This is a genomic window from Paenibacillus sp. MMS18-CY102 (genome assembly GCF_009789195.1).
Lineage (GTDB): Bacteria > Bacillota > Bacilli > Paenibacillales > Paenibacillaceae > Paenibacillus_T.
This window is the reverse complement of record NZ_WSTC01000012.1, coordinates 57672-115342: the sequence shown is the minus strand read 5'-3', so window position 1 is coordinate 115342 and position 57671 is coordinate 57672. Positions and strand designations below refer to the sequence as shown.

Annotated in this window: 43 protein-coding genes and 1 pseudogene (2 of these 44 cut by a window edge); 32 read left to right on the top strand and 12 right to left on the bottom strand. The window is 50.4% G+C overall.

Annotation, left to right across the window (positions count from 1 at the left end; all coding sequences use genetic code 11):
- The 6 genes from GON22_RS11015 to GON22_RS10990 all read left to right on the top strand — a co-directional run.
- Positions 1–5435, top strand: the 3' portion of a protein-coding gene (locus GON22_RS11015) for an SDR family NAD(P)-dependent oxidoreductase (RefSeq protein WP_160396142.1). It extends 1630 nt beyond the left edge of the window; only the last 5435 of its 7065 coding nucleotides appear in the window; its start codon lies beyond the left edge, outside the window; its stop codon occupies positions 5433–5435.
- 17 nt (positions 5436–5452) lie between these two features.
- The gene (locus GON22_RS11010) at positions 5453–5710 is read left to right on the top strand and encodes an acyl carrier protein (protein ID WP_202113192.1); all 258 of its coding nucleotides are present in this window, start codon (positions 5453–5455) and stop codon (positions 5708–5710) included.
- A 61-nt stretch (positions 5711–5771) separates the two neighbouring features.
- The gene (locus GON22_RS11005) at positions 5772–6914 is read left to right on the top strand and encodes a radical SAM/SPASM domain-containing protein (protein WP_160396141.1); all 1143 of its coding nucleotides are present in this window, start codon (positions 5772–5774) and stop codon (positions 6912–6914) included.
- A 152-nt stretch (positions 6915–7066) separates the two neighbouring features.
- Positions 7067–7957: a Cof-type HAD-IIB family hydrolase gene (locus GON22_RS11000; protein ID WP_160396140.1), complete on the top strand. Its 891-nt coding sequence runs from the start codon at positions 7067–7069 to the stop codon at positions 7955–7957.
- Positions 7954–8595 carry a YczE/YyaS/YitT family protein gene (locus GON22_RS10995; protein WP_160396139.1) on the top strand — a complete coding sequence of 214 codons (642 nt, stop codon included), beginning with the start codon at positions 7954–7956 and terminating at the stop codon, positions 8593–8595. The genes GON22_RS11000 and GON22_RS10995 overlap by 4 nt, the downstream gene beginning before the upstream one ends.
- Positions 8592–9566, top strand: coding sequence for a LacI family DNA-binding transcriptional regulator (locus tag GON22_RS10990; protein WP_160396138.1), 975 nt, complete (start codon positions 8592–8594; stop codon positions 9564–9566). Before GON22_RS10995 ends, GON22_RS10990 begins: the two co-directional genes overlap by 4 nt.
- 92 nt (positions 9567–9658) lie before the next feature.
- Here GON22_RS10990 and GON22_RS10985 read toward each other — a convergent pair whose 3' ends face one another.
- Positions 9659–10966, bottom strand: a complete 1308-nt coding sequence (locus GON22_RS10985; RefSeq protein ID WP_160396137.1) for an N-acetylglucosamine-6-phosphate deacetylase — start codon at positions 10964–10966, stop codon at positions 9659–9661.
- Positions 10967–11200: 234 nt separating this feature from the next.
- Between GON22_RS10985 and GON22_RS10980 the strand changes: the two genes are divergently transcribed.
- From GON22_RS10980 to GON22_RS10970, 3 genes are all read left to right on the top strand, one after another.
- Positions 11201–12814: a cellulase family glycosylhydrolase gene (locus tag GON22_RS10980; RefSeq protein ID WP_160396136.1), complete on the top strand. Its 1614-nt coding sequence runs from the start codon at positions 11201–11203 to the stop codon at positions 12812–12814.
- A 228-nt stretch (positions 12815–13042) separates the two neighbouring features.
- On the top strand, positions 13043–13558 hold the full coding sequence (locus GON22_RS10975) for an RNA polymerase sigma factor (RefSeq protein WP_160396135.1): 516 nt from the start codon (positions 13043–13045) through the stop codon (positions 13556–13558).
- Positions 13542–14594, top strand: a complete 1053-nt coding sequence (locus tag GON22_RS10970; RefSeq protein WP_160396134.1) for a hypothetical protein — start codon at positions 13542–13544, stop codon at positions 14592–14594. The genes GON22_RS10975 and GON22_RS10970 overlap by 17 nt, the downstream gene beginning before the upstream one ends.
- 356 nt (positions 14595–14950) lie before the next feature.
- Here GON22_RS10970 and GON22_RS10965 read toward each other — a convergent pair whose 3' ends face one another.
- Entirely contained in the window at positions 14951–16108 is a 1158-nt protein-coding gene (locus tag GON22_RS10965) for a glycosyl hydrolase family 8 (RefSeq protein ID WP_160396133.1), read from the bottom strand.
- A 132-nt stretch (positions 16109–16240) separates the two neighbouring features.
- On the opposite strand from GON22_RS10965, the gene GON22_RS10960 reads away from it, so the two are divergent.
- The 8 genes from GON22_RS10960 (at position 16241) to GON22_RS10925 (ending at position 27974) form a co-directional block, all read left to right on the top strand.
- Complete coding sequence (locus GON22_RS10960) at positions 16241–17821, top strand: response regulator transcription factor (RefSeq protein ID WP_160396132.1); 1581 nt, start codon at positions 16241–16243, stop codon at positions 17819–17821.
- Complete coding sequence (locus GON22_RS10955; protein WP_160396131.1) at positions 17818–19581, top strand: sensor histidine kinase; 1764 nt, start codon at positions 17818–17820, stop codon at positions 19579–19581. The genes GON22_RS10960 and GON22_RS10955 overlap by 4 nt, the downstream gene beginning before the upstream one ends.
- Before the next feature lie 109 nt (positions 19582–19690).
- Positions 19691–21388: an ABC transporter substrate-binding protein gene (locus tag GON22_RS10950; protein ID WP_160396130.1), complete on the top strand. Its 1698-nt coding sequence runs from the start codon at positions 19691–19693 to the stop codon at positions 21386–21388.
- An 80-nt stretch (positions 21389–21468) separates the two neighbouring features.
- The gene (locus GON22_RS10945; protein ID WP_160396182.1) at positions 21469–22389 is read left to right on the top strand and encodes an ABC transporter permease; all 921 of its coding nucleotides are present in this window, start codon (positions 21469–21471) and stop codon (positions 22387–22389) included.
- A gap of 11 nt (positions 22390–22400) precedes the next feature.
- A complete protein-coding gene (locus tag GON22_RS10940; RefSeq protein WP_160396129.1) occupies positions 22401–23327 on the top strand; it encodes a carbohydrate ABC transporter permease in 927 nt (308 codons plus the stop codon).
- Positions 23328–23361: 34 nt separating this feature from the next.
- Positions 23362–25428: an alpha-glucuronidase family glycosyl hydrolase gene (locus tag GON22_RS10935; protein ID WP_160396128.1), complete on the top strand. Its 2067-nt coding sequence runs from the start codon at positions 23362–23364 to the stop codon at positions 25426–25428.
- Positions 25429–25452: 24 nt separating this feature from the next.
- Entirely contained in the window at positions 25453–26436 is a 984-nt protein-coding gene (locus tag GON22_RS10930; RefSeq protein ID WP_160396127.1) for a glycoside hydrolase family 43 protein, read from the top strand.
- A gap of 662 nt (positions 26437–27098) precedes the next feature.
- Entirely contained in the window at positions 27099–27974 is an 876-nt protein-coding gene (locus GON22_RS10925; protein WP_160396126.1) for a YhcN/YlaJ family sporulation lipoprotein, read from the top strand.
- A 101-nt stretch (positions 27975–28075) separates the two neighbouring features.
- On the opposite strand, the gene GON22_RS10920 is transcribed toward GON22_RS10925, so the two are convergent.
- The 4 genes and pseudogenes from GON22_RS10920 to GON22_RS10900 form a co-directional block, all read right to left on the bottom strand.
- On the bottom strand, positions 28076–29203 hold the full coding sequence (locus tag GON22_RS10920; protein ID WP_160396125.1) for a S1C family serine protease: 1128 nt from the start codon (positions 29201–29203) through the stop codon (positions 28076–28078).
- A 175-nt stretch (positions 29204–29378) separates the two neighbouring features.
- Positions 29379–29825: a GNAT family N-acetyltransferase gene (locus GON22_RS10915; RefSeq protein WP_160396124.1), complete on the bottom strand. Its 447-nt coding sequence runs from the start codon at positions 29823–29825 to the stop codon at positions 29379–29381.
- A gap of 1170 nt (positions 29826–30995) precedes the next feature.
- Positions 30996–31085: pseudogene (locus GON22_RS10905) on the bottom strand (LuxR C-terminal-related transcriptional regulator); the annotation flags it as partial.
- Between the two features lie 161 nt (positions 31086–31246).
- Positions 31247–31471: a helix-turn-helix domain-containing protein gene (locus tag GON22_RS10900; RefSeq protein WP_006040330.1), complete on the bottom strand. Its 225-nt coding sequence runs from the start codon at positions 31469–31471 to the stop codon at positions 31247–31249.
- Between the two features lie 559 nt (positions 31472–32030).
- Between GON22_RS10900 and GON22_RS10895 the strand changes: the two genes are divergently transcribed.
- Both GON22_RS10895 and lepB read left to right on the top strand, forming a co-directional pair.
- A complete protein-coding gene (locus GON22_RS10895) occupies positions 32031–32564 on the top strand; it encodes an HXXEE domain-containing protein (protein ID WP_160396123.1) in 534 nt (177 codons plus the stop codon).
- A gap of 170 nt (positions 32565–32734) precedes the next feature.
- Positions 32735–33388, top strand: coding sequence for a signal peptidase I (gene lepB, locus GON22_RS10890; RefSeq protein WP_160396122.1), 654 nt, complete (start codon positions 32735–32737; stop codon positions 33386–33388).
- Positions 33389–33523: 135 nt separating this feature from the next.
- Here lepB and glsA read toward each other — a convergent pair whose 3' ends face one another.
- The gene (gene glsA / locus GON22_RS10885; RefSeq protein WP_160396121.1) at positions 33524–34468 is read right to left on the bottom strand and encodes a glutaminase A; all 945 of its coding nucleotides are present in this window, start codon (positions 34466–34468) and stop codon (positions 33524–33526) included.
- Between the two features lie 450 nt (positions 34469–34918).
- The gene (locus tag GON22_RS10880) at positions 34919–35860 is read right to left on the bottom strand and encodes an ArsR/SmtB family transcription factor (protein WP_160396120.1); all 942 of its coding nucleotides are present in this window, start codon (positions 35858–35860) and stop codon (positions 34919–34921) included.
- Between the two features lie 391 nt (positions 35861–36251).
- Here GON22_RS10880 and GON22_RS10875 point away from each other — a divergent pair, with 391 nt between their 5' ends.
- The 12 genes from GON22_RS10875 to GON22_RS10820 all read left to right on the top strand — a co-directional run bounded on the left by GON22_RS10875 (position 36252) and on the right by GON22_RS10820 (position 53242).
- Positions 36252–36935 (top strand): tetratricopeptide repeat protein, encoded by a 684-nt coding sequence (locus tag GON22_RS10875; protein WP_160396119.1) that lies wholly within the window; start codon positions 36252–36254, stop codon positions 36933–36935.
- Positions 36936–36992: 57 nt separating this feature from the next.
- A complete protein-coding gene (locus tag GON22_RS10870; RefSeq protein WP_160396118.1) occupies positions 36993–38759 on the top strand; it encodes a sensor histidine kinase in 1767 nt (588 codons plus the stop codon).
- A 157-nt stretch (positions 38760–38916) separates the two neighbouring features.
- Positions 38917–40578 carry an SWIM zinc finger family protein gene (locus GON22_RS10865; RefSeq protein WP_160396117.1) on the top strand — a complete coding sequence of 554 codons (1662 nt, stop codon included), beginning with the start codon at positions 38917–38919 and terminating at the stop codon, positions 40576–40578.
- The gene (locus GON22_RS10860) at positions 40575–43475 is read left to right on the top strand and encodes a DEAD/DEAH box helicase (protein WP_160396116.1); all 2901 of its coding nucleotides are present in this window, start codon (positions 40575–40577) and stop codon (positions 43473–43475) included. Before GON22_RS10865 ends, GON22_RS10860 begins: the two co-directional genes overlap by 4 nt.
- A gap of 24 nt (positions 43476–43499) precedes the next feature.
- Positions 43500–43694, top strand: a complete 195-nt coding sequence (locus tag GON22_RS10855) for a hypothetical protein (RefSeq protein ID WP_160396115.1) — start codon at positions 43500–43502, stop codon at positions 43692–43694.
- 389 nt (positions 43695–44083) lie between these two features.
- Positions 44084–45448 (top strand): extracellular solute-binding protein, encoded by a 1365-nt coding sequence (locus tag GON22_RS10850; RefSeq protein WP_237179103.1) that lies wholly within the window; start codon positions 44084–44086, stop codon positions 45446–45448.
- 99 nt (positions 45449–45547) lie between these two features.
- Positions 45548–46432: a carbohydrate ABC transporter permease gene (locus tag GON22_RS10845; protein WP_160396114.1), complete on the top strand. Its 885-nt coding sequence runs from the start codon at positions 45548–45550 to the stop codon at positions 46430–46432.
- Entirely contained in the window at positions 46432–47331 is a 900-nt protein-coding gene (locus GON22_RS10840; RefSeq protein WP_160396113.1) for a carbohydrate ABC transporter permease, read from the top strand. Before GON22_RS10845 ends, GON22_RS10840 begins: the two co-directional genes overlap by 1 nt.
- 30 nt (positions 47332–47361) lie before the next feature.
- On the top strand, positions 47362–49170 hold the full coding sequence (locus tag GON22_RS10835) for a cache domain-containing sensor histidine kinase (RefSeq protein WP_160396112.1): 1809 nt from the start codon (positions 47362–47364) through the stop codon (positions 49168–49170).
- Entirely contained in the window at positions 49167–50822 is a 1656-nt protein-coding gene (locus GON22_RS26555) for a response regulator (protein ID WP_160396111.1), read from the top strand. Before GON22_RS10835 ends, GON22_RS26555 begins: the two co-directional genes overlap by 4 nt.
- A gap of 74 nt (positions 50823–50896) precedes the next feature.
- The gene (gene nagZ / locus GON22_RS10825) at positions 50897–52495 is read left to right on the top strand and encodes a beta-N-acetylhexosaminidase (RefSeq protein WP_160396110.1); all 1599 of its coding nucleotides are present in this window, start codon (positions 50897–50899) and stop codon (positions 52493–52495) included.
- Between the two features lie 153 nt (positions 52496–52648).
- Positions 52649–53242, top strand: coding sequence for a nucleotidyltransferase family protein (locus GON22_RS10820; RefSeq protein ID WP_160396109.1), 594 nt, complete (start codon positions 52649–52651; stop codon positions 53240–53242).
- A 92-nt stretch (positions 53243–53334) separates the two neighbouring features.
- Here the strand turns inward: GON22_RS10820 and GON22_RS10815 are convergent, their stop codons facing one another.
- Both GON22_RS10815 and yfbR read right to left on the bottom strand, forming a co-directional pair.
- Positions 53335–53994, bottom strand: a complete 660-nt coding sequence (locus tag GON22_RS10815; protein ID WP_160396108.1) for a hypothetical protein — start codon at positions 53992–53994, stop codon at positions 53335–53337.
- Positions 53995–54107: 113 nt separating this feature from the next.
- Positions 54108–54734: a 5'-deoxynucleotidase gene (gene yfbR, locus GON22_RS10810; RefSeq protein ID WP_160396107.1), complete on the bottom strand. Its 627-nt coding sequence runs from the start codon at positions 54732–54734 to the stop codon at positions 54108–54110.
- Positions 54735–54854: 120 nt separating this feature from the next.
- On the opposite strand from yfbR, the gene GON22_RS10805 reads away from it, so the two are divergent.
- Complete coding sequence (locus GON22_RS10805; RefSeq protein ID WP_160396106.1) at positions 54855–56411, top strand: FumA C-terminus/TtdB family hydratase beta subunit; 1557 nt, start codon at positions 54855–54857, stop codon at positions 56409–56411.
- Positions 56412–56749: 338 nt separating this feature from the next.
- Here the strand turns inward: GON22_RS10805 and GON22_RS10800 are convergent, their stop codons facing one another.
- Together GON22_RS10800 and GON22_RS10795 are read right to left on the bottom strand one after the other, a co-directional pair.
- On the bottom strand, positions 56750–57364 hold the full coding sequence (locus GON22_RS10800; RefSeq protein ID WP_160396105.1) for a PH domain-containing protein: 615 nt from the start codon (positions 57362–57364) through the stop codon (positions 56750–56752).
- 21 nt (positions 57365–57385) lie between these two features.
- A protein-coding gene (locus GON22_RS10795) for a DinB family protein (protein WP_160396104.1) crosses the window boundary here: on the bottom strand, positions 57386–57671 show its 3' portion. Its footprint extends 251 nt past the window's final position; only the last 286 of its 537 coding nucleotides appear in the window; its start codon lies off the right edge, out of view — the gene reads right to left on this strand; the stop codon is at positions 57386–57388.

Below are 57671 nucleotides of genomic sequence, written 5' to 3'. Positions count from 1 at the left end.
CTAGTGATGCGAATCAGCAAGCAAATGAGGCAATCGACCGCTGGCGCCGGAATGAGGGTGCGGAGCACGATATGGTTCGCGAACTGGGCAGGCTGTATGAGGCTGGGGCGGACGTCAATTGGGAGAAGCTCTTCCAAGGAAGGCCAGTGGCGAGATTGAATCTCCCCGCGACGCCATTCGAACAGAAGCGCTGTTGGATTCATATCCCGGGTGATGATAGCTTAGCGGCGAAGCGCGATGCCGAACCGGACATGTACCACCGTTTGGAATGGCGGGAAGAGCCGCTCCCTGATAGGGCAAATGCGCAATCGAGCGCGGCACCGACCATTGTCGCTGGCGCTAACCAAGCGCTTGTGGCACAGGCAGCAGCACAGTTGCTTGCAGCTGGTGGGCACAGCGTAACGGAGGCGGTGTTGTTCACGCCGCCAATCGGAAGTGCTGCAGATGATTCGCCGGCGATTGAGGGGTACGCCGCCGAGTTCGGTCGCCTGCTCCGTCCAACGGCTGCAGGGGGATTGCGGCGGATCGCCCTGCTCGTCGGCGGAGACGCCGTCGGCGAGCAAGGCCTGTACGCAGGAGCATGGCAGTTGCTTGGGTTGCTGCGGGCTCTTGCGTCCGAGGAGCAGAAGCAGCCGGTCGAGCTCATTCTGGCGGCAGCCGGTGCCTATTGTGTCGACGGGAAAGAAGTGCGCACGAATCCAGCTGCGGCGGCATTGTTCGCAATGGGGAAGGCGATTCACTGGGAAATGCCGCATATCCGGGCGCGCTGCGTCGATTATGGCTATACGGCAAACGACGTCGACGGCTTGGTTGCAGCATTGATGAGCGAATCGGCGGACGCTGCACCGTATACGACAGCTTGGCGTGAAGGCAAGCGGTATATCGAGCAAGTGAGCACATTGAAAAACCTTCCAGATGGCGAAGCGAATATTGCTTGGCGAACGGATGGCGTATACCTGATCACAGGCGGGCTTGGCGGCATCGGCCTTCGCATTGCGGAACAGATCGCTGCTAAGGGTGCCGTACGGATCGCGCTGCTGAACCGATCGGCATTTCCGCCTCGCGAGGCGTGGGAGCAGATCGTCTCGGCCGATGGACAATCTAGCGATGCGCACCGGATCCGGGCGATCCAGGCGATCGAACGGACAGGGGCGCAAGTCGATGTGATTGCCGCCGACACTGCTGATGAGCGCTCACTGCGCGAAGCGCTGGAGCTGCTCCGGCATCGTTACGGTCGCGTGAACGGCATCGTGCATTCGGCCGGCAGTGGAGACGGGAATTATCTGTCCCAGCTCACGGAACTGGAGTTTGAAGCGTTCACCGCTGCAAAAGTCCGGGGGGCACAGCTTCTAGACGAGCTAACCCGAGCGGACGATCCAGACTTCTTAATCTTGTTTTCCTCCGCGATTACGCTGGTAGGCGGCATTGGCTCTGGCCCTTACGCGGCAGGCAACGCGTGGCAGGACGCCTACGCGTCGGCTCGCCGCATCGAAGGTGGACGGGTGCTTTCTATTGCTTGGCCTTCCTGGGAGAGAACGGGTTTGTCGGCCGCTTCCGAGACGGATGAACGCAAGGAGCTATTGCGGATATTGCAGCCTGATCGTGGCATGGAAGCGTTCGAGCGACTGCTCAGCATGCCTGCTGCGCATGTACTGGTCGGGGAATGGAACCGGGACAGCGTGCTTTTCGAGCTTGGGGACATGCTTCCTTTCCGTATGGGCGAAGCGTTGGCTGCGAGCGGGAAGCAAGCGGAGGAAAAGCCTTCCAAAGTTGTCCACGCTGCGCCAGTGAAGCTGAAGGGCAAGAGCGAAGGGGCTTCTTATTCCGACGTGGAACAAAAGGTCGCCCAAGCTTGGATGGCCGTGCTCGGCTACGATGAGCTTGGCGTTGAAGATAATTTCTTCGAGCTGGGCGGCGACTCGATCTTGATCGCGCGGCTGCATGAGCGGCTGCAAGATTCGTTCCCTGGCCAGACGAAAATTTCTGACCTGTTCAGCCATCCGACCATCGCCAAGCTGTCGGCTTTCTTGCAGGCGAAGAATGATGCAAGTGGCGAAGCACGCAGCACAGCGGGCAGTCAGAAGGCTCGCATTGCCGGGGAAGCAACAGACATCGCCATCATTGGGATGACGGTGCGGCTGCCGGATGCGCCAGACATAGACGCATTCTGGGAAAACCTTATTGGCGGCAAGGAATCGATACGTGGATATCCAGAAGCAAGGCAAGAAGATGGGTGCCGGTTCGTCGATTATTACACGGATGTGCCAAGTGAAGAGGTCCGGTTTAGCCATGGGGGCTATTTGGATCGCGTAGATGAATTTGACCCTGAGTTTTACGGCATATCGCCGAGGGAAGCATCGCTGATGGACCCTAACCAGCGTTTATTCCTGGAAGCATGTTGGGAAGCGATCGAAGACGCCGGATATGGCGGTGGGAAAATTCGTAGCACAAAGACAGGCGTCTACCTCGGTTTTGCCGATTGGCCGGTCTATGGGCAGTACATTAATAAGAAGTTCCCGTCGCTCATCCACGCTGCTGGTGCCGGCAATACGCCGTCGCTCATTGCGAGCCGGATCGCTTATCTGCTCGATCTGCAAGGTCCAGCCTTCCTCGTGGATACGGCTTGCTCCTCATCGCTCGTCGCTGTACATCTAGCCTGCCGTTCGATTCGCAGCGGCGAGTGCGATATGGCGATAGCGGGCGGGGTAAAAGCATGCCTTATGCCGGTGGAAGGGGTGTTCGAGATTGGCATCGAATCGTCCCATCGGCAAACACGTGCCTTCGACGACGCCTCGGACGGTACGGTTTGGGGTGAGGGCACAGTCGCCCTGCTCCTTAAGCCGCTGGAACAGGCGCAGGCGGACGGTGACCGTGTGTACGCCGTCATCAAGGGATCCGCGATTAACCAGGATGGCGCTTCCGCTGGCATCACTGCCCCGAATGCAGTTGCGCAAGAGAAAGTTATTGCAGAAGCTTGGGAAGACGCGGCGATTGATCCGGCAACGGTCACGTATATTGAAACGCACGGTACGGGGACGAAGCTCGGCGATCCGATCGAGGTTGATGGCATTCAGCGGGCATTCGAGCGTTATACCGACAAGAAGCAGTTCTGTGCGATCGGCTCAGTAAAGTCGAATATCGGGCATTTGGACAGCGCAGCCGGGGTTGCGGGGCTTGCCAAAGCCGTCGCTTCGCTCCAACGCGGGCAGTTGGCGCCAACGCTACACTTCGACCGCCCGAACCGGAACATTGCCTTCGAGCGTTCGCCTGTGTACGTTGTTGACCGCCCACAAGATTGGGAAACCGACGGAGATCCGCGGCGATGCGGCGTTAGCTCGTTCGGGTTCAGTGGAACGAACTGCCATGTCGTACTGGAGGAAGCTCCCCAAACCCAGCGGGCGGGCCGGATCGAAGAAGAGCCGGATAGCTGGAGGATGCTCGCGCTATCAGGCCGTTCGGAGGAAGCGCTGCGTGAACTCGTGGAACGTTACCGCACGTTCATGCGGACAAGCGTATATTCTCTTGACGACATTTGCGCCACAGCAAATACGGGAAGAGGGCATTATGCCCATCGGCTTGCCCTGATCTTCCGCAACCGCAGAGAGCTGCAGGAATGGCTTGAGCGTTTCGCTAATTATGCGGCGGAGAACGATGGCGGATGGCCAGAAGGCGCCTATCATGGGGTCCATCGTGTCATTACAGGCGAACGGGAGGCGACGGAAGACAGCTTGCTAACCGTAACCGCGCATCGTAAATTGCGTACTGCGGCAGCAGAGCTTCTAGACGGGCTGTCATCTCGCTTAGCTTCGGAAGAAGAGGATAGCTGGCGCGGCCTTGCCCAGTTGTATGTGTCAGGTGCCGACGTCGACTGGGAACAGCTCTACGAAGGCAAGGAGACGCGCAAAGTCCGCGTTCCGACATACCCGTTCCAGCGTAAGCGGCATTGGCTCGGCCCTGAGCCGAAACCGCAAGCGGCAGCAGCTGCCACGCATGCACCTGTAAGCCAACCGGCAGGCCTCCCAATGGCGACGGTGGCGTTGAAGGGATTGAGCCCGGACAACGGCGATCCGCTTCTTGTACAGTTGGGACAGATATGGGGCAACTTGATAGGCATAAGCGAAATGAGCGTTGACGACGACTTCTTCGAACTGGGCGGCCACTCGCTGCTTGCGATCGAGCTTGAGAGGGAGTTGGTTCGGGAAGGCATCGAGATCGATGCAGATGACCTATACCAACACCGCACGCTTACTGCGCTCGCCCGCCATATTCGTGCCAGCGGTGGTGAGACTGCTGCAGGCGGCAAGCCTATTGAACCTGAATCGACGGCTCAGATTGCTTCCGATAAGTCCCCGGCATCGCCTGCGGCACATGAGCAGCAGGAAACGCCAAGGAAGCTTGCCCGGTTCGAACCGGCAATCTCGGCGCTGTCGGCTGAGACGCTAGTCCTGCCCGGCATCGAGCCGTTTAACGACATTTTTTATCGCAACTGCTTCTTCAACTCGCTCTTCCCGGCAGTCCGAAGCTTCGGGCGCAGCATTTCGCCGTTCTTAGCTAATGACCTCGTCGTGTATGAAGAGACAGATGGCATCAACACCGCTGGTTATGCTTCGGTTAGGACGATTGAAGAGGTCTTCGCCCTAAGCGGCATTCGAGCGGTTACGGAGCACGGCAGTGAAAATATTGTCCAAGAGCTGTTAGAAAGCTTGTCCGCCGGCCAACCGGCAGTCGTCTGGGTCGACTGTTATGAACTGCCAATCCGCCAGGATGCATATGGCAAGCGGCATATCGACCATACGATTCTCGTATTCGGATTCGACCTAAGGGAGCGATTGTTCCACATTGTGGAGCATGACCGGATGGAAAATCTATCGTACCGAAGAAGGACGCTGCCGTTCGAGGATATGGCTCGCGCATTCGAAGGGTTCGTCGAACAGTATGTGAAGACCGGCGTTCATGAGGCGACGCATTATAAGCTCGCTTCTGCACCAGCGCCTGCTGAATTGTCAGCTGACCCGTCCGTACAGTGGGCGCGCTGTTGGCAAGATGGGCAGGGCCAATTGGCTGAAAGCTTGGCGGCGTTGGAACGAATCCGTTCCAACTACATCAATGTTACTGCGACAGCGGACACCTTGCAGCCGCATGTTAGCCATTTGGTCGCGTTCTTGAATGAAGCTGCGCTGACCAAGCGTGTGGAAATCTATCGGCTGCATGCGCTGCTGCCAGAGGCCGAGGAAGAACATGCATTGTTAGATGAAATACTGGCGGACTGGGAATATGTTCGAAAAGGCATGGTTCGGTATATGTATGGCGATAGTTTCCGGCAGGACACGTTCGAATCTGGGGCGGACCGAATAGCGCGGATTGCCGAGCAAGAGCGTAAGCTCCACCAGATGATCAGCGCAAGGCTTGATAAGATCGCAGTGCAAACCAACTAATTGAAGGAGGAATTGAAATGAGTGCAGAGATTCGCGAAAAGGTGATGGATTTGTTGAAAGATGTGTTGGCAGAAGATGGGGGAGAGATTGGGGACATCGGGCCGGACGAAGATTTGTCAGCGTTTGGCATAAACTCGATGACTTTCATTCGCCTGGTGCTCGCATTGGAGATGGAGTTCGGCGTCTCCTGGGGAGATGACGACCTGCAATACGAGAACTTCTTGACGTTGAATAATATCATCCGATACGTTGAGGCGACGGCAAGCGCAGTATAACCGTTAATTAGGTACAGTAACGCAATATCATTTATTTTATATGAGGGAAAGGTGGCATCTTATGTGGACGAACGCCGGGGCGCTCCGGGACGAGAAGTTAGTTGAACACGTGCGTAACCTGACGCCGGTTCTCAAGCAGTTGACGATATTTCCATCTGATATTTGTAATTATCGCTGTTCTTTCTGCCATATTTGGGGCGATACCGGTTGGGCATTAAAAGAACCGCAGCGTGTTATTCGCGAGCAGTTGGATATCGAGGTGCTGAAGCGATTCATTGACCAGGTTCCTAAGGGACGCAACCCGATCGGCGTTATTCTGACTGGCGGGGAAGTCATGCTGTATAAGCATTTTGAAGAGCTGGTTACCCATCTGCGCAGCAAGAGAATGAACGTGTACGTCAATACGAACGGGTCGTTGATCAAGAAACGGATTCAGTTCCTGATCGATAACACGGCTGTCGTTAACATCTCAATTGACGGTCCTGAGGAGTATCATGACGCGATCCGCGGAAAAGGCAGCTACCAGACGATCTGCGAGAACATTGAAGCATTGATCGCAGAGAAGAAACGCCGCCGCAAAATGTTCCCGTTCATCAGCATTAACATGGTACTCTCTACGAGCAATTACAAGAGTGCAAAGGACTTTATCCCTGCGCTGCGGGAACGGTTTAAGGACACGGAAATCGTGCTTCACGATACGAAAAATCCGTGGCACAGGAAACGCGACATCGCGGTCAATTTTGCCCCGCTGCTCTTTACGACGCCGGAGCGAGGCCAGGCTTACGCAGACCAGATGAAAGAGCACTTGGACTGCGACGTTTCTCCAGCTTGGCAGGGTTTCGTGGAAGAGTCAATTCCGATCGATACGGAATACTTGAAGCGGGATTTGCAAGCCATTTGGGCAGCGGAAGGGGTCGATTATTCCGATTACGTCGACATTCACGACTATTATACGGATATCGACAATGTGTTCGGCCGTTCCAAATGTGTTGCGCCTTGGCATGAGCTCATCGTTCGCCGCACGGGAGATGTGTATCCTTGCGTCGATCTGCCGGATTACAAGCTAGGCAATATCAATGAGGACTCCTTCGAACAGATTTGGGAAGGCGATCGGGCAGTCCGTTTCCGCGATTACTTGCGCAACGACAACCTGATGATGTGCAACCGCTGCACGCGCATGTTCGCTGACCCAGAGTCGTTCTAATTCAATTCAGAAAAACAACCATCTTCACTTCGAGGATGGTTGTTTGTTTTTGTAAACGCGGCTTCGACAGCAGCAAATAGCTGTTGCTCTGAAACGCGTACCATAAGTTAAACTCCTCATAAGTTCGATATATTGCGAAATGAGGGAATGTCATGAGGGTAATCGCTATAGACTTAGATGGCACGTTACTAGCTACGGATAAGGCCATCCATGCAAACGATGTAAACTGCTTGAAACAAGCGAACGAGCAGGAGCATATTGTTACGATTGCAACAGGAAGAGCGTTGTTTGACGCCCAACATATTCTCAATAAACATGGCCTAAGCTTGCCGATCATTGCTTCCAATGGCGCTCAAATTGAAGTCGATAACCGAATCATTTATGAGCAATTTATGAACGGGGATGCGATTAGGGAGATTATGGCATGGTTAAATGCCAATCAGATGTATTACCAAGTCTACCTGAATAATCGAATTGTCGTTTCGAGCCTTGGAATCGAGCAAATAAAAAATCAGCTTCGCACGGTAACCTCGCTTCATCCAGCCTTCCCTGAGCCGTTATTCTGGGAGGGTATCAGGTCGCAAACCGAACAGTTTGGGCTAGAAGAGGTTGAGGGCATACTCGAACCTAGCCGTTATCTTGATGTTGTGAAAATTATGGTTGTTTCGCCGATGGGGGAGCAATTGGAAGCAGCGAAACAATCTTTTGGGCATATCAAAGAGTGTTATGTATCGAGCTCGGGCTTGTATAATCTCGAAATTACAAGTGCCGGAGCAGACAAAGGTGCGGCGCTTCACAGAGTGTGCAAATACTTCAATTCACCTCTGCATCAAACGATCGTCATTGGCGATAATTTGAATGATTTGCCGATGTTCAAAGTCGCGGGAATTGGCATAGCCATGGGGAATGCAGACGAATCGCTGGCTCCATACACCACTTATCAGACACGCTCGAATCAGGAATGCGGCGTATCCTATGCTTTTGAACAATATATTAACCCGTTGTTGAACGAGAATGTTGCGATAGGGAGAAACCCACAATGAGCATGATGAGACGATGCCTGATCTATATTGTTGGATTGTTTATTTTATCGCTTGGCGTTGTATGCATGATTAAAGCAGATACAGGAATTGCGCCATGGGATGCGTTGAATGTAGCATTAACAGATAATATTGGGCTTACAATAGGTTCATGGGTTTTCGTTGTTGGCGGAGTTATCATTCTGGTTAATAGTATAATAAGAATGAAGCTGCCCAATCTAGCGGGAGGCATCCCTATTATTATTATTGGGTTCTTTGTAGATTTGCTGAATTTGAAGGTTCTCACCTTTCTAAAGCTGGATGGCGCCCTCTATCAATGGGGATTGTTTATGGTCGGGCTTTGCATATTGGCGGTGGGCATTTCTATCTATTTGCGTGCCAACCTGCCTTCCGTTCCGAATGACGAACTCATGTTGGCCGTTACTGAGCGTACAGGCTGGAAAATTTACATTACCAAAACGATCGGTGAAGCAGCTGCATTGGTCCTTGCTGTTATTCTTAAAGGGCCGGTAGGTGTTGGGACCGTAATTGTGATGGTCAGCATAGGCGTACTAATCAACTTCTTCGATAAATTGCTTCACAAGATCGGTTTTTCTAGCACAATCGCCCATGCTACCTTTAATCAGGAGAAATCATTATGACGAATATTTCTGAAATCGCTAAGAAGGCCAAGGTTTCCCGAACAACCGTATCAAGGGTGCTTAACAATCATCCTTATGTTAAAGCAGATAAACGCGATGCTGTGCTGCAGGTTGTAAAAGAGATGCATTATGTGCCCAACTTTAATGCGGTTCATTTATCGAAAGGCAAAACGAACATTATAGGCGTTATGGTGCCCAAAATCGACCATCCTTTTTTTAGCCAGCTGATTGCCGGCATTGGTGATGCATGCAATCGGTACAGCTATAGTCTGCTGTTGCATCAGTCGAATAATGACTTGAATCAAGAGCTTGATTTTTTTAACAAACTAAAATATAAGCTCGTAGACGGACTAATATTGGGGTCTACCATTAGCCCGGCCCATGTGCTTGATGACATGTCGGGCTATGGAAAAATCATTTCGTGCGAAGCATCAGAGAGCAGCAAGATCGCAAGCGTATTTATTAACCATGAATCTGGCATGCAGCTGGCCTTGGATCATTTGAGGGAACAAGGCCATCAACATATCGGTCTTTGTATAGGCAATGCTAAGAGCGGAGTTGGCGTTAATCGCAAGAAATCTTTTTTTCAATACCAACAGAAACATCAATTAAACTGGAACACGGATTGGTACTTCGATGGAAAGTATACGATTGAGGATGGCATTCATGTAGCAAGAGCATTGTTCAGCCTGCCCCAACGGCCAACGGCTATCGTCGTAGGAAGTGATTATGTTGCTGCGGGCATTATATATGAAGCCAAAAAACAAGGTGTGCCTATTCCGGAAAGCTTGGCGGTAACCGGATTTGACAATCAGCCGATCTCGGAAGTGATGGAGCTGTCGACGATCCATCAGCCGATTAAGGAGTTGGGAAATACGGCAGCAGAGCTATTATATAATTTGATTAACAATCAAGAAATTCCGAGTACGAATAAGCTTGAGCTTAAATTACTGGCAAGGAAATCAACCTAACAGCCGAGAAGGCTGTTTTTTGTTGAATGAAAGGCTTTAACGAAAAGAGACCCTATCTCATTCGGCAAGATAAGGTCTCGATTGGATTGATTTTAGGCTAAAACGAATTCAGGGACGTTAGCTTTGAAGTGATTTCTTGTTTTCGTCTCATCAATGAAACTGAAAGGTTGGGCGGAACGTTGGTCTTGCCCGTTAAGGTAACCTGCAGCTTGCAATGGAACAAAAGACGTCAGATTCCAAACGGTTTGTTCGTTAAAGCCGATCGAACGGATATTGTGCATGAGGCGGTCAATCGTATAGGAGCCTGCTGCAACGTATCCTTTGCCTTGATACCACAGATTGTTTCCTTCAATTTTCTCCAGCGATTGCCCGCACATCGAATCGGTATCGATCCGGTCGGTCATGGCAATGATCCCTTGTGATCCAACAAGCTCAACAACGCGCCGTGCTACTTCAAGGTCCACATGCTCGCTATCAAAATTCATGCAAATCGTCAATAATCCCTCCTTTGCAGCTCTAATTAAAGTTCCAGGCACCTCGCCAACTAATGTTTTTACGGAATCTAGATTCCATTGCTCTAACTGAGCGGATTTTAAGCCTTCGAGCCTGAGCGTCCGCTCTTGCGGCGTTCGCCAGGTGTGTTTGAAATTGTTAGGCATGTCATTGAATAAGTGGTCGGTTAATACGGCTGTAGATCCTGCGAAACGGCTTCTTTTCTGTGCGGTGTTAATGACGTTCATAATGAGCGTAGACGTTTCTTCGGGATAAGCTTTCTGGAAATGTCCCAATGCAGGCTTGACACCAGCTTCAACGAGAGTATCCACGATCCACTCGATGCTCGGATGTTCCGGCGTAATGTACTTCTTCAAGTACGAATTTTCCGTCATTGCATCGGGTGATAGTACGGTATACAACAGGCCATATTGCCCGCACGAAGCGATTTTTTTCCACTCGTCCTTGAGCGGAGCCCAGTTGCCTTTCTCCGGCGTGCCGGCAAAGCTAGCGAGCAAGGGGCCTTCTAACGAAATGCCTAGAATGTTAGGATACTTGCCCTTTTTCTTTTGTTCATGGAAGGCCTTCATCACCGTTACGAATTGCTCCAATTGGTGATGGGGGAGGAAGATAGACGGAACGCAATAGATGCCTTCGCGCTCGGCTAATGCATTGATCTTGTCCATATCCAGCTCGTCCAAATTACTGAAATCGTATTCGCCGATGCCATGGCAGTGGAATTCGACAGGGATGGATGGAACGAGATACGATCCTGACTTTTTGAAAATGCCTTCGGAACCGAGTTCAAACTTTGCCCATTTGTTATCCTTGTAAGAAATTTCAGCCAGTCGCATTACTCCGTCTGATCCAAGATACGCAGGGCAATTAAAAGATGGTGCGGACAGCATAGGTACCACTCCTCCTGAGTCTCTATTTATATTTCTTCCAAGCTTAACCATCTTAATCTATGGAATTGGTTTCATATCAATCGTTTTTTATGTGAAGAAAAAATGAATTATTCTATCGTCGAGAGGGGCTCGACAGCTGGTGAGGAGCTCCTTTATAGTAGACGTAAGGCAGCGATTGCCATGTCCGATTCACAGCTTTTTGAAAACGATTTCAGAACATGGGGAGATGAATTGATGAACTTGAATGGCCATGAAGTAGATGGGTTTCTAAAAGCAGAAGGGCGCAAACTAGTAAACGGAGCAGGCCAAGAGATCTTGCTGCGCGGTGTTGGCCTTGGCAGTTGGCTGTTGCCCGAAGGCTATATGTGGCGTTTCCCGGAAGCAGGCGATCGCCCGCGGCGGATTGAAAAGATGGTTCATGATTTAATCGGTGAGGGCAAGGCGAAGCAATTTTGGGACACCTATTACGACGTCTATATCGCGGAAGCTGATATCCGCCGAATAGCAGAAGAGGGCTTTAACTCTATACGGGTGCCGATCAATGCCCGGTCGCTGTTACAAGATGAGATCGGGCCTGCATTCGATGAGCGGCATCTAGCACTGATAGACCGGGTGATTGATTGGTGCAGAACTTACCGGTTGTATGTTGTTCTCGATCTGCATGGTGCGCCTGGCGGACAGACTGGCGCGAACATCGACGATTCACTCCGTGACCAGCCCGAACTGTTTACTGACGAGGCGAATAAGCGCCTAACGGTAGAGATGTGGCGGATGCTGGCCGAGCGGTATAAGGATGAATGGATCGTTGCGGGATACGATCTGCTTAACGAGCCGCTGCCGGAATATTTTGCGATGTATAATGACCAAATCATGCCGTTGTACTTAGATATCATTCGCGCCATTCGCGAAGTTGACGATAAGCATATGATTATATTAGAAGGCGCGCACTGGGCGACGGATTGGTCGATTTTTGATAAGAAGCCTGACGAAGGCAATCTAATGCTGCAATTCCACAAGTATTGGAACAATCCCGATACGGCGAGCATCCAGAAGTTTCTGGACAAGCGTGACGAGTGGAATGTGCCAATCTACATGGGCGAGGGCGGGGAAAATAATATCGAGTGGTACATCGGCGCGTTCCGGCTGTACGAGGACCATGATATTTCATGGAATTTCTGGACGTGGAAAAAGCTTGATACAATCAACTCGCCATGCTCAGTCAATATGCCGGAAGGATGGGACAAGCTCGTCTCCTATTTGGAAGGAGGGGCAAAACCGGAGAGCAGTGAAGCGGAGCGGATTTTATGGGCGTATTTGGACAACCTGCGAATTGAAGCGTGTACCTATCATTCCAAAGTCGTGCATGCGCTGTTATTCCGGCCGGCGATTCGTATTCCCGCGATTTTCTACGGTTATCGCGGTGCGGGCATTAGCTACGGCGTGCAGCAGCCGGTTAGCCATGAGCTCGGCTTCCGCTCGGACGACGGCACCGACATTCGCTTTACAGACAGCCAGCGCGAGAAGCCGAATTTTCACCCGGGGCGAGGCTTGGCTTGGGAGGCGGATGAATGGCTGCATGTTCGGCTTGCACCGGGCGACTGGCTAGCTTATGAGGTGAATGCGGTTAGCGAAGCTGACTATGCGGTCACGCTGCGCGCCGCCGCACCGGAAGGGCATGCGACAGCGGAGATTGCGATCGAAGCGGAAGTGGCGGGACGGGCCGAACTACAGGGTAACGATTGGCAAACGGTTACCATATGCGATGTTTCATTCTCACATGGTAATAGCCGCATTATTGTCCGCGCGGTTGAAGGACCGTTGTCGTTAGAGTGGATTGCTGTAGGCTAGATGGAAGACAGCTACTACAAAATCGAACAATTTCACCACTAACGGTGCCGCTGCAGTACAGTAGGCGAGTGGTGGAGGAGACAATCAGAAGAGCAGTTGCTGCGGCAGCTGCTCTTTGTTTTTACTTAAACAATGATACAATTTTGCCTATCTGGGAAATTTTTTTCTTGAAGCAAGGATATTAGCCATGTATAAATCGTGTAATTAGCAAGAGGTGAGGAACTGGAAATGAGAAACGATTCTTCAGTACGTACTGATGATGAGGTATCTGAAATATACAAGCGGAATGTCGAAACGATCTATAGGCTTTGTGTCTTATATTTAAGAAATATAGCTGATGCAGAGGATGCGGTACAATCCGTATTTGTGAGATTGATGAAGAGCGACAAAGCATTCACAGATCACGAACATGAGAAGGCGTGGTTGATCGTAACAGCCAAAAATTATTGCAAAGACATGTTGAAGAGCTGGTGGAGGTTTCGCCGGGTTCGCATAGTGCCCTTGCCTGAAATTTCTCACTGGGATGACTCAACTAAAGGGAGCGAGATCATGGAACAGTTGCTTTCACTTCCTTCCAAATATAGAGAAGTGCTGTATCTATATTACTATGAAGGTTACTCGGTGAAAGAAATTGGACGAATGTTAAACCGTAAAGAAAGCACCGTACAAACCCAGTTATATAGCGGCAGGAAACGGCTCAAAGAAAATTTGGAAGGAGGCGTTCATGTTGTCCGACCCGATTAACCGCTTATTTAAAAGCTTAACGCCTACAGCACAACAAAAGGAGAGGATGCTCCTAGAAATAAAGAAGCGAAGCATAGAAGATCAGAAGCCAGCCTTTTCTCATAAGCGCAGAAGGGGAGGCTGGGTTAAGTATTTAACAGCCGCTGTTCTTGTAGTCATCTTGAGTGTATTTACGCTTTCCTATATTAATGAGGAGGATACGGCCTTCGCTTTATATGTTTACAATACGGGTACGGAGCTAACCAGTTCTGGGGTAGAGATTGCGACAGGGATCATCAATGACAATCATTCCATGCGAGGAGAATTGGTGCAGTTTAATGTGAAAGGCAACAATATTAATAGCATCCGTTTCTCCATTCAGAATCAATATATGGATTTTACAGATTGGACAGAAACACGGTCCAATTACAGCATGGAAAAACAATTTACTGTTGTTTACGGCTCTCATGCGTCCGAGTACAGCTCTCTCGTTGTCAATTGGAATCCTAAGCTTACCATTCAAGCGCTTAACAGCCATCCTGATCGTACGATAGCGAGCTTAAACGAGCAGTTACGGACTGATCGGATTGTAATGGAAATTACGTATAGCACTGGAACGAAAGCAACTAAAGCATTAGATATGGCCATACAGGAAGACGGGAAAATCTTTGCTAAGTTACGAGATTATGTCGTGACGGAAAAGGATCAATTTGTTTTAAATCCACAAGTTAAGCCTACAGAACCGGCGAAACTGCCTGACAATAGGTATGAACCAAGCAACGATCATGCCAAATATTCGAAAATCGAGATCGACGCAGCAGCAAAGCTGGCTCAAGAATACTACGCTAAGTTTCCTGAAGACCGCCAGATCGTGAAAATTAGCTATACGGAAAATGTACAGCTGCTTTCCAGCTATATACAGGATGAATATAAGGCATGGCAGATCATTACGTTCGATGCCTATGAGAAATCCATGTATCCCAATACCGCAAGACACATTTTCATTGCCAGAGAAGATGCCACGAAAGAATGGACAGTCATTAATGAAGGCTACTGATTCATACGCGATAAGCTGATTGCATGGTATAGGTTCAACCAGAGAATTCTGGTTGAACCTATTTTTTTGAGCTTCAAAACGCACACCGAAAAATCCCTATATTTTTCTCAGTAAATTGTTTAATTCGTGCATCCCCTTCAAGCCTCCACTTCCTCTACTATGGAACTGTTATGTCGAGTTAAATAGCTAAAAATAACGAGACTTTACCCAAACGCGGTGTACTTGTTGGCCGTATTCCGCCATGGTACACTGGCTCAAACATTATGCGAGCAGCAAGCATTTATCACCGATCTAACGTTTTGAAAGGGTTTACAAAAAGGGTGGGTTCCGTATTTCATGAACTCGTCCTTTCTATTCTAGCCGCGCTGCGGATGCCAGATCCGGTATCGTCCGCTAAGCGCAAGCAAGCTAAGCAGATACAGGCAATTGTCGTAATAACGCCTCTCGCCGGTCCGAAGCGGGGTTTGCCAGAATAGCTCGACGGCCTGCCGTGCATGCTCGCTATCTGATGCGGCCAGGGCGGCTGCCGCATTCGTCGCAATCAACCCGACTGGATGGAGCGCTTGTTCTTCGAAAGGCTCGCCCGCGATCGAATAACGCCGATAGTCCGCAGGGTTTTTGTCCGAGAAGAAAGTTAAGATCCGTTCGGCGATGTCCGCTAATGGCGGCTCGGTCCCGAACCATAGGGAATCGACCCCCAGATTGGCAGCTACCCGATACGAATCACTGTAGAAGTGCCCGAATCCCCGTTCATTGTTCGGCGTTCCGTCATAGTAGGCATATTCGGGAGCAAGCCCGGTTGCCGGATGGCAGGAAGCGACGAGATATTGGCGGCTCGCAAGCGCTGCTTCCATCCAGAACGACTGGTCCTTCGGGTCCGACCAGAGCGCGAATAACGCATAGAAATGAGGCAAATGGTAAGAAGGATCTGTAAATTCGCAGTTTGGTATAAATTTAATCAGTTTATTAGTGGGGTTCCACATCGGGAAGCCGTCGTTATTTTCTCCCTTATGAATACAAGCATGGAGCAGCCTTCGCGCCCGTTTGCTGTAATTGAAAGGCGCTTCTGCACGGTCTCCCCAGCGGTGGGAAGCGAATAACAGGGCAAGCGCAAAAAATTCTTCTCCATCTGGCGCGGGGCCGTCGGAGTTTCGGGTGCCATCTGGCTGGCAGGACCAAGCGAAATAGCCAGCATTGGGGCCTTGCTCAATGAACATATAGGCCATCGTCCAGCGCCAGAGCCGGTCGAAAATATCTTGGCGATCCATCTGCACAGCCATCATCATGCCGTATGACATGCCTTCAGTACGTACATCCAGATTGCCGGTGTCTAGCATATAGCCCATGTTATCATCGGCTTCATAATAGATGCGGGTATCGGGCGAATCGCCGAATAATTGCTGCCAGCATTCTAGGATGCGTGCATCGATGTCCAGCTCGCTGTAACCATATTCCTGCAATAAATTGCGATATTGGCCGTTGTGAAAAGCGCCTTGCCGATTTGCTTTGGCCATCCACTATGCCTCCTCGTTCGTGTGAAATCAACCGTGATCATCGTTAGCTTACCTCTGTTTGCGAAGGGGAGAAAATGGAATAAGTTTAGAACATGCTGAGGAAATCTTAGATACACAAGAGGGGGAGATTACATGCGGAAAGTGATATTGGTCGATGATGAAATCTTCGTGCGCAAAGGGTTGATGGAGCTAATTCCGTGGGAGGAGCATGGCTACCAAGTGGTTGCGGAGGCGGAGGACGGTGATGAGGCCGTTGCATTGATCAAGCAGCATCAGCCCGATCTTGTGCTCACGGATATCCGCATGCCCGGCATGGATGGGCTGACATTGATTGCGGCGATTAAGGAAAGCGGCAGCCGTTCGCCTGAATTCATTATTTTGAGCGGCTACAATGAATTCTCGTATGCCCAGCGAGCCTTGCGGTTCGGCGTGCAAGATTTTATTTTGAAACCGATTGATGAGGATGAGCTAGTAGGCACGCTCAAGCGGATTAATCAACGGTGGGCGCAACTGGAGGATTCTGAATCAGCCTCACATCGCACGGTGGAGTCCGTGTTGAATGAGCTGCTCTTCGATCAGGCTTCGGAGCAGGCTCCGGTTGGCATTGCAGCTGCGCTTGGCCTGCGTGAGCAGGAGCCTTGCTGTTATTGCATCGTAGAATGCAACAGCAGAGGGGAGTCAGCTGAAGCGGAGGTTCACTCGATTCGCAAATGGAAGACAAGCATGGGAGAGGCGCTTATGCGGACAGGGGGCAGCGCGCCAATCCTGCATGATTTGGGCCCTTATACGTTCGGGTTTCTAATGGCGGAGAGCCACTTTGCTTTCCATGGGGATGCTTCAGGAGACCGGATTGCATCACAGCTGCTTCGAACGGTTTCGAGTGAGGAGGCTGCTTCCATCCGAATTTACTTTGGCCCGCGCGTGACGCGCCCGGCGGATTTGAAACGCTCGTACGATGGCGCACGGGAGGCGATGCGTTATAAATATGCGCTTGACGATTGCCAAGCCATTACACCTGAACGGGCTGCGAAGGTTGTGCTAGCCTTTCGGGATCTAGACGCTGAGGTGTATGTGGCCTTGCAGGATCATTTGGAGGAAAACAATATCCCAGCGCTTTCTGAGCTGGTCGCACGAATTGGGAACGACTTCAAGCGTTATGCGTTTACGCCGGATGCGGTCATCGCTTCCGTGTCCAAATGCGCGATTCGTGCGCTAGAGGTGCTGCGGCAAATGGGCGGCGAACAAGAACCGATGATTGCGTCCCATTCCGTGATGGCGCAGTGGAATCAGGCGCCGAAGACGTTGTCTATTTTGATGAAGGATCTTATGAATTTCCTGCTCGAAAGCGCCAGTTATATGGAGCAGCTTCGCAAAACAAAGTCCAGCGGAAGCATCCATCGCATTCGGCAATATATCGAAATGCATTACCAGGAGGAAATGACGTTGAAGAGCATGGCAAAACAGTTTTATATCAATCCCGTTTATTTGGGCCAGCTGTTCAAGAATACGTACGGCGTCTATTTTAACGATTTTCTGCTGCAGCTGCGGATCGATGAGGCGAAGCGGCTATTAAGGCAGACCGACCGTAAAATCTATGAAATTGCGGAGATGGTGGGCTTCAACAGTTCGGAATATTTTATTAAACAGTTCGAGAAGGTGGAAGGGCGTTCGCCAACGGATTATAAACAGGCTATGTTGGCGAAGGCGCCATGATCGCGAAACTACGGATGCGCCTGAATATGAACAATGTCCGTTTTCGGAACAAAATGCTGATCATGTACATGCTGTCCGTGTTTATTCCGGTCGTCATGACGAACGTGATCTTCTATTCGATTACGGCAGACAACATCCGCCACCAGAAGAAGCATGACATTTCCCTCGCTGTTAAGCAGATTCGTGATGATTTTCAAGACCAGATCAATGCGGCGGCGGGCATATCCACGGTGCTCTACAACGATACGCTGCTATGGCAATATGTGCAGCAGCCTTACGATAATCTGGCGGATTATGTTGAGCAGTATAACAGCTACATTAGCTTAATGCTTGAGAAATATAGCCCTTTATATAAGACGATACAGTCGATCACCATCTATACGGAAAATGACACGATCATATATGGCGGGCGTGTTCAGCCGATTACCAACCATATCAAGCAGCAAGGCTGGTATAGACGGGTAAGCTCGGCGCCGCCTTCAGCTGTCGCGATTGAGAAGCTCGAATCGGATTTGCCAGGCAAGCCCGACACGCTTAGCCTCTTGCGCCGAATTAGCGGAAGCGAGGAGGACGGCACGCAGCCGATTTTGCTGCGGTTAGATTTTCATCCGGACCTGATGGCGGATGTGTTCCGCAACGTGTCACTGAACGGGACGCTCTATTTGCTGCAAAACGATCATTTGCTCTATTCGACGACGGACAGCGAAGCGACCGAAGCGGCCATCTCAAAGCCAGCCAGGGGGACCCTCGTATTCAAGGAGTCGTTCCCTGCATCGTATTTAATGAACTGGGAAGTGATCGGCGTATTTAAGGAAGAAACCGTATTGGCGGATGTACGCCGATCGAGGCAGTTCGTCCTTTATTTTGCCATGCTTAACCTGCTTGTCCCGACCATTATTATCATTTTGTTTAACCGCTCGTTGAACGCACGGCTCGTTCGCATACTGAAGCAGATGAAGCGAGTGAAGAATCAAACGTTCGAGCCGATTGTTGAACCAGAAACCCGTGATGAGATTGGGCAATTGACGCAAGCCTTCAATCAAATGACGCTGCAAATCCGCCGCTTAATTAATGATGTGTATGTTGCGGATATCCAGAAGAAAGAGCTTGAGCTCAAGCGCAACCAAGCACAGCTGAATGCGCTGCAGAGCCAGATCAACCCCCATTTCTTATTTAATGCGCTAGAGACGATACGAATGCGCAGCGTGATCAAGCAAGAGAGCGAGACGGCGCGCATTATTTCGAATATGGCGAAAATCTTTCGAAAATCGCTGACGTGGGGACGGGATTGGGTGACGGTGAAAGAGGAAATCGATCTCGTCGTCTGTTTCCTCGAAATTCAGAAATACCGCTTCGAAGATAAATTGCACTATAGCATCGACGTCGATCCTTCGGTCGAGCAGACGCTTATTCCGAAGATGACGTTGCAACCCCTGGTGGAAAATGCAAGCATCCATGGCATTGAAGCCGTGAAGCGTTCAGGCTTGATCAACGTCAGCGTCCGGCGGACGGGAGAGGGGCTAGTCTGCAAAGTGACGGATAATGGCGGCGGAATCGAACCGGAGAAATTACAGGCGCTCAACCGCAATTTAACCCAAAGCGATGAGATAGGTGAGCACATTGGCATTGCGAATGTGTATTACCGGCTGAAGCTCTTTTATGGCGATGCGGTTGATTTCCGGTTGGGCAGCGAGCCGGGAGTTGGCACCTGTGTGGAGATTATCGTTCGCGAGTCGATCGAGCAGTCGCCCGGCATGTGACCTAAACATTATGCAGTAACAAGTTTAGTTTCTCCATTAAGCTGCAGAAGCTTCTAACCCTATAATGAAAGTGCTTACAATACAAGGTTGTTAAGGAGGAAGCGCATTCATGCGTAATAAAAAATGGTTGGCAGCAATGCTCGCTGCGACATTCGCAGTTGCAATCTCTGGGTGCTCAAGCAACGGCTCCGGCACGGCTGAACCAGTAAAAACGGGCAATGGCGAAGAAGCGGTGGCAACGAAAGAGCAAGAAACCAAACCGGAACCCGTCACGTTCACCTACTTTAATGCAACCGCAAACAAAGACATCGATACGAATAAAACGAAGATTGGCAAAGTTTTGGAGGACCAAACAGGCATTAACTTTAAGCAAGAGTTTCTAGTCGGCGATCTTCAAACGAAAATCGGCACGATGATTGCCAGTAACGAATATCCGGATGTCATTCAACCGGATGCCGGCATTGACAAGATTCTTGATGCAGGCGCGTTCATCCCGCTGAATGATTTGATTGAGCAATATGGACCGAACATCAAACGAGTGTATGAGCCATACTTCAACCTGATGAAAGCGGATGACGGCAACATATACTTCCTGCCGTTCTCGCCGCTTGTAGGTGAATATAAACCGAATCCGACGATTGACCAAGGCGCGTTCTGGATTCAGAACCGCGTGCTGAAGGAAGCGGGCTATCCGAAAATCAAAACGCTAGATCAATATACGAAGCTGATCGCCGATTATCGCGAGAAGCATAAGAGCGAAGATTTGATCGGGATGACGTCGCTGACGCATGACTGGCGGTTCTTCGATACGACCAATCCGCCGAACCACTTGGCTGGCTACCCGAATGATGGCGGCGTGCAGGTCGACTTGAACACGATGGATGCTAAAGTGTACGGCGACAACGACGGCACGAAGCGTTGGCTCCAGACACTTAACGATCTGAATGCGCAAGGGCTGTTCGATAAATCGTCGTTCGTCGACAACTACGACCAATACTTGGCGAAACTGACATCCGGCAAAGTGCTCGGATTCTTCGATTACGGCTGGCAGGCGCAGCAAGCGTTCAATACATTGAACAAGAATGGCAACGATGACCTGAAATACTTCCCGCTGCCGATCGTATTCGACGAGAATGTGAAGGATCAATATCTAGACCCGCCGGCTTTCGTTAATAATCGCGGCATTGGCATTACGGTAAGCGCGGACGATCCGGTTCGCATCATCAAGTACTTCGATAACATGCTTACAGACGAGAACCAGAAACTGACGCGTTGGGGCATTAAAGGCGAAACGTACGAAGTGGACGACAAAGGCCGCTTGTATCGTACTGCAGAACAAATCGAGAAGCTCAAAGACAATGATTACTCCCGCCAAGTCGGCATTAGTTACTATGCTTACTACTGGCCAATGTATGGACAAGGCTCCACGTATCCAGATGGCAACTCGGTTGATCCTGGCAGACAGCCGGAAGTAGCGCAAGCATCTTTCACGCCAGAAGAGAAAGAACGCCTTACGAAATACGGCGTACAGACATACGCTGAACTGTTCTCCGCACCTGACGCTCGCCCTTGGTATCCAGCTTGGAGTATCGCACTGGAACAAGGCACACCGGCCCAAATCTTCACGGTGAAGCAGACTGATCTGCAGAAGAAGTATTTTGCGAAGCTTGTGCTTGCAAAACCAGAGGGCTTCGAAGGCATCTGGAACGACTATGTGAAGGAATACAGAAAAACGCCGGTCGATGAGTACGAAAAAACGATGAGCGATGAGATCAAAAAGAAAGTCGCAAAAATCCAAGGCAAATAATGAAACGATGTACGGATATGGCGGTGGCGTGGGGGGCTTGCCCCCTTCGCCCTCCAGCATCATGAAGAGGAAGTGGAATGATGGGCAAATCCAAAGAACTGGTGAAGAAGCTGAATAGCCAGCGCGTGCTTGTGTTAATGACTGTGCCTTTCTTGATCTGGCTCTTTGTATTCAAATATTTGCCGCTCTGGGGCTGGACGATCGCATTTCAGAACTATAAACCGGCCAAAGCGTTCGGCGATCAGCAATGGGTGGGCTTAAAGCAGTTCCGATTTATGTTTCAGGATGACCGTTTCTTGCTTGTACTTCGCAATACGCTAGCGATGAGCCTTATCAATTTCGTGCTTGGTTTTGTAACCGCAATCATTTTGGCGCTGCTGCTTAACGAGCTGCGACATGCGATCTTCAAGCGTCTCGTCCAAACGATCAGTTATTTGCCGCATTTTATTTCGTGGGTTGTGGCAGCCACGATCATTCAGACAGCGCTCTCGGCAGACGGCGGTGTCGTTAACGTATTGCTTATGAAGCTCGGGTTCATCAGCGAACCCATTCTGTGGCTTGGCAAAGGGCAGTTTTTCTGGGGCATCATGGGGGCATCTGAAGTTTGGAAAAATATCGGCTGGAATACGATTATTTATCTAGCAGCAATGACTACGATTGATCCGTCCCAGTATGAGGCGGCAGAGATGGACGGCGCAAGCCGGCTTCGCCGCATCTGGCATATTACGCTTCCGGGGCTGCGCCCTGTCATCGTGATACTTGTGATCATGAATCTCGGCCAAATTTTGGAGACGGGCTTCGAACCGCAGTATTTGCTCGGGAACGGCCTAAACATCGACTATTCTGAAAATCTGGAGATTTTCATTTTGAAATACGGCATGAATCTTGGCAACTATTCCTTATCCGTAGCCGCAGGGATCTTCAAGACCGTCATCAGCATCATCTTATTATTCTCCGCGAATCACATCGCTAAGCGATTTGGCCAAGATCGACTGTTCTAGGAGGGACCACTATGGCATTAGCAGCAAAATCATTCAAGCGCCGCGTACCCGTAGGCGATCGTGTCTTTGATATTCTCAATGTCACGTTCATGATTTGCCTCATGATCGTGACGGTCTACCCCTTTATTAACATGCTCGCAGTATCATTGAACGATGCGAGTGATTCTGTAAAGGGCGGGATTTATTTCTGGCCGCGTGTCCTTTCCTTTGACAGCTACCAGTATGTGTTCAAGGAATCGACGGTGCTGCATGCCACGGGCATCTCTATTCTGCGGACAGTTCTTGGCACGATCATCTCGACGTTCTGTTCGGCGATGGTCGCTTATGCGATTAGCCGTCCCGAGTTCGTGCTTCGCCGGTTTGTGACGCTGGCCTTCATTCTGACGATGTATTTCAACGGCGGGCTCATTCCGAATTTCCTGCTCATCCGGGAGCTTCACTTAATGAACAGCTTCTGGGTGTATATCATCCCTGGCATTCTTGGCGTCTTTAACATTATCGTTATTCGTTCCTTCATTGAAGGGCTTCCGGATGGCATTATGGAATCGGCCCGTATCGACGGCGCAGGCGAATTTACGACCTTCCTGCGTATCGTGCTTCCGCTGACGATGCCCGTATTGGCGACAACTTCGCTGTTCACAGCAGTTTACCATTGGAACTCGTGGTTCGACGTGTTTTTGTACAACTCTTCACATGTGGAATTAAGTACGCTGCAATATGAGCTGATGAAGATGCTGCAGAACTCGAATGCGTCTGTCAGCGGCACAGATGCGAGCGGTGCTTTCGCAAGTTCCGGTTCGTCTTCGGCTAACTTCGTGACGCCGACGTCGATTCGTTCCACGATGACGATCGTAGCCAGCCTTCCGATTATTATGGTGTATCCGTTTTTGCAGCGGTATTTTGTTAAGGGATTAACGCTTGGCGGCGTGAAGGGATAGCGACGAATGAATTGAAAGAGAAGGTGACTTGAAGATGGGCAGCCAACAAGCGAACGTTAATCTAGCCGGCTATAAAGCTTGGCTTGCGATGCATGCCCGTGAGGATGTTGTACAGCGCAAGCAAGAGGCGACGCGATACGGGTGGATTGCTTCAAGCGAGCATCATGAAACCGTTGTGGCAGCTGTGTCTGAGCTGGTTAGCGGGATCGGGGCAATGCTTGGCCAAGAGCCGCGTTTGATCGAGCCGGAATATATCGAACAAGGCATCATCATCGGAACAATCGAAGGCAACGTGCGGATTCAGGCGATATGCGGGGATGTTACCGGACAGTTAGGGCCGGAGGGGTTCGTGATCCGAGCTTCGGCGGGGCTTACGGCGATTGGCGCAAACACGCCTGCGGGCGTTTTGTATGGCGCGTTTCATTTGCTGCGGCTGCTTGCGCTGGGGAATAAAATGGAAAACTTGAGCGTGATCGAGAGGCCAGCCAATGCACTACGGATGATCAACCAGTGGGATAACGTAGATGGCAGCATTGAACGTGGTTATGCGGGGAAATCGATTTTTTATGCGGACGGCGAGATTGTGTTCAACCCTGAACGCATTCGGGATTACGCACGGCTGCTGGCCTCGGTTGGCATGAATGCAATTGCGATCAACAACGTGAACGTTCATCGGCTGGAATCACATTTTATAACGGAGGCGTTTTTGCCGCGTATAGCTGAACTCGCTGCGATTTTCCGAACCTATGGCATAAGGCTTTACTTAAGCATTAATTTTGCCAGCCCGATTGAGGTTGGGGGAGTGCTTACAGCCGATCCGCTTGAGGTGGATGTCCGGCAATGGTGGAAGGAGAGGGGAGCCGAAATATATAGCTTGATTCCCGACTTTGGCGGTTTCCTGGTGAAGGCCGACTCGGAGAACCGTCCTGGCCCATTCACGTATGGCCGCAATCATGCGGACGGTGCGAACATGTTGGCTGAGGCGCTTGCGCCTTATGGGGGAGTCGTGATCTGGCGCTGCTTCGTCTACGATTGCAAACAAGATTGGCGGGACCGGTCCACGGACCGGGCAAGAGCGGCGTATGACCATTTTATGCCGCTTGATGGGGAATTTCATTCCAATGTGCTGCTGCAGATCAAGAACGGCCCGATGGATTTTCAGGTGCGGGAGCCGGTTTCCCCGTTGTTCGGTGCCATGGAGCGGACCAATCAGCTGATTGAGTTTCAGATCACGCAGGAGTACACCGGGCAGCAGCTGCATCTCTGTTACTTGGTTCCTCAATGGAAGGCCGTGCTGGACTTCGATACACTTGCGCATGGCGAGGCCTCGCCGGTGAAGCGGATCGTGGATGGAACATTCTTCGGCAGGCCTTATGGCGGGTTTGCGGCTGTATCTAATATTGGCTGCGACGGCAATTGGACGGGACATTTGTTAGCCCAAGCGAATCTGTACGGTTATGGCCGGCTGGCCTGGAACCCAGAGCTAACCGCAGAAGCAATTGCAGCAGAGTGGGCAGCGCAAGCGATAAGCCCGAATGCACAAGCCGTACACACCGTGTGCAGCATGATGATGGAGTCGCTGGATATATATGAATCCTACACGGCGCCGCTTGGCGTTGGATGGATGGTAAATCCCGATCATCACTATGGCCCGAACGTGGATGGCTATGAGTACGACAAATGGGGAACGTATCATTTTGCTGATCGTGATGGGGTCGGCGTGGACAGGACCGTGGCGTCGGGAACCGGTTATGCAGGGCAATATATTGGAGATAATGCAAAGATGTATGAGTCGCTGGGCCGTTGCCCAGATGAACTGCTGTTGTTCTTCCATCACGTGCCTTATACCCACAAGCTGCAATCGGGCGTCACGGTGATCCAGCATATTTATAACACGCATTTTGATGGCGCGGAGCGTGCGGCGGAGCTTGCTGAGAAGTGGCAGGCGCTTCGGCACCTAATGCCTGCCGGGCTCTATCGTCAGACAGAGGCAAGGCTGCTTGAACAAGCGGAGCATGCGAAGGAATGGCGCGATCGGATCAATACGTACTTTTACCGCAAAAGCGGCATAGCGGATGCTTGGGGACGAACGATTTACTAGCATCCAGGAAAGGGAGAATGCAGAATGGCGAACAAGGTGAAACGCAACGAACCGTTGGTTACCCATATTTATACGGCCGACCCGTCGGCGCATGTTTTTGATGGCAAGCTTTATATTTATCCTTCCCACGACCTTGATCACGTGAAAGAATCCAACGATAACGGTGACCAGTACGACATGGAAGATTATCATGTGCTATCGATGGAAAATCCAGAATCGGAGTGCGTGGACCATGGTGAGGCGCTGCATGTTAAGGATGTGCCTTGGGCTTCCAAACAAATGTGGGCGCCGGATGCAGCTTATAAAAACGATACGTACTATTTGTTTTTCCCTGCGCGGGACCATGATGGCATTTTTAGAATTGGCGTAGCGACGAGCGCATCGCCTTCTGGCCCGTTCTCGCCTCAGCCTAATTATATTCCCGGGAGCTTTAGCATCGATCCGGCGGTGTTTGTGGACGAAGACGGCCGTGCGTATATGTATTTTGGCGGCCTATGGGGCGGACAGCTGGAGAAGTGGCAGACGGATGAGTATGTGAACGAACCAGCAGAGATTGCGCCCGGCCAGCCTGCGCTTGGGCCAAGAGTGGCGGAATTAAGCGAGGATATGCTGGCATTTGTGGAGCAGCCTGTCGAGATTGCGATTGTGGATGAGCAGGGGAATGCTTTGCTGGCAGGGGATGAAGATCGCAGATATTTTGAAGGGCCGTGGATGCACAAATATAATGGGAAGTATTATTTGTCCTATTCGACGGGCACTACACACAAGATCGTATACGCAATTAGCGACAATCCTAAAGGGCCATTCGTATTCCAAGGGACGGTTCTGACGCCAGTCCTCGGTTGGACGACGCATCATTCCATCGTCCAGTTCGATGGCAAATGGTATTTGTTCTATCATGACAGCTCGTTGTCCGGCGGCGCCGACAATAAGCGCTCCGTTAAATTCACCGAGCTTGCATATAACGAGGACGGCACGATTGTGCCGATTGACCCGTACGGGAGCTAGCGTGGCGGCCCACTGGGCCTGCTGCTGCTACTGACGTTGTGTTGCAGCTGGTGTGCTGTGCCGCTGTTAGTGGTTGCGTGCTGCTGTCGCCGTGCCGTCGCGCTGCAGTATTGCTGCCGTCGCCATCGCCGCTGCCGCTGGCTGAACTCTAACGGACTCGAGGGCCCTTATTTCAAGCAAAAACCGTGTTTTGAAAATGTAACGGACTCCAGCGCCGTTATTGGGTGGTTTTGCAGCCTCGAAAGTGACAATTGGAGCAAATAACGGCCGCTCGGTCCGTTAGAATCAGAAAGGGCTTTATTTTTACCAAATAACGCCTCCTGGGTCCGTTAGAGCAACTGCTGCAACGGCTGATTGTTCGGCCGGCTTCCGATGGCGAGCGCTTTGCTAGGGCAGTCAGCGTATTCTCGTGGAATGAGGTCCGGCATCACCATCTATTGCCCCGTAGATGACGTGAATCGCGCTTTAGCTATACAACTGCTTTATGATTAGTTTCCAATCAGCATAATTGTTCGAGGATGCGATCAAAATCGCGTCCTTTTTTTATGGGCTATGGGCAGATTGCCATCCGACCACCAGCATACAGAAGCGGGATTGTGCCAACGATAATAGACGGAAACGCATTGATTATCCCTCACCTCATATCCGAATGGAGGAACAACATGCAACGTAAGTTCAAAGTAATTGCGACGGCTGTCGCACTTGGTGCTGTGCTGGCGGGTTGTGGTGCCAATCAAGGGGAATTGGGCAATCGTAGCGATCTTCATTCCAATAGTGTGCGTTATGACATGAATGGCAATCAAATTCTTAACAAGCGGTTTGCGGATGACCAAATGAATGAGATGAACCGCGTCGATGGGCGCAGGCTCAACAGCAATAATATTGTCGGAAAGCATGATAATTATCGGCTGGATATGAGCGAGAATATCGCAAACCGGCTGACCAAAATCCCTGAGATCAAAACCGCGAACGTGATGCTGACCAATCATAATGCTTATGTTGCGGTATCGCTTCGCGATGGTCTTAGCGCCGGGGGTTCCAATACGATCCATCGTTCCAATGTAGGCGGGACAAATTACGTAGGTGAGATGAATGGCGTAGGCTCACGCGACATCACCCGATTTGACAGCAACACGGCTACGCCAGGCTATGATTCGTTCCGTGTACGCAGCAACAACGGAGCAACGGATTATATTACGCCATCACGCCGTCACACCTATTCGACGAATAGCTATGGGATGAAGGAATTCAGCGGCGTTCGCGGCCACGGCTACGGCATGTATAGCACAGATGGCGGAGCAGCAGCGAATGCAGATATTCAATTGACGGATGCGCTCAAAAATCGAATCGCAGACGAGGTCAAACGAATCTCCCCGAACGTTAATAACGTTTATGTATCGGCGAACGCCGATTTCGTTGACCGAATGAGCGGGTATTGGAATGATGTAAAAGCTGGCCACCCGATCCAAGGCTTCGTAGCCGAGTTTAATGCGATGGTAGAGCGGTTGTTCCCAGCTGAAGCAGGAACGCGCCGCTAACGGCGAGCGGACTCATTTTATATTCAGATAGACAGAGCCCTGTGCCGGTTGAACGGCGCAGGGCTCTGGTTTATTTGGCGTCATGTTGGGGAGTATAAAACCTATAATTTCGTGCCATTGGATACTGGATGCAATAGCTCTTGAATAACCGATTTCATCGTTGACGCCGGTATTGCGAAGCCGATGCCTTGCGCCTCCGATTCGCCTGCTGTATTCATGCCAATGACTTGCCCGTCAGCATTGAGCAACGGTCCGCCTGAATTGCCGGGATTAATAGAAGCGTCAGTTTGCAGCAGATGCTCGTAGCTGCGCACCGTATTGCCGTCTTGGATTTGAATTGGGCGTTCCTTGGCACTTAAAACACCGACAGTGAGCGTTTGGTCAAAGCCGTAAGGGTTGCCGATTGCAACGACCATATCGCCGATGCTGAGCTTGTCCGAGTCTCCGATTTGAACGGATGGGAAGTTGGACGAGCCGTCTTTTTTCTCGATTTTGAGAATGGCTACATCCATATCTTCACGCGTGCCAACGACCTTTGCTGTATAAGGCGTGCCTTCCCCCTGCAGCGTTACTTGCACCTCATCCGCGTCTGCAATCACATGCTGGTTCGTCATAATATACCCTGAGCTGTCAAAAATAAATCCCGTTCCTATGCCAACCGCCTGAAGGTTGCTTTGATCGGTTTGGGCTGATTCTTGGCCTTGATCTTGGTTTTGGCCTTGGCCGCCATTGCTTGGGTCAAACCAGATGCCGCCGCGTGTCCGCATGCTCTGGCGTTGCTGCACGAAAGTCTCGATCTTCACAACGGCTGGACTGGCTGCGGTGTAGATGCTAGAAATATTGCCCGTGCTGGCCGCAGTGGAAGCAGAAGCTGTTGTAATGCCAGCACCCTGGCCGGCAGCCGCCTGGCCAGCCGCTTCGTTCGCCGCTTGCACGACAGCAGGCGAGCTGAACCAGTTGTAGCGATCCGCCGAATACATCATTCCGCCAATCGTCAGCACCCCCGCGAGAAAAGCTGCCGCGATTGGTACGAACCGGCTTTTGCGCGGCCGCGCGGATTCATTCGTGTGGAGCAGCTGGTATGCGTATTGCTGTCGTTGCTGCTCTGCCGAAAGCTGTTCAAAACCTTTGCCGCCGCGGGTTACATACGTGCCGCTCTCATCCTGATGCGTTTCCACCCAATTATTTGTAAGGAAATTACGGTTCTGATCGTTATGGTTGTCTTTCATGTCAGGTTCCTCCTTGCGTCGGTATCGATCATCTGTTGATCGTCCAACGTTTCGATACCCTAATCATGAGGGAGGAACCTTAATCGAGTCTTAAATGAATCTAAAAGGAGCATAAAACGAGGCTGAGTGCTAGTTGAAAGAATAGAGAAGATTTATGTCCCAGATAGGCAACAACCTAATCTTGCTTTAGGTTCATGCGGGTATAGTACGGTGCGAATCCGAACTTGCGCCAAAAGTTATGCCCGCGCGGGTTAGTGGCTAGCACATCGATTGCTATTTTGGCTCCGGGAGGGAATGAAGAATGAATCAGTTGGTTTAATGCGAGTGTGCCATGGCCATGGCCGCGATATTCCCGCAATAGATAAAACTGCCTAAGGTACACATAGGATTCATCAGGGGACAGCTCATCGGTTCGAAGCTGGTAGATGGCATAACCGATTATCGTTTCATCTTGTTGTATGATCTCGATTTTCCAATTGCTATGTAACCAGCCGCTCATGCGGCCTTCAAGCTGCGCCACCGTCATGGGGTTTCGGCTGCCCTCGTCTTCGATCAGCTCTTTGTTCATGTGGGCGAGGAGGGGAAGGTCTGTATTGTTTGCTTTACGAACCATGATATTCATAAATAGATGCCACCGCCTTGATTGTTTAAGGTAAGGATTGCGCAAGTTGAAGCCAATTGTCTTGCAATGCTTATGTTATAATAGAATCGAACGATTAAGCGAGGTGTTGCTGATGAAATGGGAACAAATTATGAAACAACATCCAAGCTGTTTTGTATTGGTAGAAGCTTGAAAAGTTAGTACAAGCAATCAATTACGACATCTTGAGGATATGACTGTTATTCAAGATTACGATAATCCGCAAGAAGCCTGGAGCGGATATAAATATTTTCACAAGTTATACCCTTCACGAGAACTGTACGTATTCCATACCAGCCGAACCGATGTGGAGATCGTGGAAGAAATATTCTCAGGCGTGCGGCAACACACATGAACATACATCTCCACAATGGTTTGCCGATTGTCTCGTTAACCCTAACGCAGCGAGCAGACCATTGAACTGTCGAATGTATTGTTCGATACAGGATGTGCCGCGACGATATTTGATACGGATTTACTTTCCCGAATCGGAATTGACATTGATTTTATTCATGGCAGGGCTAAAAGAATGTATGGAGTAGGCGGAACAAGTGAAGTCTGTTACGAACAAGTCATTTCTCATTTAATGATTGAGCACGTTCTATTGGAAACATTCCCTATTCAGCTCGGGTCAGTTCAGGAGCCTTACGGCTTCGATGGAATACTCGGCATTGATTTTATGATGAAAGCTAAATGGAAGGTTGATTTTGAAACGATGCGGAGTTATGAATCGGATTAATTGTTTTTCTTGGAGGGATCACATGTCTTTTACAAGAGATTAAGCTTGCCATCACGCTCTGCCCGTAGAAGCTACACCCTTGAACTTTCTGCGGGCTGAGCCTTTTTCCAAGGGAGTGTGATGGAAATGAAGCTTTTCAGAAGTAACCAAGTCGAGCTTATATTCGACATCATATGAAGTGGGTCATTCAACGCAAAAAAACGATTAGCCAAGCAGTGGGGATGGGTCAAGCATGACGTCGCCTTCGCCAAAGGAAAACTTCATTGTTCTTGCTGGAGTGTTAAGAAAAGACCAGCATAAAATCAAAAACCGAGCGACGCTTAATGAGCATTCGCTTGGTTTTCTTTTTCGTATCCTCAATTCAATCCAAGCCCGACAGCTGCTTATGAACGAACTTTGACATTCACTTTTCACATCACATTGGAAATATGATTGCGTACAATTTTATCGTTGATAAATAATTGTTGTGCGATATCTCTCATGGTTTTGTCTTGTACTAACAGCTCGAAAGCCTAGCGTCCCGCAGCATCACGGAGCATATCGTATTTATAGAGATAACCAGCTCATGCACATCAAAAAAACCTTCCCGCCGCGCTTCCCCGGAGGGAAGGTTGGCAAGAAGGCCGATTCAAAACCGAATCAGGATCTATACGATCAACGTTGATCAGATCTGTAATTCCCCAAGCTTGATCAGCTCGACAACTGCTTGTGAACGACCTTTGACATTCAACTTTTGCATCACATTGGAGATATGATTGCGTACGGTCTTCTCGCTGATAAACAGTTGTTGTGCGATATCTCTAGTTGTTTTGTCCTGTACTAACAGCTCGAATACCTCACGTTCGCGATGCGTCAATAAAAATTTGCTCTTGTGGTCGCTGCCCTTCAAAGTTTGTCACCCCTCCTTGCTCGGGTTTGTATGGTTTAACAAGGTTAAGGGATACAGTCAACTTATATTATGAAAACCAAGGACGGATGGTGCGGTCTTATGGTTAAAATGGGCGCTGTAAAATGAGCGAATGATTATCGGGCTCGCAATGGCAGGGACAACGGCAATTTAACGACCGATCGACCGGTAGGCGATTCTCATAGTATGGGGCGAACATCCTGTAGCAGTCACCGGACACTGGATTTGCCCGGCCTTCTGGTCTTGAATGCGGTCGGTGAGCTGTAACGGACCTGAGAGCCGTTATTTGCCATAAAAACGTGACTTTTGAGCTGTAACGGACTCCAGAGGCGTTATTCCCTCCATTTCTCTAACAAACCAGTTGTTTTCGAACGAATAGCGTCTCCTGAGTCCGTTAGAATCTAACACGCGGTTTTTTCTGCTGAATAGCGTCATCTGAGTCCGTTAGCGGGGACAAGCGACTGGAATTGACATTAATCGACAGATTAGGCCTTGTATAATGTCGATGTAACAATTCCAACGGGTATAAGAGGGGTGTGGCATGTTAGCGTGGCTCGATTCTGCACTAAGTTTGCAATCTTTAATCTGGTTGTTTCTTGCAGCTTTTATGATTCATGATTTTGAGGAAATTATTGTGATTGAATCATGGATGAAACGGAATTTCCATCAGATGCAAGATGCAGTTCCAGCTGTATTCCGAAGAAAGCTCAGGGAGATGGGTAATGTCCGCGCAGATCGGTTTGCATTTGCGGTTGCGTTGGAGTTTATCGTTTTTATTCCTGCTACTTGGTTAGCTGCGGAGAGAGAGGTTTACTTGTTTTTTGCCGGGTTTAATGTGGTGCTGCTGATCCATGTATTGACCCATCTAGGGCAAAGCCTGATTGTTCGAAAATATACCCCAGGGGTTGTCACGGCTATCCTCGTCACCCTGCCTTATTCCGTTTATTTGCTTTATCGAATGGCCGATGCGGAAGTGATGTCAATGAACATGATTGTGAAAAGCTTGCCGATTGGTTTTCTTTTGCTGCCGCTTATTATAGCAGGACATAAGTTAGCGCAAAAAATACTGCCGTAGAGTGGTGATAATCACGCAGGTGTTAGCTGCATCGGATGCGATACGAACATTCAGTGCATAACTAAAGGCGGCGAAACCATTTCGGTAATTAACCGGACGGTGCTCACGCCTTTTTTATTTTCTCCTGAGACAATTTGGTTTGATAAAATCAATGAATGGGAGGTGTTAGTATGAGGATGTTATTCATATGCCTTGGGATTATGTTGTGTTTATCTGCTTGCTCAGATTCCACGATAAAAGATTCGATCACGGAGGAAAGGGTAGAAATGCTCGAACATACAAGCGGTGGCCAGTGGATATTCAACAATGAAGGCAGTGACTGGATGTCGGGCAAGCATGGTGAATACCAGGGGGAACTAGTGATTGATGGCGATTATTACAGCTCTCATAAAGTCGCCCGAGGGGATGTTGTTTATTATAAAGTGCCTAGTTTTGATGCAAGCAAAATTAGAGCAACGCCACGGGAATTTGAAATTGCCCGAGTTATTGCGCTTCCGGGTGAACGTTTTTCGATAGAGAACGGCCAATATTATATCAACGGCAAGAAGTTGGATACTTTTTATGGGCATGTCATGTATTGGGGCCTAACGAAAAAGGAAGTGCTAGCTTCATTAAAGGATTCGAAGTCAGGATTGGCCGATACAGAGGAAACACGAACATTTATTCAAGATTACTTTTCGCAAAATGTTAAAGAAATTCAAATTCCAGAAGACAGCTATTACCTATTAGGGGATGCGCTGCATCGCTCGGTATCAAGCAATATTTTTGGTGCAATCAATGAAGGGTTAATTAAAGGCAAAGTTATGGGACAGTTGAAGAAGTAAATAAAACCGGTTAAAAATAGCCCATTCTGCTAATAAATTCAGCGGAAGGGGCTATTCGTTGTTTCGGGCACTGCATGAAGCGGTCCTGTCAGGCCAACTGCAAGCCTATATGAGATGCAGCTCACCTATGTTGCTTTAGAAAATGCTCCAATCGCATTCGACGGACATCGTTTCGAGCAGCCGGATTCCCGCGATGCTGTTGCCTTTGCGATTGAGGGCAGGACCGACGACGCCGATGCCGTATTGCCCTGGAACGACAGCGAGGATGCCGCCTGCGACACCGCTCTTCGCGGGAATGCCTGCACGGATTGCGAATTCACCGGAGGCGTTATACATGCCGCAAGTGAGCATGAACGTCTTGGCAATTTGCACGTAGCGGCGCGGCACGAGCTGGCGCCCGGATAGTGGATCGTATCCGCCGCAAGCAAGGATGAGGCCCATCCGCGCGAGATGGCTGCAAGTTACTTCAATTGCGCAATGGTTAAAGTAAACACTCAATACATCTTCGACTGCGGTCTGCTCGTCCAATACGCCATTTTCCTTCAGGAAGTAAGCAAGCGAGCGGTTGCGGTGCGCCGTAATCGACTCGGAGCGGCTTACCGCCTCGTTATAATCGATTGCATCATCACCCGCCAGCAGGCGAATGAATGCTAGCACACGTTCCGTTCGTTCTGCCACGCTGCTTCCTTTAATTAGCGATGATACGGCGATTGCGCCTGCATTAATTAATGGATTGAACGGGATGCCGGGCTCGACAAGCTCCAGTTTAAGTATGGAGTTGAAGTCGTCGCCCGTAGGCTCCATGCCTACTTTGCTAAAAACATGCTCCTCGCCATGGTCGACGAGCGCCAGCAGCAGCGTGAACACTTTGGATATGCTCTGCATTGTAAATTGCAAGCCGCTGTCGCCGCCTGCAATCATGCTGCCATCGGGCGTTAGAATAGAGATGCCTAGCGCATCGGCTGGTGCATTAGCTAACTCGGGTATGTAGGAGGCGGCTTCGCCATGCTTGGCATATTGCCGGCAGTCGTCCAGCCATTCCGGTAACTTCGCGGTTAAATGCCGCCATTGATCGTTCATAATCACAGCCCCCATGCTTATCCGTTTGATTTCGCATTTTGTTATCTTATTGCTAGTCTAGACGGAAGCTTTGTGCTCTGCAATACGAAATGCTGATTCGATCTGAAAAAGGGGAGCTGTTGGCGCTGCCCATACTTCTCGGATTTCGTAAGCATGCCATCGAGCTGAGCCGTGGAAGGAGAAGCGGGCGGCTAACGGACACCAGAGCCGTTATTTGGCGAAATATCGGCAATATAAAAATCTAACGGACCGATAGGCTCTTATTTGCTCGAAAATCACACATTAGGCAGGGAAAAGCGAGGAATAGCGGCCGTGGAGTCCGTTAAAATCAAAATGTTGTGTTTTCGCCATGAATAACGGCTCTCCGGTCCGTTAGCGCAAACGCGTGATGTATGCGGATTCATATATGCAGGCTGAAATCTGCGGCGATCCAATTCGCAATCCGCGGCACTAGATGCCTGCATTCGTGCTAGGCGCTTCATCTTGCTCGTAATATAGCTTGAACACGAGGTCTTGGTTATAGTTGCCGAAATCGGAGCCGAATAGTGTAACCCCGCCGGCATACGGGGAGCGTTCTTTAATGCTGATGCGGAAATTCCACTGTTTTTCGCGCGTGTTCAGGTTATGAATGGAAACATTCGAGATTTGGTTGCCGTCGATGAAAGTCCCATTTTCCGTCACTTTAATGACTTTCAGCAAACCATGCTGGTTGACTTCGTCCCACCACCAGTCTGGGGTATAATTGCCGCGTTTGCCGCCGAAGTCGCCCGTGCTTGTCCACGTTCCGACTTCAACTCCGTTGAGATGGAACACAATGTCCGAAGGCCAGTTCTGGTTAGTGAAGGGCGCCTCAGATGAAATCTCCATTGAAATTTCAAGTTCCGTTGGCGTTTCGTTTTTCATTAAGTAGTTTGGCACTTTATATTCGATGAAGCCGTGGCTGAACCATATAATTTTGGCATTAAACCGCTCTGCATCGAGGAAGCAACGGGGTTCGTCGAACTCGCCAATGACTTTCTCCGCTGTCGCGAGGCCACAGGTGGGTTCGATTTCGAAGTTGGTGTAGTGGCCCACGGAAACAATCGTTTGGTGATAGGCGCGTCCAGGCGAACACTCGCCTTTGCGGGGGAAGTCGATTGTAATCGTTCCGGCGACCAAGGAACAAACCTTCTTAATGCCGCCTTTGCTTGGAATCATCGTCGCTTGAACGATGCCAGCCTTCTCAAGCTTCTTCACATGCATCGTCATAATGGCGCTGCTGAGCCCAGTCGCTTGTGCGAGCTCCTTGATGTTCATTTCTTGCCGCGCTAACAAATTGATGACCTGAAGCCGTACATTGCTGGCTAGCGCTTCGTAGATCGGAAGCGATTGCAAGGTTGTATCAATTTTCATATGATTGGCTCTCCTATTATTAATGGAATGAATCAAAAGTTGGAAGCGCGATGCGTACTAAAAGTTAATTAATGTTCATATGAACAATATAACCTACAGTTTATATGGAAACAAGCAATTAGATGGGAAGGCTTACATTGAAAAATTGCTTATAATGGAACTAGATTTTTCTATATATCTCTAACAATTCGCAAGTGAAATGTAAGTTTTTCTTTTCTTTTCAATATCGTAATACATTTATTAATTTAATCGTAACAATATTAAATAATATATTCGAATAATGAAAGCATTCGATTGCTGAATTGACTTTTATTTGTGCGCATATTCTCTCGATGTGCCTAGTTTTTATGCTATGATAGAGCCTGAGTTTATGGGATGCAGGAGGAGAACAATGATCGGAAAATTTTTGCTGTTTGGATTATTGCTTTCGATTTTTGGGAATCCGGTTCTTGCCATTATCGCGTTTGTTGTTATCCTTTACATCATCGATCGCCGATTCGTCGGCTTATCACCAAGTTTGGTCAAACCGATTCGGCGTCTCGGGCGTATCCGCAAGCTTAAGCAGCTGTTGGATATGAATCCTAATGACTTGTCCGCCAAGCTAGAATTGGCAAAGCTGTTAATCGACAAGAGGAGCTTTCGTCAAGCAAGAGACTTGCTAGAGCCGCTCCAAGACCGCGAGTCTATCGAGCAATCAGCTGAATACTGGGATGATTTGGGCACATCAATGTTACACACAGGTGAAGCGGGAGCGGGAGAAGCAGCCATTCGCAAGGCGCTTTCCATCAATCCGCGAGTCAAATACGGACAGCCGTACTTGCGTTTAGCGGCATTAATTGGCAAGCATGATGCTTCGAAAGCATTAGCTGATTTGGAAGCGTTCCAACAAATCCAGACGTCCTCGTGCGAAGGTTATTACAGGTTGGCGAAGCTGAATCAATTGCTCGGGCGCAAAGCCGAGGCGAAACAAGCGCTGAACGAGTCGTTACGGCTCTATCGCCAGCTTCCCCGCTATAAGAAACGGCAAGAACGCCGTTGGGCATTGTTAAGCTTATTTGGCCGTGTGACCCAATAACTAGCCATACGGTTCGGGCGATGTGCGATATATCCTTTAAAAAGGAGCAACGAACGAATGATGCGACGCAATAGATGGCAGTTGGCCATCATCTTAGTCATCGTCTTGATCGGGATTAACAACACAGTCTACTACTTCATGGCCAAACGGTCACTCGAAAACGGGATGCGCCATGAAATGTTGGCGGTTGCCAAGCAAATTCAGCTATCGATTGAGCAGTCGCGGCTGGGAGGAGAGGTGTTCCAAAATCAGATCGGGCGTGAGCTCCGTGCAGTGTCCATTGCTGCGCAATATGCGCTTGATCCTGATATCGATAAAGTAACGAACGAGCAACTTACCGAGCTATCGCGGAAGCTGGACGTTACGCATATCTCCTTGTTCCGGCCGAACAAGGAGAAAGACGATATAATTATCGAGAAATCATCAGACCCGAAAGAGCTCAGTCGCGGCTCCAAAACATGGGATCCATGGTATGAAGCTTTCCAGCAACTGTTTGCGCTAAAGCCGGTGTCCGTCAAGTGGGGCCAGACGCTGCCGCAGTTTTGGACAGGCCCGTTCGAGAGCGCATCAACGGATGTCGATAAAATTTATAAGTGGGGCTACTATCACGACGGTTCGACGAATTACATGATTGATCCTTATGTGAGCAATGCGATGATGCGGCAATATGAGGATGCAACAGGCGTGAATCGCCTGATTAAACGTGCGGTTGAAGAAAATGGTTCGCTGCTGGAGATTACCGCCCTCAATCCTGAGACATTCGCTTTGGGCGGACCGGTGCTTACGAAAAACGATGTGGGCGAATGGGTAGAGCATATCACGCAGCAGCCGATTATTTATGGGAAGTATACGTACCAGAACGATAGTGATATGAAAAGCATTGACGAGTCCTACCGAACAGGCCGGACGGTTACGATGAATACGCATGTGAACGGGAAGCATGTGCTGAAGACGTTTATTCCCGTCCAAATCCCGAAAGGCTCGAGCATTTTGGGCAAGGATGGGCAATCGCTTGACCGGTATATTTTGACCATTGTGTCGGATTATAAGTTTGTCCAGGATTCGCTTGATGAACAGTTTCTGAATATCGGCTTCATTATTACCATTATTACGGTGCTCAGCATGATGGCTGTCGTGATCATATGGGGCTATTTCCGCCGGTCTAAGGATCAAGTAGCCAAACATGCCCAGCTAACTTATGTGGATGAAATGAATCAGTTGCTCGTGTCCGTTCGGGCGCAACGGCATGATTTTCTTAATTATGTACAGACGATTCATTCGCTTGCTGAGCTTGGGAAGACGGCTGAACTGCAGGCCTATACGAAGGAATTGGCCGGGGATATTCAATTGACGAACGATTTTATCAATATTGGCAACCCGGCGATCGCAGCGCTCATTCGTTCCAAGTTTGCACAAGCTGCGGAGCGGAAGATTCAGTTTGATAGTGTGTTCCGTGGGCTGGATAAGCTGGATCTGGGCATCAAATCGCTTGATTTGACCCGAATAATCGGCAATTTGATCGATAATGCGTTCGATGAAGTTATGAAGTACCCGGAGGAACGGCGGTTAATCCAGCTTGAGGGCGTACTGGAGAATGGAGAGCTCGCGTTCGTTATTCGCAACACTTGCGATTCGCCAGAGACAGTGCTGTGTGCGCAGCAGCTGTTTGATCCCGGCTATTCCACCAAGCATAAGGACGAAGGGCATCAGGGGCTTGGGCTGCCGATCGTGAAGCAGATTGTTTCGACATACAAGGGAACGCTGCAGGTAACCTCTGAGTCAGACCAATGCATCGTATTTTCTGTTCGAATTCCGCATTATTAAACGGTTTCTAACAAGGTCTTCTGCAGGCGAATCGCGCTGTAGGAGGCCTTTTCTATAGAATGGGCAGCATGTTGGGCAATCCGCTCGATCGAATTGGCGCGAAACCTGTTTTGGTTATGGTATAATGTATGGAATGCACGAAGAACGGAGTGGATGGATGGACTCCTTATTTCAGACGGAACAATTGCTGCTGCAAACGTTAGAGTCGGAGCTTGCGGAGCATGTGCTCCCCGCAGTTGCGGAACGAGGCTGGGATTATTATATAAAAGGAAGAGTGCAAAGCGTTAAGCTGGTGGACGGCGATACGTTGATTGGTGCTGTTCGAGGGACCGATATGTACAGCGTAATGCTGGATGTTGGCCATTTTGGCTATAGCACGTGCACTTGCCCGATGGCAGATTACTGCAAGCATATGGCGGCGGTTTATTTTGCTGCATGCGGGAAGTCGGGCATGCGCTCGCCGGAGGATGCACGCAGGCGCTTGTTAGGTTTGGCGGCGCCTGAGAAGCTTTCGGATCAGCCATCTGGCACGAATTCACAACCCGAGAAGAGCCATTCGAATGGTGCAGACCATCGGAAGATCGTTAGCCGTATGGAAGAGCAGTATGGTGAAGCGTGGCGGCAATGCCGGTATACGCTTCATCCGCTGCAGTCGGTCTTGTTAGGGCTGAAAGGGTATGCGCGGGACTGGGATAAGCCGATTCAAAAGTATGAATGGATGCTGGCGATCCTGTTCACGCTGCGGCAAGCGGAGAAGGCGTTCACGCTGGTGGATCCATTCAGTAAATATTATCAACAAATGAGTTTCACCCGAATGGCGGAGCCATGGATTGAGCAGTACGAATCACTGGCTTCCGAGCAGCATCATTGGCGGGATTGGACAGATGAGCAGTCCGACTGGTTTGACGTTGTAACGGAATACGCGCGTAACCAAGCCTGCGACGAGTGGAATGAGCTGTTTCGATGGGATTTTCTCTATTTAAGCTTAACATCTGGCAGGCTTGATGACGATCGGTGGCGTGATGCTGAGCGTTCGCGCCTAGAACGTAAGGGAGCGGAAGTTCGTGCAATAGAACAACCCGCTGTTTCGTCCGCACCAGCAGTGCAAGCAGGCGGATCGGGTGGCGAGGCTGCCAAAAGCAAAGAGAAAGCGCCGTTCCCGCCAATTGCCTTGGCTGCATTAGATATGTTCGAAGGCAGGGATAGCGACGCGGCTAAGCGATTGGCAACAGCTCCGATTGAGCCGATCGAGCCGCTCGTTCAGATGTATGCACAGACGCGGCTAGCAGAGCGCAATTGGGATAGTTTTCAAGTTTGGATGCAATTTTTCTTCGAACGCCGTGCGAAGTCGGCCAATACGAGAGCGCTCGTTCCGTTCTTGTTCCTATGCCGGGAAGCCGATCTGGCGCAGCCCGACAATCCGCAATGGATGCAATGGATGGTCGCTATGCTGCCTTACTCGTATAGCTCGTTAGCTGACCATTGGATTGAGCTTGGGCGCTTCAGCGATTGGGCGGACTTGCAGCTGCTCATGGGCATGTCACCGGAGGATCTGGATGCGAAGGATTTGCGCGAGGCAACGAATGCGGAGCCGCAAGCCCTTCTGCCGATTTACCATCAGGCGATTGATGATGCTATCAATTCACGTAACCGGCAAGGCTACAAGACTGCTGTGAAGCTGATGAAGAAGTTGGAGAAGCTATATAAAGCGATGAAGCAACCGGAACCGTGGAGCCGGTATGTGATGTTGGTTTCGGATAAATATTATCGATTGCGCGCACTGCAGGAAGAAATGGCGAAAGGAAATATACGACCATGAGGGGACTTGACGTCAAACAGCCGCTCGTACTAGATGCACGTTTTGCATCCGGCGAGGGCGTGTATGTGATGGAGGAGCGCCATACCGCTTACGGGGCTCGGTTGAAAAGGCTGCTGTTCGCATGGCATGCCTCCTCTTGGTATGGGGCTGAAATTGAGAACAAGGATGCGTTCGGGCGTACGACGCTTCTGCTGCCGCCGCTGCTTGCTATCGATTATTTGGATGCGCCACAGCATGTTCGGCTGCTCAATATTGATTGGACGGAAGATGGCGACCGGATTAGGGCGACCGCAGTGTGGCTTCGCCGGGCGCTTATGCATGGTTGGTTTGTTCCAGATAGTGTTCGTTGGACGGTTGAACAGCCAGCTTGGAAAGCGGATGTGCCTGACGATCTAGAGCCAGCAACACTGGAGCTATGGCGTGAGCTGCTTCGTAGCTGGGAGAAGGCCGGACAGCAGGGTGCTGTAGACGAGTGGCTTTCGCTCGCAGTTAATCAGCTGATCGAGACGGATAAGTCGGTTTCTGTTGCATGGCATGCTACGCTGGCAGACATCGGGTCTGCCGTGCTTAGGGGCGGAGCTGCAGATGAAGAGGATTGGCTGGTCGCCGCTGGAATCCGTAAGGATGTGTTTCCATTCCGCATAGCGCTGCAACTGGCGGAACCAGATGACCAGCATGGTTGGCGGCTTCGCCCGGCCGTGCAGCATCGCGATGGAGGCGCTTGGATGCCCTTGGAGCATAACCGTAAAGGCGATTACGTATCGGCTGGAGAAGAAGCGCTGCCTGACGATTGGCTGCCTTTGCTCGGCGAACGTTTAGAGCGGGAGCAGCGCAAGTGGCAATTGTCCGCGCCCGATCTCATTGAACCAGGCGGTGAGCAGCTCCGTACCGAGCTTACGGATTCGGAGGCGTATAGCTTCCTCGAATCGACGAGCTTGAAGCTGCTGCAAGCGGGTTGTCCCGTCTTGCTTCCTTCTTGGTGGGAAACGGTGCGAACGCGCAAATTCCGCCTGAAAGCCAAAATGAAGTCTTCCGTAGGCTCCTCTGAACAGCCGATGTTCGGGCTCAATGAGCTGGTGCAATTTGATTGGAAGCTAGCGGTCGGCAACGTGGATCTCTCCGAAGCGGAATTTATGAAGCTGGCGGAGGACAACCGGAAGCTGATGCGCATCGATGGGGAATGGGTGCATCTAGAGCCGGAGGACATTGACCGGATCAAGCGGTGGATGAAGCAGGTCGGCCGCAAGAAAGGCTTGACGCTGCGGGATATTCTTGAAATCCATCTGCGGGGCGCTTCGCCAGTGATGGGCGAGGATGAGGATGAAGGCATCTCGCTCGCGGCAGAGGTGGAGCTCAATAGCCATCTGTCCCAATGGCTGGAGCAGCTGCAGCAGGCCGGTGGAATTCCTGATATCGATGTGCCGGACACGTTCCGTGGACAGCTTCGGCCTTATCAGCTGCAAGGGGTGTCCTGGCTGGCCTTCCTGCGAAGATTCGGCCTAGGTTCTGTTCTTGCAGATGATATGGGACTAGGCAAAACCGTACAGTTCACCGTGTACTTGCTATATATGAAGCAACAGCATGAGCAAGGCAAAGGCCGTGGCGGGCCGGCGCTGCTCGTATGCCCGACCTCCGTTATTGGCAACTGGGAGAAGGAGCTGGAGCGGTTCGCGCCTGGGCTGAAAGTAATGCTTCATTATGGCCCGAAGCGGGATAAAGGAGCGGCATTCGCTGAAGCAGCAGCAGCTGCGGATGTTGTTATCACTTCTTATTCGCTCGTTCCGCTCGATGAAGAGGACTTTGAGTCAATCGAGTGGAATGTGCTTTGCTTAGATGAGGCGCAGAACATTAAGAACGTTAATACGAAGCAATCGGCAGCGATTCGGAGGTTGCCGGCTTACCATCGGATCGCGATGACCGGCACGCCGATGGAAAACCGTTTGACAGAGCTATGGTCCATATTCGACTTCATTAATCCGGGCTACCTCGGACGGTTAAGTGAATTCCGCCAACATGTCGTTGCCCCAATCGAGCGGACGCGGGATGAGGAAGCAATCGCAGGGCTGCAGCGGTGGACGAGGCCGTTCATGCTGCGGCGGGTGAAGAGCGATCCTGCGATTGTCGACTCGCTGCCGGACAAGAACGAGGCGAAGATGTTCGTCTCGTTGACAGCTGAGCAAGGTGCGCTGTACGAAAACATCGTAGCTGGCTTGCTGGAGAATTTGGATAAGGAAGGGCCGATGCGCCGGAGGGGCTTAATCTTATCTGCCTTAACGAAGCTGAAGCAGCTATGTGACCATCCGCAGCTGTTTCTTGGCGAAGGCGTTTCAGGCAGTGCTTGGGATGTTGAGCGGTCTAACAAAACGCTCCGCTTAGTAGAGATGATTGAAGAAATTGCTGCGGAAGGCGAGAAATGCCTCGTATTTACGCAGTTTGTTGATATGGGCTTGACGCTGCAACGGCTGTTGGAGGACCGGATCGGGTTGCCTGTTCCGTATTTGCATGGTGGCGTGCCTAAAGCGCAGCGCGACACGATGATTGATCAGTTCCAAAACCAAGAGGTGCCAGGCTGCGCGTTCGTTCTTTCCTTAAAGGCGGGCGGCACGGGGCTTAACTTGACGGCTGCCAACCATGTCTTCCATTTTGACCGTTGGTGGAATCCGGCTGTTGAGAATCAAGCGACTGACCGAGCCTTCCGAATTGGGCAGACGAAGAAGGTCCAGGTGCATAAGTTCGTCACCTTGGGCACGCTCGAGGAACGGATCGACCAGATGATAGACCGCAAACAATCGTTGAACGACCAGATCGTTAGCCAGTCGGAACAATGGGTGACGGAGCTGTCGACGGATGAGCTGCGTGAGCTGTTCGCGCTTCGCCGCGATCGATTTGCTCGGTAGCGCCAGCCTGAAGGAGGGGAATTCTTGCAACGACCAGAAGGCGATCAGCAAGAGGATCAGCGGCAGAAGGAAGCAGAGAACGGGGCGATGGCGGTTGGGCCAGCCGATGCGCTGCCTGCATGGCGACCTTTCTATGCCGCAGTTCGCGACGCGATGCAGCGATTGCGCGAAGAAGTCGGCCCGCTTAATAGCGGTACACAGCAGAATGAACCGAAATAGGGGATAGGGTGACAAACAAGGGGGAACAATTCCGTGTTCCCTCTTTTTATATGTAAGAATAAGTTACGTATACATGGTGATTGTGCGATTGGCATTCGTTATGATAGGATTTGGTGTGAAGTATTTGTGATGAGCCTGTTGAATAAACTACGATTTTTCATATATAATCGTGAAAGCGATATCATAATGTTAGGTTATATTACATAAATAGCAGAAAAGTATCCGTCCTATCGTGAATTTTTACCCCCCTAGCCCGTCCACAATATAAAAGTCTCCCTATCTCACGTTTTTTTCAACCTCCTGACAAGTACCGTTCCGCTTATATAATCAAGTTGTAAGGGAAACACGAAACGGAATTGGAAATGCCATTTTCTTGAGGAGGTCTTACCATGATGAAGAGAAATCTATCCCTAATTGCTGTTATGCTGCTTACGAGCACGATGTTCCTGTCCGCTTGCGGCTCGTCGGACAAAGAAGAGACGAAAACGCCAGACAAGAGCACGGAAACGCCAACTACGACAGATACGCCTACAGAGACAAAGAAAGACGTTACGTTGAAATTGCGCCATACGCAAATTAAAGAAACGAGCAAAGTTCGCCTTAAGATTTTCCAAGACGTGGTAGCGAAGACGGAGCAAGAAAATCCAGGTTTGAAAATCGAGATGGAAGGCATTGACGAAGTCGTCAACCGCGACCAAAAGCTGAAAGCGGAGATGGCAGCAGGCAACCCGCCAGATGTTTTCGAAGTATTCGGCGGTGCTGACCTGAACCTGTACGTTAAAGCGGGCCGTATGCTTGACCTGACTCCAATCATTGAAGAACTGGGCATTAAAGATAAATTCGCAAGCCTTGACGAGTTCACAGTTGATGGCAAAGTATACGGTTTGCCATTCGGCGGTTACAGCGAAGCAATCTTCTACAACAAAAAAATGTTTGCTGACCTTGGCATCGCCGTACCTACGACGTGGGATGAGCTGATCGCAGCGGCAGATAAAGTAAAAGGCGCAGGCTTCACGCCATTCGCACTCGCTGCGAAAGACGCTTGGGTTAACGGCATGCTCTGGAACTCGGTTATGGAGCGCCATGTCGGCATGGACGGCTTGAACAAAGTGGTAACGGGCGAAACAAAATGGACTGATCCTGACTTCATCAAGGGCTTCGAAGCATACGCTACGCTCGTGAACAATGACTACTTCACGAAAGGCGCACTCGGCCTGCCATATGCAGATCAAGGCGCTAAGTTCCTCAAAGGCGAAGCAGCTATGCTCTTCACGGGCAGCTGGGATGCTAACCGCTTCACGAGCGATGAAGCTGGCGACCTGAAAGGCAACATCGGTTACTTCGCATTCCCTAGCGTAGCGGGCGGCAAAGGAAACCAAACGTCGATCAATGCAAGCTACTCGAACGGTTTCGGCTTCTCGGCTAACCTAAGCGAAGACCAAGTCGCTATGGCGAAAGCATTCATCAAAAACTTCTTCACAGAAGAAGTGCAAAAACGTACGCTCGTAGAAGACAAATTGCTGCCTTCCATGAAGCTGTCTGACCTGTCGGGCGTAGATCCACTGATCTCCGAAGTATTGACGGTAATGGGCAACGCTTCGAACTCGTGGAAAGCATTCGACGCAATCGTACAGCCAAGCGTTACGGCTGACATCGGCGTAGGCTTGCAAGAGCTGATCGGCAAAGTGAAAAAGCCTGCTGAAGTTGCAGCACACATCCAAGCGGCACAAGAGAAAGCAAACGCTCAAAAATAATGATCGATTGGGACGAGAGGGTGTCCTTCCTGCCGGAAGGCGCCCTTTTGTTCTCTCAAAAGCGATTAATGCTTACTGAAGGAACAGGAGGCTGACCTCATGAATAAAGCGCTGCGCAACCCTTGGACATACGTTGCCTTCATTTTGCCGACGCTCGCGCTCTATCTGCTATTTTTCATCTATCCGGTAATCGTCTCGTTATATTATGGCTTCTTCCAGTGGGATGGCATTACGGACAAAGTGTTTATCGGGATTGATAACTTTACGCGACTGTTGAAGGATGAAGTGTTTATTAAATCGTTCTGGAATAACATGTATTTCCTTGTTTTCTCGCTCGTGGTTAACATTCCGCTCGTCTTGCTCATTTCGATTTTGATTAGCAAAGTAAGACGGATGCGCGATTTTTATAAATCAGCTGTTTTCGTGCCAGTTGTCATCTCGACTGCGACGGTAGCTATTCTGTTCGGCGTGCTGTATAACTATGAGTCTGGACTTATTAACCAAGTGCTTCGCGCGATCGGGCCAGAGAGCTGGGCACAGGAATGGCTATCGAATCCGAAGCTTGCGATGCTCTCGATTCTCATTGCGAACGCTTGGCAAAATATCGGCTTCTTCATCGTGCTATGCCTGGCCGCTATCCTGAATATTCCCCGGGAAATTGTCGAAGCTGCCAATATTGATGGGGCTACATCCTGGCGCGAGACGCGATTGATCACGTTGCCGCTTATCCGGCCGATCCTATTCGTTATGCTGCTGCTCTCCGTGTCCGGTACGATGAAGGTGCTCGATATCGTTCAAATTATGACCAACGGCGGACCGTTCCAATCGACAGAGGTCATGTCGACGTACATGCTGAAGGTTGGCTTCCGTTCAATGGAGCTAGGCTATGGCAGCGCGATTGGCGTTGCGATGTTTATCATTATTCTGGTCATGACTGGGGTTCTTCAAGTGATCTCTAGACGGCGTGAGGAGGTGCAGTACTAATGGCGAAAATGTCACAATCGTTGCCTGCAATGAGCAACAAAGAAACTTCCACCCACACAGGCTCGTTATGGTACCGCATTCGCCAGAAGCAATTGCCGGGTCACCTGTTCCTCTTGGTCTATGTGGCGATCATTTTGTTCCCCCTGCTCTGGCTGTTGATGTCTTCCTTCAAAACGAACCGTGAAATTACAGTCAATACATGGGGATTGCCGAAGACGTTCAATTTCGATAATTACCGGGCTGCATGGGAGAGCGCCAATATCGGCGGTTATGCGTTCAATAGCCTTTATATTACAATCGTATCATGCTTAATTACGCTGTTGTTTGCCGCAGCTACATCCTTTGCCATTGCACGGATGAAATTTAAGCTGATGAACAAAGGCTTGTACCAGTTCATTTTGCTTGGCTTGCTCGTTCCGCCTAGCGCATTGTTCATTCCGTTGTATCGTTTAATTAACGATTTGGGCTTGTATGATAAACATTGGTCGTTGATTTTGGTATACTGCACGTATGCGTTGCCAATTACCATCTTTATCTTGCATGCGTTCATGATCTCGATTCCCAATGAGCTGGAAGAGGCAAGCATTATGGACGGTCTTGGTGCAGGCGGATTGTTTTTCCGCATCATTTTGCCGATCTCATTGCCTTCGCTCGTGACGGTAACGATTTTGAACTTTATCGCGAACTGGAATGAATTTATATTATCGCAGTTGTTTATCTCTTCTGAGGCGAAACGAACGCTCACAACCGGTATGGCTACGTTCAATGACGGCTATCGGACGAACTTCGCTTCGCTGTCTGCAGCAGTTATTATGAGCATTGTTCCTGTCCTTGTCGTCTATATGTTCTTGCAACGGCAAATTATCGACGGGATGACGGCTGGCAGCGTGAAGGGGTAACCTTCAACAGCATAAAGGGGCTTGCCGGACATGAACTTGAGATTGAAGCTGCTCGTCGCATTTATCGCACTTATCGTCATACCGATCTTCTCGCTGGGCATTGCGTCGTTCCTGAACTCGGAGCGGTTGCTTGAGAAGAAATATAATGAACAGACGGAGTTGACGTTGACTGCTGTCAGCGGCAATATCCGCTATTTCTTCAAGGAGCTCGGCCAGCTGTCGGATGCAAGTGTTACGAGCAGTACGATTCAGGACATTCTGAAGTCCAATTTGCAAAGCCCCAAAGATGCGAGTTATCAAATTAAGCTTAATCTCGCGGAGAAATCGATCAGCCGCAATTTGTTTCAACATCCCGCAATTTCATTGATCGTGTTATATGCAAATGATGGAACGATGTTCCAATCCTACCGGAATGATCCGACGACGTATCGTCCGATCTCCTACGATTTGCTGCAAAATCATGCGGTATTCAAGGAAGTGACGAAACTCGCCGGACGCCCGTTCTGGATTGGGCCATACGAGCATCAAGAAATTACGGGCCAAGATCCGCCGTTGTTTACGCAGCTGCGCATTGTGAAGGATGTCGATACGCTGAGCGATCTCGGCGTTATCGTTATGCAGTTTAAAATATCGGATGTGGCTAGCATTCTGGAGACATACGGCAAATCTTCGCAAGAAGATGACCATACGCGTTATATGCTTGTCAATCGGACGGGAATGGTTATGCTGGATAGCAAGCGGGAGCTGGATGGCAAGCCGCTGAGCACATATACATCGCTTACGCCGCAGGACACCTCGCATTATGCGAGCAGCCGTGAAAAATTTTACGGAAAAGACAGCTTGGTTTCGTCCTACAATTTGGAGATGAATGATTGGGTGCTCGTGTCCGTCAAGTCTTGGGAATCACTGACGAACGAGAATGTACGGTTTATTCAGTGGATTGCTGCCATTACAGCGATTTGTTTGTTGTCTGCTATTTTGTTTAATCAATTTTTCGTTGGGCGGGTAGCCAAATCCATCGTTCGCGTCGTTCGCAAAATGAGGCTGGTTGAGCAAGGGTTGCTCGATATTCGCATCTCAGCAGGCGGCAAGGATGAGACGGTCATGCTCGCTAATAGCTTTAACAGCATGGTAGACCGAATCGGCAAGCTGCTTACCGAGGTCCGGCAGGAGCAGGAGCGCAAGCAGCGGGCAGAGATGATGCTCATGCAGGCGCAGATCAAGCCGCATTTTTTATTCAATACGTTAGAGTCGATTAATGCGCTCGCTGCGCAAAACGAAGGGCAAAAAATAATGATGATGGTTCGCAGGCTAGGCAATTTGCTGCGAACGAGCATGCATGAGAATGAAGTGAATTCGGTCCATCAAGAAATTGAACATGTGCGCAGCTATCTGGAAATTCAGAAGTATCGATTCGAGGAACTGTTCTCGTACGAGTTGAACGTTCCCGAGGAAGCGCTTGATTATACGATATTGAAGCTCACGCTTCAGCCGCTGGTCGAGAACAGCATTCAGCATGGCTTCGAGGGGCTGGAACGTGCCGGCCTCATCCGAATCGATGTAACGCTTGAACAGCATCGCATCGTGTTTACGATATCGGATAACGGGATCGGCATGGCCCCGGACGTCATTAGGCGGCTAGTCGATGGCCGGCTTGACCGGGATAGGGAAGCGGTAGCCGCTGAGCTGGGCGAACGCAGAGGGCTTGGCCTTCGCAGCGTTGCAGAGCGGCTGCGAATCCATTACGGACCTTCATATGGCCTATGGTTATGCAGCGAAGAAGGCAAAGGAACAATCATCCGGTGCACAATACCTAGAAGCAAGGAGGGGCGCCTGTGAACGGCAAAGTAATTATCGTTGATGATGAGCCACATATCTCGCGTAACCTCGAGAAGGTTATCCCTTGGGATATGCTAGGCCTTGAGGTTGTTGGCACCGCGAGAAATGGCGTGGAAGCTTATGAGCTAATTCAGGCGCAGTCGCCGGATTTGCTTTTATGTGATATTCGAATGCCTGTTATGGATGGGCTTGAGCTAGTGAAGCGCATTCGTGCGGAAGAGCTGGATGTAGATGTGATCATGCTGTCGGGCTATCAGGACTTTGCTTATACCAGAACGGCTATTCAATATGGCGTGAAGGATTATATGCTCAAACCGATCCCATACGATGAATTGACAGGCGTCATCGCCCGCGTGATGAACGAGCGCCGCCAGAAGCGCCGCCAGCGCAAGGAAGAGGAGCGCAAGCTGGACCGCATGATTGGGCTGGCAGGAGAGAAGATGCTGTATGATATCTTGATGGATTATACGGACCTCTCGTCTGAGCATTGGTTGCTGAATGGGGATGAGAGCCGTATAGCGGACCGTTCCTACGCGCTGGCTTTGTTCAATTACGATGTTGGAGCTGAGGCAGCTAAGGATTGGCGGGAGTGGAGCGATAAGGAGCGTAAACTGTGGAATTTTGCGATCTGCAATGTTTTGCGCGAGTCGATGGAGCTGCTGGGCCAAGCCCATGCAGTCATCCAGACGCGTGACGGCGAATGGTGCGTGCTTATCGAGCGGGTAGAGGATGGACAGGCAGGATTGTCGGCGCTATTCGACCGCGAGGCGGTACAGCGTTGGGCGCAAGATTTGCTTGATCAAGTGAAGAAGCATGTCAAGCTGAAGCTGGAGGCAGGCATTTATCCGAATTATGTGTCGGCTGTCGAGCTAGCGGATGCTTATAAAACGGTACAGCGCGGCATGCAACTGACGACGGAGTGCGGCGATGAGCCGATTCGGTTTCATACGCAGGATACGCCGGGGCAATCAGGGGCAGAGCAAGCGATGTGGGGCATTGCAGAGCGGCTTGTCAGCGGGCTGAAGCGCGGCGATAGCGTAGCGGTAGATGCAGAGCTGCGGGAAGTGAGCGCCCAGCTGCAGCGTGTGGACGAGGCGGCATATGGCAGGCTGCGCCCGATGCTTCATTTTTTTGCACTGCATGTGCTTCGGGAGATGAAGGAAACGGGCTTGCTGCGCCGGGAGCAGGAAGACCAGCTATGGCGCAAGCTAGATAAGTTGTATGGCGTGAAGGATTTGATTGCCATGATCCGCCAGTTATCCGATGCAGGGCTGGAACGCGATACGCGCAAGCAATCCGAGCGGTCGATGCTCGAAGCGAAGGTCTATATGGACCGCAATTTGTTCCGTGACCTGAGCGTTGAGGAAGCTGCAACGCAGGTTGGGCTAAGCGCTTCGTACTTCAGCTTGCTATTCAAGCAGACGTTCGGCTGCACGTTTATCGAATATGTGACGCGCCAGCGGATGGATAAGGCGAAGGTGCTGCTCGTTGAAACACCTAAGAGTGTCGCTCAGATTGCGAAGGAAGTCGGCTACTCGGAGCGGCGTTATTTTACGAAAGTGTTCATGAAGTATACCGGGGAAAATCCGACCGATTATCGAAACAGCCGGCTGCCTGCTGGCGCTGTATCGTTAGAAGCGGAGCATGAATAAAGGATTAAGGGCGAGGCTCGCTGCATCGAAAGGCTAGGCTAGCATGAGGAGCGAAGGGAAGAGGGGAAATCAAGATGGGAGAGCAAGATTGGCGGCAATGGAGCCTGAAGGAGAAGGCGGGACAGTTATTCATATTCGGGTTCCACGGCTATGAACCGGACGAAGCGGTGTTGGCGCATATTGCTGAGTATGGGCTTGGCGGCGTTATCTACTTTAGCCGTAATGTGCAAAGCGCACAGCAGGTGCATGCGTTATCGGCTGCGCTTCATCAGGCGGCAGAGCAAGCGGGGCGGCCGCAGCTGCTCGTATCGATTGACCAAGAAGGCGGCATGGTATCGCGTATAGTAGACGGCGTAACGCTGATGCCTGGCAATATGGCCATTGGAGCGACGGGCTCTGAACAAGCGGCTCGCGAGACAGCGCGCATATGCGGGGAAGAGCTGCTAAAGCTTGGCATTAATGTGAATTTTGCTCCTTGCCTTGATGTGAACAATAATCCGGACAATCCGGTCATCAATGTACGCTCATATAGCGATCACCCTGATGTAGTCGGTCGTCTCGGCGTTGCGGCGGTGCAAGGGTACACAGAAGCGGGTGTTGCCGCAACCGTGAAGCATTTTCCTGGCCATGGCGATACCGCAGTGGATTCGCACCAGGATATGCCGGTCATCCCGCATGACCGCAAGCGCCTTGATGCGATTGAGCTTGTGCCATTCAAAGCCGCGATTGCGGCAGGTGTGGACGTGATTATGACAGCGCATATCGCGATGCCGACGCTTGAACCATCGGGCGTGCCGGCGACGTTATCGCCTGCCGTGCTTACAGGCCTGTTGCGAGAGGAACTGGGCTACGATGGCGCCATTATTACGGACTGTCTCGAAATGAAAGCGATTGACGACGGCTTTGGACCGGAGCGCGGGGCTGTAATGGCATTGCAAGCAGGCGCGGACCTTGTGCTTGTATGCCATACTTATGAGAAACAGCGCCGGGCGGTAGAATCGGTTGTCGCGGCCGTTGAACGGGGCGAGCTGTCCGAGCAGCGGCTGGAAGAGTCGCTTGCTCGCGTAATGGCGCTGAAAGCGAAGTACGGCACGGCGCTTGCGCCATGGGATAAAGTTGTTCATGAGATTGGAACTCCTGCGAACCGGGAAGCAGCGAAGCGTTGGAGCGAGGCATCGGTAACATTGGTCAAAAATGAGGGCGAACTGCTGCCGCTTCCTTCCGAAGCGCGGACGCTCGTTCTGTGGCCGGAGATCGTAGCTGTGTCGGAAGCCGATGAGCTGCTGCAGGGGGATGGCACATTAGGCGGCTATTTGGCCCAGTTGCTGCCGAATGTGGTGGAACGCAGGATGAATGAAGGCGATCCGCTTGAGGGGCTGGAATCGTTCGAGCGGATTGTGCTCGTGACGTATGATGCAGTGAAGCATGAGCTGGAGCGGACGATAGCGACAAAGGTGCTCCGCCGTGCAGCAGGGCGAACCGTTGCGGTATCGGTGCGCAATCCGCTTGATTTGAACGTATATCCGGAAGTTTCCGCTTATATCGCCGTGTATGAGTGCCGTCCGTTGGCGTTGTCATCGGCAGCCAAAGCGCTGACAGGTGCGCTTGTGCCGCAAGGGCGCCTGCCGCTTGGCGTATCGCCGGCTTATCCATTTGGTTGGAAGCAGGATTAGCGGCGGGATGGATTAAGAATAGCGATCAAATAGACATTCAAACGACTTTAGTTTGAATGTCTATATTTTTGCGATTTTAAAGTAAAGAGTGCTTCCAACTCACTTATATTCAGTTATAATGGGAATATATGTTCGGGGTGGGGGGCAGTTGTTTTGAAATTACAAACTGCACAAGATATCATTCAACTTGTACTAGCCGATGAATGGATGGTGGAGATATTGCATAACGCCAATTCTCTGAATTTGCCTGATTGGTGGGTATGTGCGGGGTTTGTTCGTTCTAAGATTTGGGATACGCTCCATGGCTTTAATGAAAGGACGCCAATGCCTGATGTAGATGTCATTTATTTTGATGCGGCCATAATAGATGAGAACGTAGAGAAACAATTGGAACAAAAGCTTAGAAGGATAAACCCGCAAGTCCCTTGGTCTGTCAAAAACGAAGCGAGAATGCATGTTGTAAATAATATACCGCCTTATGCTTCATCCGTTGATGCGATTTCGAAATTTCCTGAAACTGCTACAGCACTAGGGTTAACTTTAGACAAACAAAACAACGTTATTTTGGCTGCTCCTTGTGGGGTTCAAGATGTGTTAAATGCCGTGTTGAAACCAACACCTTATTTTGAACAAACAGAAGCAAGAGCAGCAATCTATGAGGATCGTGTTGTTAAGAAAAATTGGAAAAGCATTTGGGACATGGTAACCGTTCATCATATTGAACATATTGAACAAACTGCTGAATAGCAAATATGGCAAAAAAGCCAGCGCAGATGCGCTGGCTTGGCTTTTATAGTTTTCTAACGCCAAAAATCTACGCCGCATGCACTTGCACAGCCTTAAAAATAACTGCGCCGCTGCGGCTCCTTGCTGCGCAGCTCCCGATACTGAATCAGCGCATAACGTTGCAATCCAGCGGTATGGGCGATCGCAAGCGCACCGAGCTCATCGGCTTTCGCAAACTCTTCCTTGCGGAAAGCAGCATCCGCGTCGAGCGCATACAGCAGGCCCTGATGGTCGACTAATCGCTTCGCTTCTTCAAAGCCCTTCCAATCGTCTTGATAGAGGCGAAGAAGCGCTTTGCCCACATTGCGAACATCATTGTTATTTTGCATGTTAATATGCTTCTCTGCTTCATGCCACAGCCTATTCTCCATGGCAATATTAGCGCCTATAACGGCGCGGAGCTTATCATTCTTAATGCTGCCCAATCGGGCTGCTGCCGATTCAAGATGCCCTTCGAGCATATCAGAGATTGCGGCATAATATGGGTTGGAGCGGCTTATTCGTTGCAAGCTTCTCGCTACATAACGGTCGTTTCGCGAATAGCGAAGCGCATAATTAAGCGGAATAATATAAACTGCGAGCACGAGGACCAGAGCGCAGCCGAAAATGGCCAGCAACGTTTTCCCGTTTAATTCAGCTCCGTTGAACCCAAGTATGGCACCGAGGATCCCGCCTAGGACGAGCAGTACTCCCCATCTTTGTAAAAAACCCATGATGCGTTCACCACCTTATAGAGCGTGTTAAGTTACCTATCACACTATACACGACATAGCGCGGAATGAACCACATGTATAATTTACAATACGCCTTCCAATATTTTCTCCAGTTAAGGCTCGTTGCGGCTTAGCTCGTCCAGCGTTCGGCCAAGACCCGGCGCGAGATGGTCGAGGAACCAGTTCACTTCCTGCATGTGAAGCGAAGCAAGCTTCGCTTCAATCTCTACCTTTGCTACGGCAAATTCACGGTTGCCAGCGGCAACTTCGGATAAGCATTTGAGATAGGCATCGAGCAAATCGGCTGCTTTGAGCATGCTGTGCAGCTCGTTTTCTGCATATTCGGCTGCCGTGGGGCTTTCGCCGCGCTCAGATGGAATGCCTAGCAGCGGTCCGTATGCTTCGCGAAGCGGCTCAGGCACCATGCTGTGCAACCGTTCAGCTGCCATCGCTTCGATTTCGCGGAAACTAGCCAGCATTTTGGGATTATGATGCTTAACTGGCGTCGGGATATCGCCCGTAAACACTTCCGTCGCATCGTGAAACAGCGCCATTGCTGCTGCGCGGTCCGCATTCAATGAACGGCCAAATACGCGGTTGCCAATCTCGCACAGCATGTGCGCAAGCAACCCCACATGGAAGGAATGCTCCGCGACGCTCTCGCGTGTCGTATTGCGCATCAAGCTCCAGCGTTCGATATACTTCAATCGGTACATATAAGCAAAAAAATCGCTCTCCAACGCGAAATCTCTCCTTTATCGTTCCATTCTCCCGCCCTTCCGGACATGCGGGGGTGATGTTATGTATGCTATTATAAGGGTTAGGGAGTAAAGCGACTAGAGAGGAGATTTCGTACGATTATGCAACATTTTGAGGATAGCGTATACAAGCTGATTGTCGAAACATCTACGAACTTGCCAGGCGACGTGCGCGTTGCCGTCAAAGCAGCACAGGAGGCCGAGGACCGTGCAACGCGCGCAGGGTTGTCCTTGTCTACCATTGCAGAAAATATTGAGATGGCGGAATGCAACGTTTCGCCAATCTGCCAAGATACGGGCATGCCGACTTTCGTCGTGCATACGCCAATTGGCGCGAATCAGATCATCATGAAGCAAGCGATTCGCAGTGCAATTGCGCGTGCAACGAAGGATGGCAAGCTGCGCACGAACTCCGTTGATTCGTTAACGGGAGCCAATACAGGCGATAATCTCGGGCCGGGCACGCCGGTTATCCATTTTGAACAATGGGAGAAGGAAGACATCGACATTCGTCTTATTCTCAAAGGCGGCGGTTGCGAGAACAAAAATATTCAATACAGCCTGCCGGCTGAAATTGAAGGGCTTGGCAAAGCAGGCCGCGACCTCGACGGCATTCGCAAATGCATCATGCATGCGGTCTATCAGGCACAAGGGCAAGGCTGCTCGGCAGGCTTCATCGGCGTAGGCATCGGCGGCGACCGCACGACAGGCTACGAGCTGGCGAAGCAGCAGTTGTTCCGTCATGTGGACGATGTGAATCCAATTGCGGATCTTCAGAAGTTAGAAGAGTATGTGTTAGAAAATGCAAACAAGCTTGGAATCGGCACGATGGGCTTTGGCGGCGCAGTGACGCTGCTCGGCTGTAAGGTCGGCGTCATGAACCGCTTGCCTGCAAGCTTCTTCGTCTCTGTTGCGTACAACTGCTGGGCATATCGCCGCCAAGGCTTGCTGCTCGATGGGGCAACGGGCGAGCTGAAAAGCTGGATTTATCCGCAAGGCTCGGAGCTGCCGATGAACGCAGCTTCGGAGAAGGAAGCAGTACAAGCTGTTGCTTTATCGGATGAGGAAGAGAGCCGTGAGGTTCGCCTGACGATGCCGCTGACGGAAGAGCAAGTCCGCTCGCTTCGCGTCGGCGATATCGTTATTCTCGACGGCGAAATGCACACGGGACGCGATGCGCTGCATAGCTACCTGATCAATCATGATTCGCCAATTGACCTGAACGGCGGGGTTATTTATCACTGTGGCCCAGTTATGATGAAGGATCGCGAAGGCGTGTGGCATGTGAAAGCGGCAGGGCCAACGACAAGCATTCGGGAGGAGCCTTATCAAGGCGACGTGATGAAGAAGTTCGGCATTCGCGCCGTTATCGGCAAAGGCGGCATGGGCGCCAAAACGCTGAAGGCGCTGCAAGAGCACGGCGGCGTGTACTTGAACGCAATCGGTGGCGCAGCGCAGTATTATGCGAGATGCTTCAAGAAAGTGAATGGCGTACACTTCCTGGACGAATTCGGCATTCCTGAAGCGATGTGGCATATGCAAACGGAAGGCTTTGCAGCAATCGTAACGATGGATTCGCACGGCAACAGCCTCCATGCGCAAGTCGATACGGATTCCCGTACGAAGCTGGAGCAGTTCAAGGAACCCGTTTTTAAATAGGGCAAATGCTGGGGGGACCCAGTCGCTTGCTAAAGCGGAGATAGGGCAGAGAAACCTGCCCTAAACGCGCTGAAGTCGGCCAAACGCCTGAATAGGGCATAGAAATCTGCCCTATTCGGGCGCAAGTCGGCCAAACGCCTGAATAGGGCATAAAAAGCTACCCTAAACGCGCGGAAGTCGGCCAAACGCAGCATAAATGGCTCAAAATAATGAAGAAGGCGGTGCAGGGACAACCCTGCACCGCCTTTCTTCATTCAAGTAACGATTAAATAAGAGCAACTTACTGCCTCCACAGTGTGCCTGCGCCGGATCAGGCAGTGCCACGCTGCGCCGGAGAATTAGTTATTAATGTATTTTTCGAAAACAAACCCGAAGTCTTTGATCTTATACTCTTCGAGTTTCTCGATTTTCCAATTGAAGACCATCAGGTTGATTTGGTCAAATTGTGTCGAGAGTGCGGCATTTTGCGGCATGGAGTGGCTCAGCGTTGCTTTGGCAACTTCTATGCTCTCATCAGCGATTTTCAAGTAAGTGTTGTTGTGCGCTTTAATCTCCGAAATTTTGTACAACGCTTTGTACAAGTCTTTCAGCGACTCGAGCTGGCTCTTCTTTACATCAATGGAGAAAGGCGTTTCACCGACCACGAACTTGATCTCGACGTCCATATCGACCGTGCCGGCAGTTTCCAAGAAAACGTTCGAGATTTTATGTGTGCTGTAAGCATAACGTTTGAGCAGCCGTTTGGAGCTGAGTGCACTGTCGCCATCCAAGTGGATCAGCGCGAGGTTGGTGAAGCAATACTCGTCTTTTTTGGATTTGATGACGAAGAAGATTTTCTCATCGTCTTCATGAAACACATAATCGTCCGAGTCTACCTTGTCATAATCAGCAGGAGACACGATTTGGCCAATATCACTCAATCCAAAAGCTTCAGATGCAAATTTTTTAAACAAAAGAATCAATCCTCTCTTTTTTTAATCGACCAGCAGCCGCCGAACGTAACGTTCTTTGAGCACCTGGCTATGATGCAATTCATGGCCCGCGATGACGGCTACCGCAGCCCGGACGGTCAAGGCATGGTCATAGAGCGTCGCACTGCGTACCCAGGCCTCCTCGGGGAGCCCATTAAGCAGATGAATCGTCGCTTTACGGACAACGCCGAACTCTTCCAATAAATTATGAAATGGAATGCGGTCGAATTGGGCGGCTCCTACGAATTGGTTCTCGTCATAACCGGCATAAGCCAAACTATCGCCGCGT

What these genes read in the sequence shown, in the direction of transcription:
- GON22_RS10805 (WP_160396106.1), top strand. Translation starts at nt 54,855, where the DNA reads ATGCAACATTTTGAGGATAGCGTATACAAGCTGATTGTCGAAACATCT.
- GON22_RS10835 (WP_160396112.1), top strand. Translation starts at nt 47,362, where the DNA reads ATGAACTTGAGATTGAAGCTGCTCGTCGCATTTATCGCACTTATCGTC.
- GON22_RS10930 (WP_160396127.1), top strand. Translation starts at nt 25,453, where the DNA reads ATGGCGAACAAGGTGAAACGCAACGAACCGTTGGTTACCCATATTTAT.
- GON22_RS10815 (WP_160396108.1), bottom strand. Translation starts at nt 53,994, where the DNA reads ATGGGTTTTTTACAAAGATGGGGAGTACTGCTCGTCCTAGGCGGGATC.
- nagZ (WP_160396110.1), top strand. Translation starts at nt 50,897, where the DNA reads ATGGGAGAGCAAGATTGGCGGCAATGGAGCCTGAAGGAGAAGGCGGGA.
- GON22_RS10955 (WP_160396131.1), top strand. Translation starts at nt 17,818, where the DNA reads ATGATCGCGAAACTACGGATGCGCCTGAATATGAACAATGTCCGTTTT.
- GON22_RS10865 (WP_160396117.1), top strand. Translation starts at nt 38,917, where the DNA reads ATGGACTCCTTATTTCAGACGGAACAATTGCTGCTGCAAACGTTAGAG.
- GON22_RS10975 (WP_160396135.1), top strand. Translation starts at nt 13,043, where the DNA reads ATGAGAAACGATTCTTCAGTACGTACTGATGATGAGGTATCTGAAATA.
- GON22_RS10985 (WP_160396137.1), bottom strand. Translation starts at nt 10,966, where the DNA reads ATGCTGTCCGCACCATCTTTTAATTGCCCTGCGTATCTTGGATCAGAC.
- lepB (WP_160396122.1), top strand. Translation starts at nt 32,735, where the DNA reads ATGAGGATGTTATTCATATGCCTTGGGATTATGTTGTGTTTATCTGCT.
- GON22_RS10875 (WP_160396119.1), top strand. Translation starts at nt 36,252, where the DNA reads ATGATCGGAAAATTTTTGCTGTTTGGATTATTGCTTTCGATTTTTGGG.
- GON22_RS11005 (WP_160396141.1), top strand. Translation starts at nt 5,772, where the DNA reads ATGTGGACGAACGCCGGGGCGCTCCGGGACGAGAAGTTAGTTGAACAC.
- GON22_RS10895 (WP_160396123.1), top strand. Translation starts at nt 32,031, where the DNA reads ATGTTAGCGTGGCTCGATTCTGCACTAAGTTTGCAATCTTTAATCTGG.
- GON22_RS10850 (WP_237179103.1), top strand. Translation starts at nt 44,084, where the DNA reads ATGATGAAGAGAAATCTATCCCTAATTGCTGTTATGCTGCTTACGAGC.
- GON22_RS10940 (WP_160396129.1), top strand. Translation starts at nt 22,401, where the DNA reads ATGGCATTAGCAGCAAAATCATTCAAGCGCCGCGTACCCGTAGGCGAT.
- GON22_RS10950 (WP_160396130.1), top strand. Translation starts at nt 19,691, where the DNA reads ATGCGTAATAAAAAATGGTTGGCAGCAATGCTCGCTGCGACATTCGCA.
- GON22_RS10860 (WP_160396116.1), top strand. Translation starts at nt 40,575, where the DNA reads ATGAGGGGACTTGACGTCAAACAGCCGCTCGTACTAGATGCACGTTTT.
- GON22_RS10880 (WP_160396120.1), bottom strand. Translation starts at nt 35,860, where the DNA reads ATGAAAATTGATACAACCTTGCAATCGCTTCCGATCTACGAAGCGCTA.
- GON22_RS10840 (WP_160396113.1), top strand. Translation starts at nt 46,432, where the DNA reads ATGGCGAAAATGTCACAATCGTTGCCTGCAATGAGCAACAAAGAAACT.
- GON22_RS10920 (WP_160396125.1), bottom strand. Translation starts at nt 29,203, where the DNA reads ATGAAAGACAACCATAACGATCAGAACCGTAATTTCCTTACAAATAAT.
- GON22_RS10870 (WP_160396118.1), top strand. Translation starts at nt 36,993, where the DNA reads ATGATGCGACGCAATAGATGGCAGTTGGCCATCATCTTAGTCATCGTC.
- GON22_RS10990 (WP_160396138.1), top strand. Translation starts at nt 8,592, where the DNA reads ATGACGAATATTTCTGAAATCGCTAAGAAGGCCAAGGTTTCCCGAACA.
- GON22_RS11010 (WP_202113192.1), top strand. Translation starts at nt 5,453, where the DNA reads ATGAGTGCAGAGATTCGCGAAAAGGTGATGGATTTGTTGAAAGATGTG.
- glsA (WP_160396121.1), bottom strand. Translation starts at nt 34,468, where the DNA reads ATGAACGATCAATGGCGGCATTTAACCGCGAAGTTACCGGAATGGCTG.
- GON22_RS10960 (WP_160396132.1), top strand. Translation starts at nt 16,241, where the DNA reads ATGCGGAAAGTGATATTGGTCGATGATGAAATCTTCGTGCGCAAAGGG.
- GON22_RS10915 (WP_160396124.1), bottom strand. Translation starts at nt 29,825, where the DNA reads ATGAATATCATGGTTCGTAAAGCAAACAATACAGACCTTCCCCTCCTC.
- GON22_RS10845 (WP_160396114.1), top strand. Translation starts at nt 45,548, where the DNA reads ATGAATAAAGCGCTGCGCAACCCTTGGACATACGTTGCCTTCATTTTG.
- GON22_RS10925 (WP_160396126.1), top strand. Translation starts at nt 27,099, where the DNA reads ATGCAACGTAAGTTCAAAGTAATTGCGACGGCTGTCGCACTTGGTGCT.
- GON22_RS10935 (WP_160396128.1), top strand. Translation starts at nt 23,362, where the DNA reads ATGGGCAGCCAACAAGCGAACGTTAATCTAGCCGGCTATAAAGCTTGG.
- GON22_RS10945 (WP_160396182.1), top strand. Translation starts at nt 21,469, where the DNA reads ATGGGCAAATCCAAAGAACTGGTGAAGAAGCTGAATAGCCAGCGCGTG.
- GON22_RS10980 (WP_160396136.1), top strand. Translation starts at nt 11,201, where the DNA reads ATGAACTTGAATGGCCATGAAGTAGATGGGTTTCTAAAAGCAGAAGGG.
- GON22_RS10995 (WP_160396139.1), top strand. Translation starts at nt 7,954, where the DNA reads ATGAGCATGATGAGACGATGCCTGATCTATATTGTTGGATTGTTTATT.
- GON22_RS10965 (WP_160396133.1), bottom strand. Translation starts at nt 16,108, where the DNA reads ATGGCCAAAGCAAATCGGCAAGGCGCTTTTCACAACGGCCAATATCGC.
- GON22_RS11000 (WP_160396140.1), top strand. Translation starts at nt 7,067, where the DNA reads ATGAGGGTAATCGCTATAGACTTAGATGGCACGTTACTAGCTACGGAT.